This window comes from Massilia sp. 01N417, from assembly GCF_056399645.1.
In genome coordinates, this window is the sequence record NZ_JBFTRS010000003.1 from 169419 (window position 1) to 225490 (window position 56072).

The following is a 56072-nucleotide window of genomic DNA, read 5'->3' on the forward strand; positions in this document are numbered from 1 at the left end:
GCACCGCAGCGTTTTGCCACCCAGGTCATGATCGGGCCCTCGCCCTGTTTCATCGACGACGGCGACTACGTGGGCGGCTTCAGCCGCTCCGACATCGACGAGCTGCTCGATGCCATGGACGCCAACTACCTCGGCTGGTCGCGCAGCGTGGCGCCGATGATCATGGGCGCACCCAACCAGCCGCTGCTGCGCGACGAACTCACCGAGCGCTTCTGCCACAACGATCCCGACATCGCCCGCCACTTCGGCCGCGTCACCTTCCTCGCGGACCATCGCGCCGACGTCCCGCGCTCGACGGTGCCGGCCCTGATCCTGCAATGCAGCGACGACCTGATCGCGCCGCGCGTGGTCGGCGACTGGCTGCATCGCCACCTGCCGGCCAGCACCCTGCGCGTGATCCATAACGTCGGCCATTGCCCGCACATGAGCGCGCCCACCGAGAGTTCGCGCGCGATCGACGCCTTCCTTGCGCAGGCCCTGCGCTGACGGCGTGGATGCGATCATCCCGCAGCCTGTAAACGTCATCCCGGCGCCGTAAAAACGTCATTCCCGCGCCGTAAAAACGTCGTCCCCGCGAAGGCGGGGATCCAAGTTTGTACGCGTTTCGGTAACGCAAGCAGTACTTGGATCCCCGCCTGCGCGGGGACGACGTTCACAAGCTATGGGGCAACATTCACAAGCTATGGAACGACGTTCACAAGCTATGGGACGACGTTTGTGAAGATTACTTCCCAGCAGTCGTACCCGTCTTGGCCGTATTCATCTGCTCAGCCGACTTCAAATGCTGCGCCACCACCGGCTCGGTCTTCTCGACCAGGGCTTTCACGTCCGCATCCTTGGCCTTCTTGGCGTCGGCCATCAGCTTGGCGTGGACGGTCTTGTGGTCCTGCACGCCGGCCTGCTTCATGTAGGCCTTGTCGAAGTCGGCGCCGCTCATCTTTTCCAGCTTGGCGGCCATGGCCTTGTGCTTGGCGTCCGGTTCGGTCGGCAGGGTCACGCCGCGGGCGTCGGCAAGGGTTTTCACTTCGTTCAGGTTGGCGGTGTGATCGTCGATCATCTGCTGGCCGAAGGCTTTCACTTCGCTGCTCTGGCCCTTGCTCTGGGCCAGCTTGCCGCCCGCGACCTCGGCCATGTCGGCCATCGCGATGTCCTTGAGGATCTTCTCGTCGCCTTTGCTCAACTTGGCGCCCGAGGCCGTCGCGCCGGCGGCGCCGCTGGCACCCGACGCGCTCATGCCGGTGCTGCTGGAACCCGAGGAATGCATGCCGGACGACTTCGAGGTCGCGCTGCTCGAGCTGCCCATGCTCTTGGTCGACTGCTTGGCGCGGTTTTCCATGCCGGTGCTGTTACTGTTGTCCATCGTCCCTTCCTTGGTCGTCTTGCCGGCCTGGTTGGGGTTGGTGGAGCTGGTGCCGGTCTGGGACGGGCTGGAGCCGACCGAGGTCTGGGCATGGACGCCGACTGCGCCGAACATGGCTGCCACTGCCGACACGGCCAGCAGTCCCTTCAAGGTTTTATTCTTCTGCATGTCGTTCTCCTGATCGCTTATGGTGAAGTTAGACCCGTGTTCAAATGACAACGGTGTCACCAAGTGTATCGCCGCGCTTCACCGCACAGCGCGCGTTAGCCCACAGGAAATTTGCGCTCAGCGGAAGCTCAGCGCCGCCGTCAGGTCGCCCGGCGGACGCGCGCCGCGCGACTCGAAGGCGGCATTGCGCGCGGCCAGGCCTTCCAGCAGCGGCAGGCCGTGCAGGCGGGAGATGAAGCGCAGGACCGAGGTCGTGTCGTAGAAGTTGTGGTCGACCGCGCCCTTCTTCGCGAACGGCGAGACGACGATGGCCGGAATGCGCGAACCGGGGCCCCAGCGGTCGCCGGTCGGCGGCGCCACGTGGTCCCACCATCCGCCGTTCTCGTCGAAAGTGATGACCACCACCATATTGTTCCACTGCGGCGATTTCTTCAGGTGCTCGATCACGTTGGCGACGTGGGCGTCGCCGGATTCGATGTCCGAGTAGCCGGCATGCAGGTTCAGGTTGCCCTGCGGCTTGTAGAAGGCCACGGCGGGCAGGCGGCCGGCCACCGCGTCGGCGATGAACTTGTTCGAGATCGGGCTGTCGCCCAGGCCGCCGTCACGCAGGTGTTGTTCGCGCGCGGCCGTACCCGGCGCAAACTGCTTGAAGTAATTGAAGGGCTGGTGATGGTGCTGGAAGTTCGGGCGCGAACCTTCGCCGCGGCCGTCCAGCGCCGCCTGCCAGGCACCGCCATACCAGGCCCAGCTGATGGAGCGCCGGGACAGCAGGTCGCCGATCGTGTCGTAGCTTTGCGGCGGCAGCACCGAGGGATCCATCGGGTCGGCCGCGTTCGCATCGCCGCCCGGCGCCGGACGCACCCAGCTCGGCTGGTAAGGCGGCGCCATGGTGTTGACCGCGTAGCCGTCCGGCGTGATGGCGCCATGGTTGACGAACTTCGGTTTGCCGTCCAGCGCCGACTTCGGCGAATCCGGCGCCAGCGCCAGGCGCATGCCCTGCGGGCCGTCTTCGAGCACCGCGATCTTCTTCTTCGCCGGGGTGTCGGCGGCGTTGAAGAATTCCGGCGTGCGGCCGCTGATCAGGAACTGGTGGTTCAGGTAGGAACCGCCGAAAGCCGCCATGAAGAAGTTGTCGCACAAGGTGAACTCGCGCGCGATCTGGTACAGGCCCAGGTTCTTCGAGGTTTCGCCGTAATGGCCCATCACCATCGCGCCACTGTCGCCCCAGGCGACGAAGCCGTCGTTCTTGCCGCCGTTGATCTGCATCTGGTTGTGATAGAACTGGTGGGTCAGGTCGCGCGTAACCAGCCCTTCAGGCAGCGGCTTGCCCTGCCCGTCGCTCAAGGCGAACGGCGCGTTCGGCAGGTGCTGGATATCGTCTTCCTTGATGATGTAGTCCTTGCCGCCCAGGTTCTGGCGCGCCGGCACCATGCCACCCCAGATCTTCGGCAGTTCCGGCAGCACCGAGCCGTCGCGGTCCTTCTGCGCGGTGGCGGACGCGGGCAGGCTGGCGAGGGGCTGGGCCAGGCCGGGGAAATCGGCGAACAGGTTGTTGAAGCTGCGGTTCTCGAGATAGATCACGACCACGTTCTTGACGTGTTCCTTCAGCTTGGCGTCGAGCGAGCCCTTGACCGGCTTGTGGGCCTTCGTCGCCTTCGTGGCCGCTTCGCTGGCGGCCGGCAGGGTGGTCGACAGGCCGACCGCGGCGGCGGCCTGGAAGATCTTGCGGCGCGAAGGATTGGCGGGCTGGCCGGCTTCCGGCTGCTCGTGGTCGTGATGCTTTTCTTGCACTGTTATCTCCTGGACGGGCATCGGGTCGGCCCGCGAAAACACCGATTATGGGCGTTTTTTGCCAGGTGGAAAAGATCTCAGCGGTAATACCAACTATTGAACCTTGTCGAAGGCAAGGCCCGCTTTGCATGGCGTCAATTCGTCGCACAGGAAGACCGGGAGGCCGATTGCGTCAAATGCCTGTCACATTCCAGCGCCAGAATACGCATCGCTCCCTGGGAAAAGAGCATGGCGGCCCAGCCGCCCTACCGGCGCCGGCGGTCGGGAAATATACCGGCACCAATTCAGCGACTTGCCTCAGAAACCAGCCCGCGCGCGCAGCTTGCGGCGCACATGCTTGCCGGCGCGCGGCAGGTTTTCCGCGGCGCGCTCGGCCAGCACGCCTTCGATGAAGCCTAGCAGCGCGATCTCCTGCGGCACCCGTTCGCGCAACTGGGCGACCAGCGCACGCGCGACCACGCCATCGTTCAGCAGCCCCAGCTCATCCTGCATGTCGGACAGCAGATCGTGGCGGCGCACTTCCTTCCTGCTATGGCTGAGGGCTTCGAAGAACTCGCGCGCATAGCGCTCCTTCTTGGCGGCGATGCGCACCTTGTGCAGGGTTTCCGGGTGCTTCAGGTCGATCACGCGGGCACGCTTGCGCACGCGGGCGGCGGCATGCTGCACCAGGCGCGGCGCGGCCTTGCCCACCTTCTGCTCCAGCGCATCGGCCGGCGCCTCCCCGGGACGCGACTCCGCCTGGCGCCCGCCTTGCTTCCATCCCCGGCCGGCAATCCATGCGCCCAGTCCCAGCATCAGGCCCGTATAGCGCGGGCTGCCGACCGCCGCGCGCACGCGGGCGCGATGCCGCTCCGCCTCTTCGCGCGCCGCCACCGCGACCCGCGCCAGCGCCGGCTTGTGTTCTTCCGGCAGCGGCAGGCCGGGCAGCAGCGATTCGATGAAGACGTCCCAGTTGCGGGCGTCGCCCAGCTCGCCCGCCAGCCATTCGACATCGGCGGCCAGCGGCGCCGGCAGCTGCACCATGTCCTTCACCATCGCCATCGCCGCGCGCAGGCGGCGCAGGCCGACGCGCATCTGGTGCAGGCTCTCGACCTCGCCCGCCAGCACGCCCTGCTCGTTGGCCTGCATCTGCGCCAGGCAGTTCTGCAGGATGCCGCCCAGGGCCTCGCCCATGCTGGCCTTGCGCTTGAGCGCCACCGCACTCGCCTTCACGGCGTGGGGCGTGACGCCGCCGGCCAGCGCATAGCCGCGCTCGGCCTTGCTGACGTTCTCGATCCGCACCGCCACCGCCTCGTGCACCTGGCGCGCCAGGTCGTACAGGCGTGCGGGGTCGCCATCCTTCATTTCGAGTTCCAGTTCGCGCACCGGCACCGTGCGGTCGCCGCGCTGCAGCTCGCCGGTATCGAGGGCGCACTCGACCTGCGCGCCATCGTCCAGCTCCAGCATCCAGGCGGCGCGCTTGACCTTGTTGGTGAATACCGGCTCGAGCGCCGGCTCATGCCGGCCGAGCTGCCTGGCCAGGGCCGGCACGGCCTCGCGCAGCTGGCGCGCGAACAGCTCGCGGTCCGGTTCGGCCGACGGCACCTCGGCTTCCAGCTCGACGCGCCGGTGCAGGCCGGCGACCACCGTGCCGCCGCCCTTCAGGGTCTGCACGTGGCGCGCGCCGTCGCTGCGCACCCGCAGTGCGAAACCGTGCTGCCACAGGGTGAGGTCGGCGGTGTCGAAGTAGCGGTCGACGTGTTCGCGCTCTTCCGGCTTGTTGCCGCCCCGGGGGTGCAGCAGCGAGATCTTCCTGATCTGGCTGACGCTGGCGTTATCGAGGGCCAGCTTGATTTCGCATTCCATCGTTTGTCCTCCTGACATCGATACTGTAGCGCTTTCGGTGCGTGACGGGCACACCGGTCGCCCCGCCACGATAACGGGTCCGCATGGCAGGAGGATGTCAGGCCGAGATTCCGACAGGCACTGGATGCAGGTCCAGGCGCCGGCCGGCCTTGACGATCTGGCTCGGCACGGCGTGGCCGAGCAGGTCTTCCAGCGCATGGGCGGCCACCAGGAGCCGGCCCAGGTCGACGCCGGTGTCGTAGCCCATCAGTTCCAGCGCATGCACGATCTCCTCGGTGCAGACGTTGCCGGTGGCGCCGGGCGCATAGGGGCAACCGCCGATGCCGCCCAGCGACGCGTCGAAGCGCTCGGCGCCGGCGTCGATCCCGGCCAGCACGTTCGCCAGGCCCATGCCGCGCGTGTTATGGAAGTGCAGGGTCAGCTCGAGAGCGGGCCAGCGTTCCCGCACTTTTGCGGCCAGTTCGCGCACCTGGGTCGGATAGGCCATGCCGGTGGTATCGCACAGGGTGATGCCCTGCACCTGCAACTCGTCGACGAAGCGCGCGCACCAGTCCAGCACCGCCTCCTGCGCCACCTCCCCTTCCATCGGGCAGCCGAAGCTGCAGGACAGCGAGATGTTGACGCGTACGCCGTGCGCCAGCGCCAGCGCCGCCACGTCCCGCAAGCCGGCGAAGGACTGGGCGCGCGTCATGCGCAGGTTGCTCAGGTTGTGGCTTTCGCTGGCCGACATCACCAGGTTCATCTCGTCGACGCGGGCGGCGATGGCGCGCTCGGCGCCGCGCAGGTTGGGGACCAGCGCGCTGTAGACGACGCCGGACTGGCGTGCGATGCCCTCGAACACCTCGACGGCATCGGCCAGTACGGGCACCGCTTTCGGCGACACGAAGGAACTGGCTTCCAGTTTGGCCAAGCCGGCCTTCGAGAGCATATCGGCCAGCGCGATCTTCTCCAGCGTCGGCACGAAGCGGGTTTCGGCCTGCAGGCCGTCGCGCAGGCCGACTTCCTGGATGTGGATGCGGCGGCCCTTGCCGCTCCACGCATTCGTCTTCACGTTCATGCCACCACCTTGCGTTCGCGCAGCGCCACGATCTGCTCTTCGCTGAGGCCGATCTCGCGCAATACCGCATCGGTGTCCTCGCCCAGGCGCGGCGCGGCCGAACGCACCGTGCCCGGCGTGCCCAACAGCTTGGGCACGATGCCCGGCACCTCGACCTGGTAGCCCTCGCGCGTCTGCTGGGTCAGGATCATGTCGCGCGCACGGTAATGCGGGTCTTCGGCGATGTCCTGCGCGGTATAGACCTTGCCGGCCGGGACCCTGGCCCCGTTCAGGACCTCGAGCACCTCGGCCACGCCGCGGGTCGCGGTCCAGACACCGATGGCGGCGTCGATCTCGGCCACCCGGGCGACGCGGCCGGCATTGTTCGCCAGGTCCGGCGCTTCCGCCAGGTCGGGGCGGCCGATCGCCGCCATCAGGCGCTTGAAGATACTGTCGCCGTTGCCGGCCACGAGGACGTAACCGTCGTTGCAGCGGTAGGCGTTGGACGGGGCGATGCCCGGCAAGGCGCTGCCCGCCGCCTCGCGCACCGCGCCGAAGGCGCTGTATTCGGGGATCAGGCTTTCCATCATGTTGAACACGGCTTCGTGCAGGGCCACGTCGATCACCTGGCCGCGTCCGCCGTTGACCTTGCGGTGATACAGCGCGGTCAGCACGCCGATGGTGCCGTGCAGGGCGGCCAGGGTGTCGCCGATCGAGATCCCGCAGCGCACCGGCACGCGGCCCGGTTCGCCGGTCAGGTGGCGCAGGCCGCCCATCGCCTCGCCGATCGCGCCGAAGCCCGGCAGGTCGCGGTAGGGACCGGTCTGACCATAGCCGGAAATGCGCAGCATGACCAGGCCCGGATTCAGTTCGGACAGCACATCCCAGCCCATGCCCCAGCTTTCCAGGGTGCCGGGCCGGAAGTTCTCGACCAGCACGTCGGCTTCCGCGATCAGCTTGCGCGCGATCTGCTGCCCCTCTTCGCTGCGCAGGTCGAGCGCGAGCGAGCGCTTGTTGCGCGACTGGACCTGCCACCACACCGAGGTCCCGTCCTTCATCATGCGCCAGTTGCGCAGCGGGTCGCCGGCGCCCGGCGCCTCGATCTTGATCACGTCGGCGCCGAATTCGCCCAGCGTCTTGCCGGCGAAGGGCCCGGCGATCAGTTGTCCCATCTCGATCACGCGCACGCCCTTCAGCGCCTGGTCGGAAAAATTCGCGTGGATCATGTTCGATGCCGTCATGGTCGTCCCTCTTCAATGTTCGGATTGTTCGCGCCGGCGCAGCCGCTCGGGCATGCCGAAGGCCAGGATGGCCGCGCACACCAGGCTCAGGCCGGCGATCGCATACAGCGCCGGCGTGGTGCTGCCGGTGACGTCCTTGATGCGCCCGACCATCACCGGGCTGACGATGCCGCCCAGCTGGCCCAGCGTGTTGATCAGTGCGATGCCGCCGGCCGCGCCGGCACCGCTCACCAGCTTGGGCGGCAGCGCCCAGAACGCCGGGATCGACGCTACCACGCCGGCGCCCATCACGGCCAGCGCCGCCAGCAGCAGGGCCGGCTGGTGGTCGAACAGGCCGGCGCAGCAGAAGCCGGCGGCGCCCAGCAGCACCAGGCCGATCACGAATTTGCGGCGCTCGCCGCTGGCGTCCGAGATCCGGCCGACCAGCACCATCGCGATCGCGCCGCACAGGTAGGGCACGGCGGTGAGCAGGCCGATCATGGTCGGGTTGGTGGTGCCGGCGCTGCGGATCATGTGCGGCGCCCAGAAATTCAGGCCGTAGGAACTCACCTGGATCAGGAAGTAGACCAGGCCCAGGGTCAGGAAACCGGGCGTCTTGAGCGCGCCCAGCAGCGAATGGCTGCCGATCTGGCGGTTCTGCTCGGCGATGCGCGCGGCCAGCAGGCTGCGCTCCTGGGGCGTGAGCCATTGGGCATCCTCGATCCTGTCCTTCAGCGACAGGAATACCACGGCGCCCAGCGCCACGCACGGCAGGCCGCCCACCAGGAACAGCCAGTGCCAGCCGGCCATGCCCAGCGCGCCGTCCATGTGGCCCAGCACCAGGCCGGCGGCGGGCGCGCCGACCAGGCCGGAAAAGGCCGAGGCCAGGAACAGCATCGAAGTGATGCGGCCGCGGTAGGCGGTCGGGAACCACAGCGTCAGGAAATACAGCACGCCGGGCGCGAACCCGGCTTCCATGGCGCCGATGAGGAAGCGCAGCACATAGAACTGCCACTCGGTCTGTACCAGCGCCATCAGGGCGGTGGCGATGCCCCAGGACACCATGATGCGGGCGATCCAGCGGCGCGCCCCGACCTTGTACAGCATCATATTGCTGGGCACCTCGAACAGCACGTAGCCGACCGAGAACAGGCCGGCGCCCAGGCCATAGGCGGTGTCGGACAGCGACAGGCTGTTCTGCAGCGCGAACTTGGCGAAACTGATGTTGATGCGGTCGAAGAAGGCGAAGAGATAGCAGACCATGATCAGCGGCATGATGCGCCATGCCACTTTTGCCACGATCTGCGCTTCGCTTGGAACGGCCACGGAGGCCGCGCCGGCGGGGGCGGACATAATTTTGCTCATGTTGTCTCCGGATAGGGTGTCGTCGAATGACCCGGCGCGCTCATGCTGCATGGCGCGCTTTTGGTGTTGTGGATCGATTCTGGCACTCCCGGCCCGGATGGCGGAATGACCAAGACGCGAACCCGGCTTTCGCGTTTCGCGAAAGCCGGCGCGCTCAGCGTCCGGGCGGGGGCGAAGCGGCGAGGTGCTCGACCAGCATCCGTGCATGGCGCGGCAGGGTCGCCAGGTCGCGCACGCCGATCAGGAGCTGGCGCCGCGCCCATGCGTCCTGGAGCGGGATCTGGCGCAGGTTCAGCGAGCGCACCAGCGCCCGCACGGCATCCGCCGGCAGTACCGCCACGCCCAGTCCTGCCGCCACCATCTGGCACATGGCGTCGAAGCTGCGCACCTGGATCCGCAACTTGAGGCGCTGGCCCATGGCCTCGGTCTCGGCCTGCAGGCGCTGTGCCAGCGAGGTTCCCTGCGACAGGCTGACGAAGTCGAATTCGGCGGCTTCCGCGAAATGCAGGGATCGACGCCGCGCCAGCGCATGCCCGCTTGGTGCCACCAGCACCAGCCGGTCTTCGCGGTAGGGCATCAGTTGCAGGCCGAGGGCCGGGGTACGGTCGGCAAAGATGCCGATATCGGCCCGGCCCTCCAGCACGCCGAGCACGATCTCGCCACTGTTGAGTTCCGCCAGTTCGATGCGGATCGCCGGCGTGGCGCGCGCAAAGGCGGCGATGTCGGCCGGCAGGAACTGGGTGATGGCCGAGGTATTCGCCCACAGGCGCGCCACGCCGACGATGCCGTTCGCGTGGTCGCGCAGCTCGGCCGCCAGCAGGTTGACGTCGCCGAGGATGCGCTGGGCATGGCGGGCCAGCGCCTCGCCGGCGGCGGTGATGGTGATGCCGCGCGAATGCCGCTCCAGCAGCCCCGCGCCGACCGCCGCCTCGAGGTCGGAGATGCGCTTGCTGGCCGCCCCGACCGCCAGGTTGGCCAGCTGCGCGCCCTTGCTGATGCTGCCGGAGCGCACCACGTGCATGAACAGGGAAAGCGAGACGAGATCGAGGCGGTGCAGGTTCATGCCGACATGCTACACTGAACGGATGTTCAATCGATCCTTCCACCACGGAGTGTGTTACCGCAGGCCATAGAAGCCTGCCGATTGCATTGTCACATCCACAGATTCCATGGCCACAGCGAGAACCGTCTCCTGTGGCCTTTTTCATTTCCGGAGACCCGATGACACTCAAGCTGTACGACACCTGGGAGCGGCGCCTGCGTCCATTCGCCCCCCTCGAACCCGGCCGCGCCGGCCTGTACGCCTGCGGCCCCACGGTCTACGACCATGCCCACATCGGCAACCTGCGCACCTACCTGTTCGGCGACACCTTGCGCCGCGTGCTGCGGCTGAACGGCATCGAGGTGAGGCACGTCGTCAACATCACCGACGTCGGCCACCTGACCTCGGACGCCGACCTGGGCGAGGACAAGATGGAAAAGGGAAGCCGGCGCACCGGCCGCAGCGCCTGGGACATCGCCGCCTTCTACACGGATGCCTTCCAGCGCGACCTGGAGCGCCTGCGCATCCTGCCGCCGACCGTCTGGGCGCGCGCCACCGACCACATTCCCGAGCAGATCGCCTTCATCCTGGACATCGAGCGGGCCGGATTTACTTACCGGACCGCGGACGGTATCTACTTCGACACCACGCGCCTGGAACGCTATGGCCACCTGGCCCGGCTCGACATCGCCGGACTGCAGGCGGGCCACCGCGTCGATCCGGGCGAGAAGCGCTCGCCCACCGACTTCGCGCTGTGGAAGTTCAGCGGCGCCGAGCAAAGGCAGATGGAATGGGACAGCCCCTGGGGCCGCGGCTTCCCCGGCTGGCACATCGAGTGCTCGGCGATGTCGACGCGCTACCTGGGCACCCTGTTCGACATCCACATCGGCGGCGAAGACCACGTGCCGGTCCACCACTCGAACGAGATCGCCCAGCACGAGGCCTGCCACGGCCATCCGCCGGCGCGCTACTGGCTGCACGGCGCCTTTTTGCGGCTGCAGGATAGTGAAAAAATGAGCGACAAGATGTCGAAGTCGGACGGCAGCTTCATCCGCCTGGAGTCCCTGGTCGAGCGCGGCTTCGATCCCCTGGCCTATCGCTACCTTGCCCTGACCGCGCATTACCGCTCGAAGCTGGTGTTTTCGTGGACGGCGCTGGAGGCGGCGCAGACGGCGCTCGGACGCTTGCGCCTTGCTTACCATGGGCTGCCTTCGGGAGGTGTAGTGGATCCGGCTTATCGCGAGCGCATGCTGGCCGAGCTGAACGACGACCTGAATACGCCGAGGGCGCTGGCACTGGCATGGGAGGTATTGAAATCCGGGCTGCCGGGTGCGGTGCAGAAAGCGACGCTGGACTGGCTGGACGAGGTGCTCGGGTTGGGACTGGATATCTGGCGGCCCGAGACGCATGCCGTGCCGGACGCGGTGCTGGCGCTGGTCGAAGCACGCCGGCAAGCACGCCTCGACAAGCGCTGGGCCGATGCCGACGCCTTGCGGACCGCGATCGAAGACCAGGGTTTCATCGTGCGCGACACGGCCGGGGGTTCCTTCGCGGCGCCGAAAGCGGCCACTCTCCCGGTTACCGATTGATACGCCTCTTACAGACGCGTCGGCAGATCCGCGGATGTCGGATGACATACTGTATGTACGAGTGCGCACAGAACTGTCCAGCTCAGCGCGCTAGCATTCGTCATCGATAGAACGGGAGGAAAATATGAACATCGCACACCGACACATCGTCCGCATTGCCGCCGTGCTGGCCTTGGCCGCCGCGTCCACCGGCGCATTCGCCCAGAGCGCCGAATACCGCCGCGGCTACGACGACGGTTACGCAGCAGGGCAGCGCGACGCCCGCAACGGTCCGGGCGTCGCGGACGGTTCGATGCCCTGGGGACGCCTGCACATCGAGGAGGCCGAGTATGGCGTGCGCGACGCAAGCTGCAACGCGCGCCGCAGCGTACGCGACCAGGTCGAGCGCAACCGCGGCTTCGTCACCGCCAACGACCAGTTGTGCGGCGACCCGGCGCCGAACCAGCAGAAGCGCCTGCGCGTGGTCTACCGTTGCGGCGACAGCGCACCGGCACGCGCCTACGCACGCCAGGGCGAAAGGCTGCGCCTGAGCTGCCGCGGCTGAAGCCCGGCCGCTGAAGCCCCTATGCAGGCCTGCGGCGAAGCGGGCCTGCCTCGGCTTCAGGTTGATCCCAGGCGCGTAAAACCGTCGGCGCTCCAGTCTTCGCTGCCGACGCCATGATGGACAAAAAACAGGCCGTCCGGATCGACCTTCGACTTGATCGCCCGTAGTCTTGCGTAGTTTGCGCCCCAGTATTCGCGCTGCCAGTCACGGTTGAAGTAGTTGCTTTCCGAAACGTAGGACCCCGAATTCGGCGCGATCCTGCGCAGTTCGGCGGCCGCCAGGTCAATGGTGCGGGCGTTCCTGCGCGCGGCGGCCAGGTCGACGGCCGGCCGCGCGTGGCCCGGATAGGCGGGCGGCTGCTCCCCGTCGGCGATGATGACGAGCGTGAAGGCGTCAAGCACCGCCGGATTGGTCGCGGTCTGCCGGGCCGCGGCGCGTACCTCGTCCGGTGCGCCCGCCAGACCCTTGCCGATGTGCAGCCGCACCATCTGGTGGCGGCTCGCCGCGAACAGCGCCTCCGCCAGCGACTGCCGGCGTTCCGCCTGCAACAGGGCTGCGGGCAGCCATAGCGAGTCGTAGCCGTACAGGAACACGCCGACCTCGCCCTGGTCGCCCTTCCCCCAGGCGTGGTGCCGGGGGGCGCCTGCGCGCGGGTCGCGGATATAGGTCGACGCGCGCTTGTCCAGGTCCCACCAGCTGCGCGCATCCCAGGCCCAGGCGCCGGGCGAGGCCAGTTCGAAATCCTGCGGCGACGCCTTTACCCAGTCGAAGAAGGGCTGCCATGCCGCTTGCGTCTGCTCGGGGCTGAGGCCCTGGCTGACCATGTCGATGTCGAGAACGTTGTCCGGCCTGAAGTGCACGTGCTCGCCCCAGTGCGGATTGAACAAGGTCTCGCGGTAGAAGGCGACGAAGCGGGTGATCAGGCGCGCGAACGCCTCGCTCGAGCGCGCCCTCACTTCGCCCCATGCGGCGCCGAAGTGGCGCGGCAGTTCGTGGGTGCGCAAGGTGACCCGGGTGACCACGCCGAAGGTGCCGCCGCCCCCGCCCTTGAGCGCCCAGAACAGCTCGGGATCCTGGCAGGCATTGACCACCCGAACGCGTCCATCGGCGGTGACGATTTCGGCTTCGAGCAGGCCGGCCGCCGCCGTGCCGAAACCTTTCGAGAAGGCGTTGAAGCCACCGCTCTGCACCAGGCCGGCCACGCCGACGGTGGTGCAGCTGCCGCCCTGGACGTAACGGCCGCCTTCGGTCGTGACGGCGTGATACAGGTCCATCCACATTGCGCCGGCGCCCGCGCTGACGGCCGGCACGGGCTCGGCGCGGCCAGCGCAACCCTGACCGACGAAGGCTTCGTGCAGCGTGACCTGGTTCATCGCGCGGGTCCAGATCAGCAAGGAGTCGGGTGCGTTCGAGGTGCCCAGGTAGCTATGCCCGCCGCCCTTGACCACCAGGCGCAAGCGGTTCTCGCGGGCGAAATCGATGGCGGCGGCAACGTCGCCGGCATGGCGCGCCTTGACGGCGTAGGCGCTCGGCGCGGGCGACCAGGCGTCCAGCCATCCCGAGTTCTCGGTGCCGCCCGGCTGGTCGCCGAGCCAGTAGGGATTGCCGATGTTTTTATGCGCCTCGCCGCAGGCGGCGCCGTCCGGATCGGCCGCGCAACCTTGAAACAGCGCGCGAACCTTGAGCAGCTTACCGCCGACGGTCTCGTCGAGCCTGGCCCAGCTGGCGGCGCTCGGCCATGCGGCGTCCTGGGGTCGTACGCGCCGATAGAGGAATGTCGCCGGCGCGCTATCGGCCGATGCCGTCTTCGAGAACGGCAGCGTGCCGGCCGCGGCCACGGCCAGCGACGACAGAAAGTCTCTTCTTTTCAAGGATGCCTCACATTCGGACACGAATGCCGGCAAGCTTAGCGAAGCGCGTCCCCGGCGGCCAAGCAAATGTGGCGAACCGGGCGCCGCCTGGGGCGAACCGGATCCGGTTCGCCGCGAGGATACGTTCAGTCGAACTTGCTGAAATCCGGCTTGCGCTTCTCGAAGAAGGCCGTGAACGCCTCCTTCGCCTCCGCCCCCACCAGCATCGCACTGAAGCGCTCGTTCTCGGCCGCGATGGTTTCCTTGACCAGCGCCGCGCGCGAACGCTTCATCAGCGCCTTGGTGGTGCGGATCGAGGCGGCCGGCAGCTTGACCAGCTTGGCCGCCTGGCCCTGGGCGAAGGCCAGCAGCTCGCCGGCCGGCAGCACTTTCGCGACGATGCCCATCTCGAAGGCTTCCTGGGCCAGGAAGGCTTCGCCCAGCATCAGCTTTTCGGCGGCGCGGGTGTAGCCGGCCGCTTGCTGGACCAGCAGCGACGATGCGAATTCCGGGCACAGGCCCAGCTGGCTGAAGGGCATCGAGAACTTGGCGGTGTCGGCGGCATAGACCAGGTCGCAGTGCATCAACATGGTGGTGCCGATGCCGACGGCCGCGCCGCTGACGGCCGCGATCACCGGCTTGCTGCAGCCTTCCAGCGCCTGCATGAACTGGAAGACCGGGCGGGTCTCGGTCATCGCGCCTTCGCCGACGTTGTTGAGGAAGTCGTCGAGGTCGTTACCGGCGGTGAAGATCTCGGGCTTGCCGGTGATGAGGATGGCACGCACGGCGCTGTCCTGGTCGGCGTTGCGCAGGGCTTCGGCCATGGTGGTGTACATGGCGCCGGTGATGGCGTTCTTGCGCTCCGGGCGGTTGAATTCGATGGTCAGGATGCCGTTGGCGGTGATGGTCTGGATGTCCATTCAGGAGGTCTCCTTTATTGTGAAAAGGGCGCTGCAGATGTACCGACAGCGCCCTTCTTTGCATTGTAGGGTGGGCACTCCGTGCCCACCCTACCGACGATTACACGCGCTCGATGATACCCGCAGCGCCCATGCCGGCGCCGACGCACATGGTGACCATGCCGTACTTCAGGTTGTTGCGGCGCAGCGCGTGGACCACGGTGGCGGCGCGGATGGCGCCGGTCGCACCCAGCGGGTGGCCGAGGGCGATCGCGCCGCCCATCGGGTTGACCTTGCTGGTGTCCAGGTTCAGGTCGCGGATCACGGCCAGCGCCTGGGCGGCGAAGGCTTCGTTCAGTTCGATCCAGTCCAACTGGTCCTGGGTGATGCCTGCGGCAGCCAGGGCTGCGGGAATCGCGACCTTCGGGCCGATGCCCATGATCTCCGGCGGCACGCCGCGCACGGCGAAGGACGAGAACTTGGCCAGCGGGGTCAGGTTGTGCTCCTTCAGGATCTTCTCGCTGACGACGATCAGCGCGCCGGCGCCGTCCGACATCTGCGAGGAGGTCGCGGCGGTGACCGAGCCCTTGGCGGCGAACACCGGCTTCAGCTTGGCCATGCCTTCCATGCTGGCGYCGGCGCGCGGGCCTTCGTCCAGGTCGACGGTGCGGCGCTTGACGTCGATCTCGCCGGTCGCCAGGTTCGGCGTGCGGGTCACGATCTCGACCGGGGTGATCTCGTCCTTGAAGAAGCCGGCCTGCTGGGCGGCGATGGCCTTGCGGTGCGATTCCAGGCCGAAGGCGTCCTGGTCTTCGCGGCTCACCTTCCACTGGGCGGCGACCTTCTCGGCGGTCAGGCCCATGCCGTAGGCCAGGCCGACGTTCTCGTCGTCGAACACGCGCATGTTGATCGACGGGTGGTGGCCCATCATCGGCACCATCGACATCGATTCGACGCCGCCGGCGATCATGACGTCGGCTTCACCGACGCGGATGCGGTCGGCGGCCATCGCCAGGGCGGTGATGCCCGAGGCGCAGTAGCGGTTGACGGTGACGCCGCCGACGGTGTTCGGCAGGCCGGCCATGACGACGGCCTGGCGCGCCACGTTGAAGCCCTGCTCGGCTTCCGGGAAGGAGCAGCCGACGATGGCGTCGACGATCAGGGCCGGGTCCAGGTTCGGCACGGCGGCCATGGCGCCCTTGATCGCGGCGATCAGCAGGTCGTCCGGACGGGTCTTGTTGAAGAAGCCGCGCGGCGCCTTGCCGATCGGGGTGCGGGTCGCTGCGACGATGTATGCGTCTTGAAGTTGTTTGCTCATGTCAGTAGTCCTTATGGTCGGCGACCGCTTAGTTGCGTACCGGCTTACCGGTCTGCATCATGCCCATGATGCGTTCCTGGGTCTTCGGATTGTTCAGCAGCGAGATGAAGGCCTTGCGCTCCATGTCCAGCAGCCACTGCTCGGAGACGTAGCTGCCCTGGTCGATGTCGCCGCCGGTGACGATCTCGGCGATGGTGTCGCCCAGGTGGTAGTCATAGGCCGAGATGAAGCCGCCGTCGCGCATGTTGACCAGCTGGCCGCGGATGGTCGCCCAGCCGTAGCGGCCGGTGACCGGGACCGGGCGGCGCAGCGGTGCGCGGTAGCCGGCGTCGAACATCGAACGCGCGGTGACCTTCGCCACGTGCAGCAACTCGTACGGGTTGAAGACGATGACGTCGTCTTCCTTCAGGTAGCCCATGGCCTTCGCTTCCAGCGCCGATTTCGATACCTGCGCGGTGGCCGCGTTGGTGAAGCCGGTCTTCAGGAATTGCAGGATGTCGTTGCCCTTGGCTTCGTTGGCGGCGCGTACGGCCGCTTCCTTCAGGCCGCCGCCGGCCGGGACCAGGCCGACGCCGACTTCGACCAGGCCGATATAGGACTCGATCGAGGCCACGCGCTTCGACGCGTGCAGCGCCATCTCGCAGCCGCCGCCCAGGGCCAGGCCGGCCACGGCCGCCACCACCGGGATGTTCGAGTACTTCATGGCCATGAAGGTGTCCTGCAGCTCGCGCACGATCGGCTCCATCGCCTTCGCGCCGCCGGTCATGAAGGCCGGCAGGGCCGATTGCAGGTCGGCGCCGGCCGAGAAGGCACCGCCTTCGGCTGCGTCGGTATTCCAGATCACCAGGCCCTTGTAGCCCTTTTCCGCCTCTTCCAGGCCACGCTTGATGCCCTTGATGACGCCGTCGCCGATCACGTGCATCTTGGTCTTCAGCGAGATGACCAGCACTTCATCGTCCGAGTGCCACAGGCGTACCGAGTCGTCCTCGAACACGGTGGTGCCGGCGGTCTTCGGATCGACCGTGGTGCTGCCGACGACCGGCGCGCGGAACTGCTGGCGCTCGTAGACCGGCAGGTCGGACACCGGCACATAGGCGTTCTTCGAGACCGAGTAGGAACCCTCGGCGGTGTGCACGCCCTTATCAAGCACCGGTGCGCTGAACACCCAGGCCGGGAGCGGTGCGTTCGACAGGGCCTTGCCGGCCTCGATGTCTTCCTTCACCCACTGGGCAATGGTGTTCCAGCCGGCGGCCTGCCAGGTCTCGAACGGGCCGACGCTCCAGCCGAAGCCCCAGCGCATCGCGAAGTCGATGTCGCGTGCGTTGTCGGCAATCGACTCCAGGTGGAAGGCGATGTAATGGAAGGCGTCGCGGAAGATCGCCCACAGGAACTGCGCCTGCGGGTTGGTCGATTCGCGCATCGCCTTGAATTTCTTGACCGGATCCTTCTCTTTCAGGATGCGCGCGACGATGTCGGCCGCCTTGGCGCCGCCCGGCACGTATTCGCCGGTGGCGAAGTCCAGGCGCATGATGTCCTTGCCGACCTTCTTGTAGAAGCCGGCGCCGGCCTTCTGGCCCAGCGCGCCCTTCTCGATCAGCTTGGACAGTACGGCCGGGGTCTGGTAGACGCTGAAGAAAGGATCGTCCTTCAGGTTGTCCTGCATGGTCTTGATCACGTGGCCCATGGTGTCCAGGCCGACCACGTCCGCGGTGCGGAAGGTGCCCGACTTGGCGCGTCCCAGCTTGGCGCCGGTCAGGTCGTCGACCACGTCCACCGACAGGCCGAACTTCTCGGCTTCATGGATGGTGGCCAGCATGCCGAAGATGCCGACGCGGTTGGCGATGAAGTTCGGGGTGTCCTTGGCGCGCACCACGCCCTTGCCCAGGGTCGAGGTCAGGAAGGTCTCGAGCTGGTCGAGGATTGCCAGGCGGGTAGCCGCGGTCGGAATCAGCTCGACCAGGTGCATGTAGCGCGGCGGGTTGAAGAAGTGGACGCCGCAAAAGCGCGCCTTCAGGTTGTCGTCGAAGCCGTCGGCCAGCTTCTCGATCGACAGGCCCGAGGTGTTCGAGGCGAAGATGGCGTTGGCGCCGATGTGCGGCGCGACCTTCTTATACAGGTCGTGCTTCCAGTCCATGCGCTCGGCGATGGCTTCGATGATCAGGTCGCAGCCGGCCAGCACGTCGAGGTTGTCCTCGTAGTTGGCGACTTCGATCAGGCTTGCATCTTCCTTGTTGCCCAGCGGGGCCGGCGACAGCTTCTTGAGGTTCTCGATGGCCTTCAGGACGATGCCGTTCTTGTTGCCCTCTTTGGCAGGCAGGTCGAACAGCACGACCGGGACCTTGGCGTTGACGCAGTGCGCGGCAATCTGCGCGCCCATCACGCCGGCGCCCAGCACGGCGACTTTCTTGACGATGAAGTTGGACATGTAATGTATTCCTTGTTTGATCGTCGTTCCCGCGAAGGCGGGAACCCAAGTTCGTCGATCTGCCGAAAACTTGGGTCCCCGCCTGCGCGGGGACGACGGTTAGTCAACGTGATGGTGCTTGTTTAGAACAGGTCTGCATCCAGCGCCAGCAGGTTCGCCGAACCCGAACGCGCCTGACGGATCAGCATCGCGGTCTCCGGGTACAGGCGGCCGAAGTAGAAGCGTGCCGTTGCCAGCTTGGCTTCGTAGAACTTGTCGCCGGAATCCTTCTTCTCCAGTGCGATCTTCGCCATCTGCGCGAAGAAGTAGCTGAACACCAGGTGGCCGACCACGCGCAGGTAAGGCACGGCGGCGGCGCCGACTTCGTCCTGGTTCTGGAAGGCCTTCATGCCGATTTCCATGGTCAGCTTGGTGACCTTCTCGCCCAGTTCGCCCAGCGGGGTGACGAATTCGCTCAGCGACTCGTCCAGGCCGTTGTCTTCCACGAAGGCCTTGATCTTCTCGCCGAAGGCGCGCAGCTTGGCGCCGTTGTCCATCAGGATCTTACGGCCCAGCAGGTCCAGCGACTGGATGGTGTTGGTGCCTTCGTAGATCATGTTGATGCGGGCGTCGCGCACGTACTGCTCCATGCCCCACTCGCTGATGTAGCCGTGGCCGCCGTACACCTGCATCGCTTCCGAGGTGGCGATCCAGCCGTTGTCGGTGATGAAGGCCTTGACGATCGGGGTCAGCAGCGCGACTTCGCCGGCGGCTTCCTTGCGCACTTCTTCGTCCGGGTGGTTCAGTTCGCGGTCGATCTGCAGCGCCACGTAGGAGGTCAGCGCGCGCGCGCCTTCGGCATAGGCCTTGGCGGTCAGCAGCATGCGGCGCACGTCCGGGTGCACGATGATCGGGTCGGCCGGCTTGTCCGGTGCCTTCGGGCCCGACAGCGAACGCATCTGGATGCGGTCTTTCGCATACACCAGCGCGTTCTGGTAGGCGACTTCGGTCAGGCCCAGCGACTGCATGCCGACGCCCAGGCGGGCGGCGTTCATGAACACGAACATCGCGTTCAGGCCCTTGTGCGGCTGGCCGATCAGGGTGCCGACCGCGCCGTCCAGGTTCATCTGGCAGGTGGCGTTGCCGTGGATGCCCATCTTTTCTTCGATGGCGCCGCAGAAGATCGGGTTGCGTTCGCCCGGCTGGCCGTCGGCGTTCGGCAGGAACTTCGGCACCAGGAACAGCGAGATGCCCTTGCTGCCTTCCGGTGCGTCCGGCAGGCGCGCCAGCACCAGGTGGACGATGTTTTCCGACATGTCGTGCTCGCCGGCCGAGATGAAGATCTTCGAGCCGGTGATCTTGTAGGTGCCGTCGGCTTGCGGCTCGGCCTTCGAGCGCAGCAGGCCCAGGTCGGTGCCGCAGTGGGCTTCGGTCAGGCACATGGTGCCGGTCCACTCGCCCGAGGCCAGCTTCGGCAGGTAGAACTTCTTCTGGTCTTCGGTGCCGTGCTCCTTCAGGCACTCGTAAGCGCCGTGCGACAGGCCGGGGTACATCGACCAGGCCTGGTTCGACGAGTTCAGCATCTCGTAGAAGGAGTTGTTCAGCGCCACCGGCAGGCCCTGGCCGCCGTATTCCGGATCGCAGGCCAGCGCGGCCCAGCCGCCTTCCACGTACTGCTTGTAGGCTTCCTTGAAGCCCTTCGGCGTGGTGACGGTCTTGGTCGCGGCGTCGTAGTGGCAGCCTTCGCGGTCGCCGGAGTGGTTCAGGGGGAACAGCACTTCCTGCGTGAACTTCGCGCCTTCTTCGAGCACCTGGTTGATGATGTCGGCGTCGATCTCCTGGTACGCCGGCAGGCTCTTGAACTCTTCGGTGACGTTCAGGAATTCATGCAGAACGAACTGCATATCCCGGATTGGCGCGACGTACTGACCCATGTTGTTCTCCTGACGAAGGTAATGATTGTGTGTGGTGATTACTTTGCGGGATTGCGGTAATTCTCGATCAGGCGCGCAAAACCGCGGTGTGCGCGGTCGGGGGCGCCGGGAATGCGCAGGAAGCGGGCATCGTGGTGCACCGCCAGCACCAGGCCGTACATCTCGTACACCAGCTGCTGGGGATCGGTGTCGGCTTTCAGGTCGCCGCAGTCGACGGCCTGCTGGGCGCAGCGCACCAGGGCGTTCTGCCAGATCTGCACCATGCCGACCAGCTCGTCGCGGATCGGTCCCGGACGGTCGTCGTACTCGACGGCGCCGCTGATGTAGATGCAGCCCGACGCGATCTCGACGGAGACGCGCTTGAGCCAGTGCTTGAACATCGCCTCCAGGCGCGGCAAGCCACGCGGCTCCTTCACGCTGGGGAAGAAGATTTCCTGTTCGAAGCGGCGGTGGTAAAGTTTCAGCACTTCGATCTGCAGGTCTTCCCGCGAACCGAAGTGGGCGAACACGCCCGATTTGCTCATGTTCATGCGATCGGCCAGCAGGCCGATCGTGAGGCCCTCGAGGCCGTCGCGGCTGGCGAGTTCGAGCGCAACGTCGAGAATCGCTGCACGCGTCATCTCGCCCTTGCGCATGACCATGGATTTGGCTGAAGTATTGATACGATGCTCCCAGTGGATCGAGAAAAATCCGAACGCTCGTACTATTATCTACCAGCCTGGAAATGTCAAACGGGAAGTTTAGAGGCGCGGTTCTAGTAGGGTGGGCACACCGTGCCCACGCGTAACGCTAGAACAGCCAACTACCCCGCCGGCCTCGCGTGGGCACGGTATGCCCACGCCGGCCGCGCCCACCCTACGAATCCCCAGCCCGTTCGATGGCGCGGCGGTCGCGCTTGGTCGGCCTGCCCTTGATCGTGCTGCCGGGTTCCGGGAACAGGCGGCGAGCTTCCTGGTCGTTCGCGCGCTTCTGGATGCTGACTTCCGTTTCGCGGTAGAGCGCCTGCGCCACCGGGGCCGGGCCGCGGGTGCCGGACAGGCCCTGCACGATGACTTCCCAGCGGGTCGACCCGTTGTCGATGAGGAGCTTGTCGCCCACCTTCACGGCGCGCGCCGGCTTGACGTTCTCGGCGTTGATCTTGATCCGTCCCCGGTCGACCGCTTCCGCCGCCAGCGAGCGCGTCTTGAAGAAGCGCGCCGCCCACAGCCATTTGTCGATCCGTACGTTCTCGTTTTCGCTCATAAATCTCGGTGTGTCTGTTCAGGCATAGCCGATCGTAAAGATCCGCATCGTCAGTTTATACAAAAGATAGGCCATTTCGTGGCCGGTGCGGCGCACCCAACCAAGTTGCCTCAAATCATCGAGCCCGACCGGCACACCTTCGGCGATGCCACGCTCGATCTGCTTCGCCATGCTGGAGGCGAAGGCGGCGTCGCGCACCACCACATTGGCTTCCTGGTTCACGAACAGCGACAGGGCATCGCAATTGCTGGACCCTACCGTGGCCCAGTCGTGATCGACCACCGCCACCTTGGCATGCAGCTGGGTCCGGCGGTACTCGACGATGCGCACGCCGGCCGCCAGCAGCTGCGGATAGAAGGAACCCGCCACCGCGTCCTGCATGCGGAATTCGCCGACGCCGATCAGGAGGCAGACGTCGACGCCGCGCCGCGCCGCCTGCGCCAGCGCCTGGCGGAACTTGAGCCCCGGCGCAAAGTACGGCGTGGCCATCAGCACGCGCTTGCGGGCGCGGCCGATCGCCTGCAGGTAGGCGCGCTGGATGGTGCGGCGGTTGCGCAGGTTGTCGCGCACCACGAAGCCGGCGCGCATCGGATGCTCGCCCAGCCCCGGCGCCTGCTTGCGGGTTTCCTTGAACAGGTGGTAGCGGTGCTTGATGTTCAGGTGGCCGGCGCGGGTCCACTGGGCCTGGGATTCGCGGTGGATGCGCTCCACCAGCGGGCCGCGCACGCGCACCGCGAAATCCCAGCGCGGCGCCGGCAGCGGCTCGTAGGGCGCGTAGTCGCACAGCGAATCGTCATTGGTGTTGATGCCGCCCACGAACGCCGTCTGGCCGTCGATCACCGCGATCTTGCGGTGGCTGCGCGCCACGCCGCGCCGGAACCAGGGGTTGAACATGCGGTAGTGCACGCAATGTTTGGCGAACTCCTCGCCGAGCCGGCAGGCGACCCGGCGCCCGGTCCCGAACCAGTCGACCAGCACCCTCACCTTGACGTCGCGCTTCGCGGCGCGGATCAGGGCATCGGTGACGGCGCGCGCGGTCTCGTCCTCGGCGTAGATATAGGTCTCGTAGAGGACCTCGTGCTTCGCGGAATCAATCGCGGCCAGTAATTCCCTAAAATAGTTGCCGCCGCTTTCCAACAGTTTGACGTCGTTGTTGCCGACGTAGGACACCGTTCGCATGGGCGGACTAAGCCAGGCTCAGGTTGGCAACGATGGGCGCGTGGTCCGACAGGCGCGCCCATTGCGGCCCGTGCAGGACTTCCGCCTGCTCGACCTTGAAGCCGCGGACATAGATGCGGTCGAGACGGAACCAGGGCAAGGCCGCCGGGAAGGTCCGCGCCGGCACCAGGCTGCGCTCGCGTTCACGGACCTTGCGCACCAGTTCGCCGAGCCGCGAGGAGCGCCGCTCCAGTTCGTCGAACACCTCGACCACGCCCAGCTTCAGGCGCAGGCAATCGCTCAGGGTATTGCGCCAGTCGTTGAAGTCACCGGCGATGATGACCGGTTCACCGTTCGGCGCCGACTCGTTGACGGCATTGATCAGGGCATCGGTCTGGCGCCGGCGGCTGCCTTCGAACAGGCCCAGGTGGACGACATAGCAGTGCACCTTGCCGTCCGGCGTGTCCAGCACGCAATGCAGGATGCCGCGCTGCTCGTAGGCGTGATCGGAAACGTCGTGGTTATGCTGGTTGGCGATCGGGAAGCAGGACAGCAGCGCATTGCCGTGGTGGCCGTGATCGTAGACCGCGTTCATGCCATAGGCGGCATGCAGGGATTCGCCGGCGAAGAACTCGTGCTGGGCGGTATCCGGCCAGTGGTGGTGAGGGCTGCGTACCTTTTCGCCATAGCGCGCCTGGTAGCGGTCGTGCCGGCCCTGCACTTCCTGCAGGAACACGACATCCGCACCAAAGGTAGCGATGGCTTTTTTCAGCGCCAGTACGCGCGGCGTACTGCGGAAGGACGAAACGCCTTTGTGGATGTTGTAGGTCGCAACACGAATTTTCATGGGAACATTTTAACCCCATCATTCCGTGTTCTTCTGGACAGAGCGCCAATCGTGCGGCGCATCAGATTCGGCAGTGGATGCCTGGGTGGGACGCCATTCCCGGAGCGCGCCGGGAATGGCAAAATGGATCAGATGCTCATTGCCGGCAAGAAGTGCTCAGCCGGTGCATTATTGTTTGATTCGCCGTTTTCACGGCGGATCGGATTGGTGCGCAGCGGGCCGGTCAAGAGCAGACCATTCAGTAATTCGATGCACAGATAATCTTCGTCGACGCTGACATCTTTTACTTTCTGCTCGTGCTTGCGTTCGCTCATAATTCCTCCCAGTATCCTTGTTGGACTTGCAAAACGAAAACTCGCCAATGGCGGTTTATTGACCTTAGTCAAATCATTTCACCCTGTCAAACAAACTAATCTATTGTGTTATCTCATCTGTTCCAAATTAAATTTCGTAAACCCTATGGAACTGTAGGTTACAGCTGACAGACTCGTAGGAGTTTTCCTCATCCATTTTTTTATGTATGTATGTGGCTGTGACATACATCCAACAGCCAAGCATCTGTTTCTAAAGAGAATTATTTCAGAAAAGGAATGAAAGATGCGGGCGCAAATCAGGGCTCCAACGCCGTGACGACGCGGTTGCGCCCCTCCCGCTTGGCCTGGTACAGCGCCCGGTCGGCGGCCCGGAACAGGGCCTCGGCGTCGGGTCCGTGGATCGGGTATTCGGCCACGCCGAAAGATGCGGTGATGGCTTCCGGCCCGCCGCCATCGGCCATCGGCGGGGCGCCGGCGATATCGGCGCGCAACGCTTCGGCGCGCCGGGCCGCATCCGGCTGCGCGCAGTCCGGCATCAGGATCACCAGCTCCTCGCCGCCGTAGCGACAGGCGACGTCGCAGTCGCGGATCGACTGCCGCACCAGCTGGGCGATCGCGCGCAGGACGGCGTCGCCGGTGGCGTGGCCGAAGCCGTCGTTGACGCTTTTAAAATGGTCGACGTCGAGGACCACCAGCGACAGCGGCGCCGCCATGCGCCGCGAGCGCGCCAGTTCGCGCTTGAGGGTCTCGTCGAAGTAGCGGCGGTTGAACAGGCCGGTCAGCGAATCCAGCACCGACTGGCGGCGCAGCGATTCGCGCAGCCTGGTGTTGCCGAGCGCCAGCGCGAGTTGCTCGGCGACCGTGAGCGCCAGCCGCGCCTGCTCTTCGCGTGCACGCGGTTCCGGCGCGATGCCCTCCAGGTGGATCATGCCGACCAGCTCGTCGTGCGTGACCAGCGGGACGCACAGGCGCATCCCGCCGGCGCCGTCGCGGTGGCGGTAGTGCGCGCAGGGCGGCCCGTCGTAGCCGGAGGTCTTGTAGCGCGCGCCGTGATGCAGGGCCCAGCAATCCTCCGTCATCAGTTCCGCGGGCTGCACCGAGGCCTCGCCCCAGCGTGCCAGCTGGCGCAGGGGACCGTCGCCCACACCCAGCGCAAAGAAGGTGCCGCCGGCTTCGGGCAGCAGGCTGGCGAAGCCGCGCGCCACCACCGGCCCGGCGTCCAGGGTGGACGGCAGCGTCTCGATCGCGCGCAGCATCTCGGCGACGATCCGGAGCTCGCGGTTCTCGCGGGTGCGCAGCTCGACCCCGGAAGCCAGCTGGGCCGCCTTCCATTCCAGCTGGCGGGCGGTCTCCTGGCGCTCGCGCAGCATGCGCGCCAGCACCAGCAGCAGCGCGCCGAACACGCAGATGTTGATGAGGGTCGCGCCCAGGCTGACGACGAAGGAGCGGCGGGAAGTGGCCAGCATCTCGCTGCGCATTTCCTCGCGCCGCGCCTCGGCGCGCACCCGGCGCTCCCCGACCAGGCGGCTCAGCTCGTCCATATAAGCCTTGCCGTGCATCGCCTCGACCGCCCGCCGGGTCTTCTGTCCATCGTCGGTGCGCCGCAGGGCGATGATGTCGTCGAGGTCGGCCAGCTCGAGTCCCGCAAGGCGGGCGATGCGTCCGATCTCGGCACGCTCGGCATCGCTGCGCGCCTGCTCCACGGCTTCGCGCAGCGCGGCGGGCAGGATCTGGCCGGCCTGGCGGTAGGGTTCGAGGAAGGCCTCGTTGCCGGTGATGACGAAGCCGCGCTGGGCGCTCTCGGCATCGCGCAAGCCGTCCAGCACGCGCTCCAGGCGCTGTTGCTGGTCCAGTTCCGCGCGCAGCTCGCGCACCAGCGCCGTGGCCGAGCGGTCCAGCCGGAACGGCAGCACCGCCACCAGCACCATCACGAGGAACACGGCCAGCGTGGCAAACTTGATGTTCTTGTCACTGGGCATGCGGCAGGGTCGGGAAAACGCCTCGTTGAAGTGCCCGCCAACATAGCATAGATTTTGAACAGCACGATTGCGCTCGCCATCTTTATGCGGTGCGCATAAACATGGGCTCCGCCGCAAGCGGCGGGATCAGGCGGAGAAATGCCGCGGCAGCTGCAGGATCGCCTCCGCGTTCGAACTCGAGAAGCAGCGGTCGGCCGCCTCCAGCAGCGGCAGCCAGGCAAATTGCAGATGCTCGCGCGGTGCCAGGACGATCGGGATGTCGCGCGGTACGCAGACGGAGAAGACGTGCTCGGTGTTGTGCGTTATGCCGGGCGCATAACGGTGGCGCCAGGTCTGGTAGATCTCGTAGACGTTGGACAGGTGCCAGTCCTGCAGTTTGATCCGTTCGCCATCGGCGACGATGCCGGTTTCCTCGAACAGCTCGCGGGTGGCGGTTTCCAGGAGGGGTTCGTCGACGCGGTCGAGGGAACCGGTGACGGATTGCCAGAAGCCGGGCCGGTCGGCGCGTTCGATCAGCAGGACCTCGAGGTCGGCGGTGTGGATGACGACGAGGACGGATTCGGGGATTTTGTGGGGCATGAGCGCTATTGTAGCGTTACCCTTGATCGTCGTTCCCGTGAAAACGGGAACCCATGCCGAGCTGGCATTTCATACTCGGCATGGATTCCCGTTTTCGCGGGAAGTCATGCCGGGCAAGGCCCGGCATGACGTGCCAGTGGTGCTTACGCGACCTTCGGCTGCTCGTTACGCAGACGGATATGCAGCTCCTTCAGCTGCTTCTCGTCCACTTCCGACGGCGCGTTGGTCAGCAGGTCTTGCGCACGCTGGGTCTTCGGGAAGGCGATCACGTCGCGGATCGACTCGGAGCCGGTCATCAGCGTGATCAGGCGATCCAGGCCGAAGGCCAGGCCGCCGTGCGGCGGGGCGCCGTACTGCAGGGCGTCCAGCAGGAAGCCGAACTTCAGCTGGGCTTCTTCGGCGTCGATCTTCAGGGCGCGGAACACCTTGCTCTGGACTTCTTCGCGGTGGATACGGATCGAGCCGCCGCCCAGTTCCCAGCCGTTCAGGACCATGTCGTAGGCCTTGGCGACGCAGGCGCCCGGGTTGGTCTCGAGCATGTCTTCGTGACCATCCTTCGGTGCGGTGAACGGGTGGTGGGTCGCGTTCCAGCGGTCGCCTTCCTCGTCGTACTCGAACATCGGGAAGTCGATCACCCACAGCGGTGCCCAGACGTCGTCGAACAGGCCGGCCTTCTTGCCGAATTCCGAGTGGCCGATCTTCACGCGCAGCGCGCCGATGGCGTCGTTGACGACCTTGGCCTTGTCCGCACCGAAGAAGATCAGGTCGCCGTCTTCGGCGCCGGTCAGTTCCAGGATCTTGGCCAGGACGTCGTCGGAGATGTTCTTCACGATCGGCGACTGCAGGCCGTCACGGCCCTTGGCCTTCTCGTTGACCTTGATGTAGGCCAGGCCCTTGGCGCCGTAGATGGCGACGAACTGGGTGTACGCGTCGATTTCCGAACGCGGCATCGAACCGCCCTGCGGCACGCGCAGGCCGACCACGCGGCCGTTCGGCATGTTGGCGGCGCTGTTGAAGACCTTGAACTCGACCGACTTCATCAGTTCGGTCAGTTCGGTGAACTGCAGCTTGACGCGCATGTCCGGCTTGTCCGAGCCGTAGGAGCCCATGGCGGTGGCGAAGTCCATCACCGGGAACGGGTTCGGCAGGTCGATGCCGGCGGCGTTCTTGAAGACGACGCGCATCATGTCTTCGAACAGGTCACGGATTTCCTGCTCGGTCAGGAAGGAGGTTTCGCAGTCGATCTGGGTGAATTCCGGCTGGCGGTCGGCGCGCAGGTCTTCGTCGCGGAAGCACTTGGTGATCTGGTAGTAACGGTCGAAGTTGGCGACCATCAGCAGCTGCTTGAACAGCTGCGGCGACTGCGGCAGCGCGAAGAAGTTGCCCGGGTTGACGCGCGACGGCACCAGGTAGTCGCGGGCGCCTTCCGGGGTCGACTTGGTCAGCATCGGGGTTTCGATGTCGATGAAGCCCAGGTTGTCCAGGTACTTGCGCACTTCCATCGAGACCTTGTAGCGCAGGCGCAGGTTGTGCTGCATCTGCTGGCGGCGCAGGTCGAGCACGCGGTGCGTCAGGCGGGTGGTTTCCGACAGGTTGTCGTCGTCCAGCTGGAACGGCACCGGCACCGAGGCGTTCAGCACTTCCAGGCCGGTGGTGTTGATCTCGATCTTGCCCGACTTCAGGTTGGCGTTGGCGGTGCCCTCCAGGCGGTTCACGACGGTGCCGGTGACGCGCAGGCAGTACTCGTTGCGCACGTGCTCGGCGGCCTTGAAGACGTCGGCATTGTCGGGGTGGCAGACGACCTGCACCAGGCCTTCACGGTCGCGCAGGTCGATGAAGATGACCCCGCCGTGGTCGCGGCGGCGGTGCACCCAGCCGCACAGGCTGACGGTTTGGCCCAGCAGCTCTTCGGTCACGAGGCCGCAGTAGTTGGTACGCATGGAGGACATAGTTTTTCGATCCAGGTTGGTTATTCGGTGCCTGCTGCCAGGCGTTTGATTTCTTGAGAATCCTTGACGGCGGTGTCGGCATCGCCGGCAGCGGCCGGCGCCACGACGCCCATCGACACGATGTACTTCAGGGCGGCATCGACCGTCATGTCCAGTTCGACCACCCGGCTGCGTTCCATCATCAGGAAGAAGCCCGAGGTCGGGTTCGGGGTGGTCGGGACGTACACGCTCACATAGTCGCCCACCAGGTAATTCTTGACGTCGCCGCCCGGCACGCCGGTCAGGAAGGCGATGGTGTACGAATTCTCGTGCGGGTACGGGATCAGCACGGCCTTGCGGAAGGCGTTGCCCGAGGACGAGAACAGGGTGTCGGACACCTGCTTGACGCTGCCGTAGATCGAGTTCACGACCGGGATGCGGTTCAGCAGGCGTTCCCACAGGCGCACGAACCACTTGCCGACCAGGTTATTGGTCAGCACGCCGGTCAGGAATACGATCGCCAGCGTGATGATCGCGCCCAGGCCCGGGATATAGGTGCGCGGCTGCCACTCGCTCGGCACCAGCACCAGCGACTGGTCCAGCGTGCTGATCACGAAATTGAGCACCCAGGCGGTAATCGCCAGGGGAACCAGGACCAGCGCGCCGGTGATGAAATATTTACGCATCGGAACTCGTCGACGCGGGCGCGGCGCTGGCGGTGCTGCTGCTCTCGCTGCTGGTGGTGGAACCGGAACCGGCGCTGGCGCCGCCGTCGGCACTGCCGGTCGAGGGCGCCGCACCGGTCGCCGGCGCGCTGCCACCGCGGAAGTCGGTCACATACCAACCGGTTCCCTTGAGCTGGAAACCGGCAGCGGTGACTTGCTTCTTGAACGATGACTTGCCACACGACGGGCAGACGGTCAGCACCGGATCCGAAATCTTTTGCAGTACATCCTTGGCAAAACCGCATTCATCGCAGCGGTAGGCGTAAATCGGCATCTGAATACTCCGCAAAAATCATCAAAACCCTGAATTATAAAGCTTTTGCGGAAGGTTTTGCCCGTTGGCGCCACCCCCGGGCCGAATGAATGCCCTTGCAACTTGCTGCTATCTGGCAACAGTGTTGTTTTTATTCCGCACAACAGATGCGTTACGTTTGCCGAACATCAACTTACCTGTTTAAATAGCACTCCTTAGTTGCTAAGAAACAGAAGTTTGCGCGACTGGCTCTGCCGTCGCCACCAAGCCATAAAAGAACGACTTCAAATCAGGGCCCCAAGCGGGCCCTTTTCTTTTCCTGAGCTAATGACGCGCTTCTCACCTCCCCGCCCCGGCCGCCGTCCCAAGATCGAGGGTGGCAAGGAAACCGCTCCCGTCATCCTCGATGCCGCCGAAAAGCTGTTCTCGGTGCATGGCTTCCATGGCGTCACGGTGCGCGCCGTCGCCGTCGAATGCGGGGTCGACTCGGCCCTGGTCCATTACTACTTCGGCACCAAGCAGGAATTGTTCGACGCCGTGTTCGCGCGCCGCGCCGGCCCGATCAACCAGGACCGCATGGAGGCGATGGCCCGCTATGAGGAAGCGCACGGCGACAGCATGACGGTCGAAGGCGTCGCCTCGGCCTTCCTGATGCCCCTGCTCGACCGGGCGCGCCACGACGATCCGGGCTGGAAGAATTATTTCGCCCTGCTCGCCCTGGTCAACAGTTCGCGCGGCTGGGGCGCGGACACCATGACCAGCCACTTCGACCCGGTGGTGCGGCGCTTCATCGTCCTGCTGCAGCGGGTGCTGCCGCAAGCCGGCATCGACGACCTGTTCTACAGCTACCAGTTCCTCACCGGCGCCCTGACCCTGACCCTGAGCGCCACCGGCCGCCTGGACCAGCTATCCGAAGGCCACGCCTCCTCGTCCGACATGGATGCGATCGCGCCGCGCATGATCGCGTATTGCGCGGCCGGCTTCCGCGCCGTGTGCAAGGGCTAAGTAGTCAGACGCCAGACGCTCAGCGCCTGCGCCACACCAGCCAGCGCTCCTTGCCGGCGAACACGGGAATCGAATCCGGCACGGCCTGGTCCACCACGCAGTCGAAATGCGGCGTCAACAGCGCGTCCAGCTGCGCGCGGGCGATGCCGAAGGGCGGGCCCTTGGGCGCATCGCCGAAGAAGAAGTAACCGGCCAGCAGGCCGCCGGGCGGCAGCAGCGCCGCCCAGCGCTTGGCGACGTCCGGCCAGCGCGCCCGCGGCAGCGCACACAGGAAGGCCTGTTCATAGACCAGGTCGAGCGGACGCGGCGGAACATAGTCGAAAAAATCGGCCTGCACGATGTGGCCGGCCCACTGCCCCGCCAGGCTTTTGGCGCGGGCGACGGCGGCGGCCGAGAAGTCGATCGCGGTGGCGTCCCAGCCCGCTTCCAGCATCAGCGCCAGTTCGTAGCCGGAACCGCAGCCCGGCGCCAGTGCGGACATGGGCTTGTTCGCCTGCGCCACGAAGGCGCGCAGTTCGGCCGGCGCGCCGCCGCGGTCCCAGGGCGTGAACTGCTTGTCGAAGCGCTCGTCCCAGAATGCGGGCGCGAGCGGGTCGCGGCTGGAAAAGTCCGGCATGGCCTCAGGGATGAACGAAATGCACGGCGGCCAGGCCGATCACCGCGATGCTGGTGACGCAGGCCAGCGCGGCCAGCAGGCGGTTGGTGCGGCGCTGGTTCTCCACCAGCTTGTACATCAGGTCGCCCATGTCGAGGTCGCTGTGCGCGCGCTTGTGCAGCACCTGGTGCATCAGGCGCGGGAACTGCGGCAGCAGCTTGGCGTACTGCGGCGCCTCGACGCGCAGGCGCTCGAGCATGCCGCGCCAGCCGACCTGCTCGGCCATCCAGCGCTCCAGGTAGGGTTTCGCCGTCTTCCACAGGTCGAGCTCCGGATCCAGCTGGCGCCCCAGGCCTTCGATGTTCAGCATGGTCTTCTGCAGCAGCACCAGCTGCGGCTGCACCTCGACGTTGAAGCGGCGCGAGGTCTGGAACAGGCGCAGCAGCACCTGGCCGAAGGAGATGTCCTTCAGCGGGCGGTCGAAGATCGGCTCGCAGGTGGCGCGCACCGCGGCTTCCAGTTCGTCGACGCGGGTGTCGCGCGGCGCCCAGCCGGATTCGATGTGGGCCTCGGCCACGCGCTTGTAGTCGCGGCGGAAGAAGGCCAGGAAGTTCTGCGACAGGTAATCCTTGTCGAAGTCGTTCAGGGTGCCGACGATGCCGAAGTCGAGCGCGATGTAGCGCCCGAAGGTCGCCTCTTCCACCGACACCAGGATGTTCCCGGGGTGCATATCGGCGTGGAAGAAACCGTCGCGGAAGACCTGGGTGAAGAAGATCTCGACGCCGTCGCGCGACAGCTTTTTCAGGTCGACGCCGGCGGCGATCAGGCGGTCGGTCTGCGAGATCGGGATGCCGTTCATGCGCTCCATCACGATCACGCTGCTGGAGCAGTAATCCCAGTACATCTCCGGGACCATCAGCAGGGTCGAGTTGGCGAAGTTGCGGCGCAGCTGGCTGGCCTGGGCGGCTTCGCGCATCAGGTCGAGCTCGTCGTGCAGGTACTTGTCGAATTCGGCGACCACTTCGCGCGGCTTCAGGCGCCGGCTGTCCGGCCACACCTTCTCGATCAGGCCGGCCGCCATCTGCATCAGGGCCAGGTCTTCGTCGATGGTCGACTTCATTCCCGGCCGCAGCACCTTCACCGCCACTTCCTTGCCGTCCTTGAGGGTGGCGAAGTGGACCTGGGCGATCGAGGCCGAGGCCACCGGGGTGCGCTCGAAGGTGGCGAACAGCTCGCTCGGGGGGGCGCCGAGCGAGCGCGTGATCTGGGCGATGGCGAGGTCGGAATCGAAAGGCGGCACGCGGTCCTGCAGCAGCGACAGCTCGGCCACGATATCCGGCGGCATCAGGTCGGGGCGGGTCGACAGCACCTGGCCGAACTTCACGAAGATCGGGCCCAGCTCTTCCAGCGCCAGGCGCAGGCGGATCGCGCGGGGCGAGGTGATCCGGCGCCAGAAGAACACCGAGTTGATGAAGCGGGCGGTACGCGGCACGTCCAGGCCGGACATCGCAATTTCGTCGAGACCGTATCTTGTGAAAACCGTCAGGATCTTGAGGAGGCGCAGGAATTTCAGAATCATCAGCTATCCGTTGTCGGGCGCTGCGCCCGCTGTTGTTCCAGTTTCTGTTCGAGTTTCTGTTCCAGCTTCGCGATCCGCTTGGCCGAGCGCTCGACGTCGTCGCGCAGGCGGTTCACCTCATCGGCGAAGGCGTCGACGCTGCTCGGACGGATCAGGACGCGGCGCTCTTCCAGCAGGAATTCGGCGACGTTCTCGGCCAGCCGGCGTGCGCTGCCGGTGGCATGCGAGACGGCCGCGCGCGCACCGCCCGCCAGCCGGTTTGCCGCGATCGGCCCGAACAGGCGGTCGAGATCGTGCTCGGCATCCCAGCGCAGCCCTTTCGAGAGCTGGGAGATGGTGTTGGCGAATTCGGCGTCACCCTCGATGCGTACATAGGAAAACGCGCGATCGCGGTTCTGCAGGATCAACGGCAGGTCGCCCGGCTTGACGTGGATGGTCACGTCGGGCACATCGTCGTCGCCGGCCACCTCCAGCATGCCGTCCCTGGCCACGCGCATGCGCAGGCGCAGGTGGCCCATGTCGATGCAGGCAACCTTGCCGGCACGGCGCATCAGGGTATCGCGCGCCCAGGCTTCCTGGGCCAGCAGGTGGTTGATGGTCGCTACGCTAAAGAAAGTAGGAGTCGGTGACATTGAAGCTTGCGTTTAAAAAAAAACCGCCCGGTGTTGGGCGGTTTCGATCTTACCAGTTCGCCGGGGCACAAACCCGGCAGCACGGATCGTTAGAGCAAAAAATCTTGCAAAAATGACCTTACGTGATTTGCTGGATGCCCGCCAGGACCCAGCCGCCATTGCCGTTCAGCGGCTTGGCCAGGTTCCACACCTCGACGTAAGGCTCGGCCTGGGCGCCCGGGGCGTTGCGGATCATGCCGTTGAACTGCACGCTGGCCAGGTAATCGCGCTCGGTGGTCTCGATGCCCAGCAGCTGGGCGTCGATCGAGACGACCTCGGTGTAGTCCTGGTTGCCGCCGCGTTCCTGGATCTGCAGCTGCAGCTCGGCGAACACCTCGGGCGAGGTGAACTCGCGCAAGTCGGCCAGGTCGCTGCGGTCCCAGGCGGCCTGCATGCGGATGAAGGAGGCTTTCGCATGGCGCAGGAAGGCCTCGGTATCGAAGCCGGCCGGCACGCCCCACTGCTCGTGCGAGGCCTGCTTGTTCAGCGACACGTTCGAGGTCGGCTGGCTGTAGCCGCCCGAATAGCCTTGGTTCGCGTTGGGCTGCCAGCCCTGGTTCAGGCCGGAACCGATTTCCGGCGTGGCCGAGGCCGAAGCCGGCACCGGGTTCTGGTTAAAGCCGGAGAACTGCGGATTGGCCGGGGTATCCTTGCGGCGGAACATGCGCACGATGAACATCACGGCGAACACCAGCAGCAGGATCATCAGGATCGAGGACAGCGCGCTGGCCATGGCGCCGCCGATGCCGAAGTGCGAGAACAGCGCGCCCAGGCCCAGGCCCAGCAGTGCGCCGCCCAGCACGCCCTTCCACATGCTAGGACGTTTTTGCGGAATCGGCTGCGGCGCCATCGGGGCCGGCGCAGGACGCTGGTAGCCCGGCTGCTGCGCGGGAGACGGCGCCGGTGCAGGCGCGGGCGCGCGCATCCGGCTGACCGACGACGACTGCCGGCCGAAGGAACGGCCGCCGCCTACCGGACGTGCGAACGCATCGGCGACGAAGGACAGTGCGGTCACCGCGATCATCGTGCTGGCCAAGAATTTCTTCATCGTGGACACCTCAAAGTTTGATGCCGGTATGCAGTGCCGCCACACCAGCCGTCAGGTTGTAGTACTGCACGCGTTCCAGGCCCACGCTTTCCATCATCGACTTCAGCGTTTCCTGGTCCGGATGCATGCGGATCGACTCGGCCAGGTAGCGGTAGCTCTCGGCATCGTTGGCGATGCGCTGGCCCAGCCACGGCAGTACCGAGAACGAATAGACGTCGTATGGCTTCTGCAGCGGCGCGGCCACCTTCGAGAACTCCAGCACCAGCAGCTTGCCGCCCGGCTTCAGCACGCGGCGCATTTCCGCCAGCGCCTGGTCCTTGTGCGTCATGTTGCGCAGGCCGAAGGCCACGCTGACCCGGTCGAAGTAGTTGTCCGGGAACGGCAGTTTCTCCGCGTCACACAGCAAGGTGGGGGTGACTAGACCTTTATTCAATAGACGATCGCGGCCGACGCGCAGCATCGACTCGTTGATGTCGGTAAGCCAGACCTCGCCGCTCGGACCCGCCTGCTTGGCAAAGGCCTTGGACAGGTCGCCGGTACCGCCGGCAATGTCGAGCACCTTGAAGCCGGGACGGATGGCGGCCTGGGCGATGGTGAAGGTCTTCCAGATACGGTGCAGGCCGCCGGACATCAGGTCGTTCATCACGTCGTACTTGGACGCGACCGAGTGGAATACCTTGGCGACTTCGTGGACCTTCTCTTCTTCGGAGACGGTCTTGTAGCCGAAATGGGTGGTGTTGGTCATATCGTTTGCCTTTTGATCTTGCTGCATTATACAAGCGGCATGCGGACCGACGCCTATGGATGTGCGAAGGCCCTATTCCCGCGCATGGATACGCCTGTTTCGGCGTCGAAAACATCCCCCCGCACAAGCATTTTTCCCCGCTTGAAATGTTTTTGAACATGAAGTCGCAGGATTCCCGACATCCTTTCAATCGTGCAGCACTTTCTTAAAATTTTGCTTATAGTGATTCAGCTTTGTTAACTCCACATGGCGGAGACCAGCGGAGACGGGCAAAGTTTTAGACAAAATCCTTTTGAGAGAGAAATAACATGGCGACTGGCACTGTGAAATGGTTCAACGATTCCAAAGGCTTCGGCTTCATCAAACCGGATGATGGCGGCGACGACCTGTTCGCGCATTTTTCGGCGATCAATGTGGCCGGCTTCAAATCTCTGGCGGAGAACCAGCGCGTCAGCTTCGAAATCACCACCGGTCCGAAGGGCAAGCAAGCTGCGAACATCCAGCCCCAGGCATGATTGCCGACCAGCCGGCTCGACCGGCTCGATAAAAAGCGCCGTGCGGTTTCGCCGGCGCTTTTTTCGTTTACCTTGGGCCCGGTCTCACCTACATTGGTGGTCTGGAGTGACTTCCCTGGAGTCCGATATGGCCATCACCAATGCATCCGCCGGCACCAATGTCCACGAGATCGCTGACGGCGTTTATCGCATCAATACCCCGGTCAACCTTGTGCCGGGCGGCTTCTCCTTCAACCAGTACCTGGTCGTCGACGATCAGCCGCTTCTTTTTCACACCGGCCCAAGAAAGATGTTTCCGCTGGTCTGGGAAGCCGTGGAAAGCGTCATGCCGGTGAGCCATCTGYGCTTCATCGCCCTATCGCATTTCGAAGCGGACGAATGCGGTTCCCTGAATGAATGGCTGGGCGTTGCGCCCCAGGGCGTCCCCTTGTGCGGCCGGGTTGCGGCAATGGTGTCGGTGAACGATTTTGCGGACCGGCCCGCCCTTGCCATGGCCGACGGCGCCGAACTCAGCCTGGGAAAACGCTCGGTCAAGTGGCTCGATGCGCCGCATCTGCCGCACGGCTGGGAAACCGGCTTCCTGATGGATACCCGGACCAGGACGCTGTTTTGCGGCGACCTGTTCACCCAGGGCGGCCTGGGCGAGACCGCCCTGACCAGCGACGACATCCTGGAGAACAGCGAAGCGTTCCGGAAGCCGATGGATTATTTCTCGCACTCGACCAATACGAGGGAATTGATCGAGCACCTGGCAGCCGAGTCGCCCGGCACCCTGGCGTGCATGCACGGCAGCGCCTGGAGCGGCGATGGCGCAACGCTGCTGCGCGCCCTCGGCGAACGGCTCGTCGGCGCCGGGTGACTTGGTGACTTAGTGATGGTGGCCGCAGGCATGCGGCTTGGATTGCGCGCCCGGCAGCACGGTGCCCGGCGCACGGCCGCTGTCGCCCTCGAAGCCGGCGGCGTGCAGGCGCTGCAGGTAATCCTGCCACAGCGCCGCCTCTTCCTTGCCCAGCTTGTACAGGTAGTCCCAGGTATAGATGCCGGACTGGTGGCCGTCGGTGAACAGCGGCTTGACGGCATAGTTACCGACCGGCTCGACGCCTTCGATACCGACATCGCGCTTGCCGACCTGCAGCACTTCCTGGCCGGGCCCGTGCCCCTTCACTTCGGCCGAGGGCGAGTAGACGCGCATCAGCTCGAAAGGGATGGAGAAGGCGGCGCCGTCGTCGAAGGCGATTTCCAGGATTCTGGATTGCTGGCGGATGGTGAGGTTGGTGGGGATGGGCATGATCGAAAGCTAGCGATGAATGTTGGCCGATGAGCCGTCATTCCCGCCTTCGCGGGAACGACGGTGCGTAGGGTACGGATTGGCGCTATTTTATCGGTTTGCGAACTTCCGCTCGATCGCCTTCACCAATTCGGGCAGCAGCGCCCGCCTCTGCCCCAGCACGTCCGCGGAAGTCTCACGCACCGCCTGCGCCCAAACCGGCGCGGGAAAATGCGCATCGTCCGCATAGCGCGGAATCACATGCCAGTGCAAATGCGGCACCACATTGCCCAGGCTGGCGACGTTCACCTTCAGCGGCTGCATCACCTCGCGCACGGCCTGCTCCAGCTTCCACACGGCCTCGTTCAGCAGCAGGCGGTCGGCATCGGGCAGGTCGCTCACTTCGCGCACGTGCTCGTTCCAGATCACGCGGGCGAAGCCCGGGTAGTTGGGCTCGTTCGCCAGGATCACCGAGAACCTGTCGTTGGCGACCACCTTGGAGGCATCCGCCAGTTCGCACAGCTCGCAGCCGGCTTGCTTCGTCATACCAGCACCCTTTCGATACCGCCGTTGTTCGCATTCGCCACGTAGTTCGGCATCCAGTTCTCGCCCAGCAGATGCCGCGCCATCTCGACCACGATGTAGTCGGCGGTCGTGCCCGAGTCGTCGTTGTAGCGCGACAGGCCCTGCAGGCAGGACGGGCAGCTGGTCAGGATCTTGACGTCGCCGCTGAAGCCGTCGGCGCGCAGCTTGTCGGCGCCCTTCTCCATTTCTTCTTCCTTCCGGAAGCGGACCTGGGTCGCGATGTCCGGACGCGAAACGGCAAAGGTGCCCGACTCGCCGCAGCAGCGTTCGTTCTTCTCGATCTTGACGTTGTCGGCGGTCTGCACCAGCGCGTTCACGGTCTTCATCGAATCCTGCAGCTTCATCGGCGTGTGGCAGGGGTCGTGGTACATGTAGCGGGTACCGGTCACGCCTTCCAGCTTGACGCCTTTCTCCAGCAGGTACTCGTGGATGTCCATGATGCGGCAGCCCGGGAAGATCTTCTCGAACTCGTAGGTTGCGAGCTGGTCGTAGCAGGTGCCGCAGGAGACCAGCACGGTCTTGATGTCGAGGTAGTTCAGGGTATTCGCCATGCGGTGGAACAGCACGCGGTTATCCGTCATCATCTTGTCGGCCTTGTCGTACTGGCCGGCGCCGCGCTGCGGATAGCCGCAGCACAGGTAACCCGGCGGCAGCACGGTCTGCACGCCGACTTCCCACAGCATCGCCTGGGTCGCCAGGCCCACCTGCGAGAACAGGCGCTCGGAGCCGCAGCCCGGGAAGTAGAACACGGCCTCGGTGTCGGCATTGGTCACCTTCGGATTGCGGATGATGGGGATGACCTTGTCGTCCTCGATATCCAGCAGGGCCCGCGCCGTCTTCTTCGGCAGGTTGCCCGGCATCTTCTTGTTCACGAAGTGGATCACCTGCTCGCGCACCGGCGCCTTGCCGGTGGTCGGCGGCGGCGCCTTGGTCTGCTCTTTCGCCACCGCCTTCAGCACGCTGGCGCCCAGCCGCTGGGCCTTGTAGCCCAGGTCGACCATGGCCTTGCGGGTCATGTTGATGGTGGTCGGGTCGGTCGCGTTCAGGAAGAACATGGCGGCGCGGTTGGCCGGCTTGAAGCTGCGCTTGTCCATCTTGCGCAGCAGGTTACGCATGTTCATCGAGACGTCGCCGAAGTCGATGTTGACCGGGCACGGCGTCACGCACTTGTGGCACACGGTGCAGTGGTCGGAGACGTCCTCGAACTCTTCCCAATGGCGGATCGACACGCCGCGGCGGGTCTGCTCTTCGTACAGGAAGGCTTCGATCAGGGCCGAGGTGGCGAGGATCTTGTCGCGCGGCGAGTACAGCAGGTTCGATTGCGGCACGTGGGTGGTGCAGACCGGCTTGCACTTCCCGCAGCGCAGGCAGTCCTTGATGCTGTTGGCGATTTCTCCGATGTCGCTCTGCTGCATGATCAGCGACTCGTGGCCCATCAGGCCGAAGGACGGCGTATAGGCGTTGCGCAGGTCGGCGTAGGCGGTGTCGGTATTGAGCAGCTTGCCCTTGTTGAAGCGGCCTTCCGGATCGACGCGTTTCTTATACTCGCGGAAGTCGTGGATCTCTTCGTCGGTCAGGAATTCGAGCTTGGTGATGCCGATGCCGTGCTCGCCCGAGATCACGCCGTCCAGCGAGCGGGCCAGCTTCATGATGCGCTCGACGGCCTTGTGCGCATCCTGCAGCATGGCGTAATCGTCCGAGTTCACCGGCAGGTTGGTGTGGACGTTGCCGTCGCCGGCGTGCATGTGCAGGGCCACGAACACGCGCGAGCGCAGCACGCGTTGATGGATCTCGCCAGCCTCGTCCAGGATCGGCTTGTACGCCGCGCCATTGAAGATCTGGCGCAGCGGCGCGCGGATGTCCTGCTTCCACGACACGCGCACCGTGTGGTCCTGCACCACGTCAAACAGGGTCGCCTGCGGCTGGTTCGATACGCGGCGCTCGAAGGTGTCGTAGAAGCCGTCGAGGCCGAATTCGGCCAGCTTCGGCAGCACGTCCCGCAAAGGCTGGTCCAGGTTGGCCAGCAGCCAGCCCCAGCGTGCGGCGGTCTTCGTCAGCAGCTCGTCGGCCTGCTGCGGACGGTCGCCCAGGATCTCCTCTTTCGAGACGCCCTCGCCGGTGACGTCGTCGGCCTTGGTCACTTCCAGCTGGCCGGAGGTGAACAGGGCGTGCAGTTCCTCGACCAGCTGCAGCTTGTTCTTGATGGACAGCTCGATGTTGATGCGCTCGATGCCGTCGGTGTACTCGCCCATGCGGTTCAGCGGGATCACCACGTCTTCGTTGATCTTGAAGGCGTTGGTGTGGCGCGCGATGGCCGCGGTGCGGGCGCGGTCCAGCCAGAATTTTTTCCTGGCTTCCGCGCTCACGGCAATGAAGCCCTCGCCCACGCGGGTATTCGCGATGCGCACCACTTCGGAGGCCGCCTGCGCGACCGCGTTCTCGTCGTCGCCGACGATGTCGCCGAACAGCGCCATCTTCGGCAAGGTGCCGCGCTTGGACTTGGTGGCATAGCCGACCGCGCGCAGGTAGCGCTCGTCCAGGTGCTCCAGGCCCGCCAGGCGCAGGGTTTCGAATTCCGGCTTGCCGTTCTTCGGCAGGCTGTCCAGGTAATCCTTGATCTCGACGATCGAAGGGATCGCGTCGCGCGCCTGGCCGAAGAATTCCAGCGCCACGGTGCGCGTAAACTTCGGCATCTTGTGCAGAATCCAGCGGCCCGAGGTAATCAGGCCATCGGTGCCCTCTTTCTGGATGCCCGGCAGGCCGGCCAGGAATTTGTCGGTCACGTCCTTGCCCAGGCCTTCCTTGCGGAAGCGGCGGCCTTCGATGGCTAATAGCTCGGTGCGGAACGGCGCGCCCTTGGGTGCGCCCTTCTCCGACGGATGCGTCCACTCCAGCTTGAACGTCGCGACCGGGGCGTCGTGGATCTTGCCGAGGTTGTGGTCGAGGCGGGTCACGTCCAGCCAGTCGCCGTTCGGGTCGACCATGCGCCAGGAAGCGAGATTGTCGAGCGCCGTCCCCCACAGCACGGCCTTCTTGCCGCCCGCGTTCATGGCGATGTTCCCGCCGATGCAGGACGCGTGGGCCGAGGTCGGATCGACCGCGAACACGAAGCCGGCCTTCTCGGCCGCCTGCGAGACGCGCTGGGTCACCACGCCGGCGCCGGTATGGATGGTCGCGTATTCGCGGTCCACGCCCGGCAGGCGGCTCATCTCGACTTCGCCCATGCCGATCAGCTTTTCGGTGTTGATCACCGCCGACATCGGGCTCAGGGGAATCGCACCGCCGGTATAGCCGGTGCCGCCGCCGCGCGGGATGATGGTCAGCCCGAGCTCGATGCAGCCCTTCACCAGGCCGGCCATCTCGTCTTCGGAATCAGGCAGCAGGACCAGGAAGGGATACTCGACGCGCCAGTCGGTGGCGTCGGTCACGTGCGAGGTGCGGTGCATGCCGTCGAAGCGGATGTTGCGCTTGTCCGTGTAGCGGCCCAGCACGGCTCTAGCGCGCTTGCGCAGGTCGTACATGTCGCTGAATTCGCGGCCGAAATCGTCGACCGCCTTGCGGGCCGCGGCCAGCAGCTGCTCGACGGCGCTGCTGCGGGCGGCGGCGGTGGCCGCATCGGCGTTGTCGCCGGCGTCCACGCTCAGGCGGCGCTTGTCGACTTCGGCCAGGCGGTGATGCAGGGCCTCGATCAGCTTGGCGCGCCGCTTCGGGTTGTCCAGCATGTCGTCCTGCAGATAGGGATTGCGGCGCACCACCCAGATGTCGCCCAATACTTCGTACAGCATGCGCGCGGAACGGCCGGTCTGGCGCGCGCCGCGCAGTTCGTCCAGCAGCCGCCACGAGGATTCGCCCAGCAGCCGGATCACGATCTCGCGATCGGAAAACGAGGTGTAGTTGTAGGGAATTTCACGCAGGCGGGCCGGTGCGTTTTCTTCGAGCAGGGCGTGGATATTGGCTGGTGCGTTCATGGTGGATCGGCTGACGACTGACGCGTAGTGGACAGTCATTCTAGCTTATTGCGATGCACCATGCTGGGTGACGAATGATTTTTACAATCCGGATTTAGCACAAACGTCGGAAAAATCGTTACCAGTGCAAATTTTCGATGCACAAAAACGTGTTTTTGCACCGAAAACTCGGCCATGTGAACATGGCGGCATCTTATCCACGAAGCGTAGCTGCATCCTTGTTCCACGCCCGGTAGCGCCGGGTCAGGCGCATGCTGCGCAACTGGTCGAGCACCACGGTGAAGAGCGGGCTGTAGGCGGCGGACGCCGCGCTGCCCTTGCCCAGCGCATGCAGGCGGCGCCGCACCAGCGCCATCCGCGCCAGGCTGGCCAGCACCTTGTCCTTCCAGTCGACCGCCGGCATGCTTGCCGCCGGCTCGCGTCCTTCCCGCCACTGGCGCGGCAGGTCGGGCACGGCGGCCAGTGCCGTGGCCATGCCGACGATGGCGACACCGCCTTCCAGCACCTGTTCGGCGACTTCACGGCGCGCGATGCCGCCGGTCGTCATCAGCGGCATCGCCGCGACCGCCGCCAGGTCCCTGGCGAATTCCAGGAAATAGGCTTCGCGGGCGAGCGTGCGGCCATCCGCGGTGCGGCCCTGCATTGCCGGGCTCTCGTAGCTCCCGCCCGACAGTTCGACCAGGTCGACCCGTTCGAGGTTCAGCATGGCCAGCACCTGGCGCGCATCGTCCTCGGAAAAGCCGCCGCGCTGGAAGTCGGCCGAGTTCAGCTTGACCGCGACGCAGAAGCCCGGCGCCACGCGCGCCCGCACCGCCCGCACGACCTCCAGCAGCAGGCGTGCGCGATTGGCCAGGCCGCCGCCCCAGGCGTCCTCCCGCCGGTTGCTCAGCGGCGACAGGAATTGCGAGATCAGGTAGCCATGCGCCGCGTGGATCTGCACGCCGCCGAAGCCCGCCTGCTCGGCCGCATGGGCGGTTGCGGCAAAGCGTTCGATGACTTCCTCGATATCGCCTTCCCGCATCGCCACCGGCTGCGCAAACAGCTTGCTGTGCTTGCCCAGGTCCAGCGCCACCGCCGACGGCGCCCAGGCCTGCCCTCCCATATTCGCCATGACCTGGCGGCCAGGGTGGCTGATCTGCATCCAGACCTGGGCCCCATGCGCGCGCGCCGCCCGCGCCCAGTCGGAGAAGGGCGCCAGCGGCGTGCCCGCTTCGAGCGCGATGGTGCCCGGACCGGTGAGCGCGCGCCGGTCGACCATCACGTTGCCGGTGATGATCAAGCCGGTTCCGCCCTCGGCCCAGCGCTGGTACAGGCGGTGGATGGCGGGCCCCGGCAACTGGCCGGCATCGGCAAGGGTCTCTTCCATGGCGGCCTTGGCCAGGCGGTTGGGGACGATGGCGCCGTTCGGCAGGGTCAGCGGGGTAAACAGCATGGGATGGCCTCGATTCGATGTGGATGAGGTATCCTAAGCTTGAAGTCAACTTCAAGGTCAAGCGCAAAATGAAAATCGGCGAACTGGCGGAACGCAGCGGGGTTCCGGCCTCCACCATCCGCTACTATGAGAAGGAAGGATTGTTGCCGAAGGCGCAGCGTGGGGCGAATGGCTACCGGGACTACCAGGACGGTGCGCTGGAGCGCCTGGACCTGATCCAGCTTGGCCAGAATCTCGGCTTTTCGCTGGACACGATTCGCACCATCGTTGCCTTGCAGGGCGATGCGCTGAAGGACGCCCTGCTCGGCCAGCTGGAAGCGCGCCTGGAAGAAATCGACCGCCTGCGCGCCATCCTGGATGCCCAGCGCAGCTCCGTCCTCAGTGCGAAAGAAAGGGTGCTGGCGGCCATTGCGCGCGGCGAATGCCGGGTACACGCGGCCTGGACCGGCGACGAATGTTTCAAGAGAACATAAGAGGGGCTCTACAGCCAGCGGCCCGTCGTCTCCCCAATCCACTTCCACCATCCATCCGGCACGTACAGCAAGGTCACGGTCATGAAAATATAGCGCCCGAACTTGCCGATCGCCATGTACATCACGCTGGGCCAGAACGGCAGGTGCAGCCAGCCGGCCAGGGTGCAGAGCGGGTCGCCGATGCCGGGCACCCAGGACAGCAGCATGGTCTTGGAGCCGTAGCGCGCCAGCCAGTGGAACCAGCGCGACTTGCGCTCCTTGGCGAAAGCCACCTTGGCGCGGTAGCCGATCCAGTAGTCGACCACGCCGCCCAGCGTGTTGCCGAGGGTGGCGACCAGGATCACCGGCCAGAACATGGCGGGGTTGGCCTTCACCACCGCGAACACGGCCGGTTCCGAGCCCAGCGGCAACAAGGTGGCCGAGACGAAGGCGATCAGGAAGACGGAAGTCAGTCCGACGGTTGGCACAGCGAGGACTTTCAGCAGCCAGAGGACGGCGGACTCGATCATGGGTGGGGTTGAATGTAGAGCAGGATAGGTCCATTATAATGAGGAAAAACCCACCGCCACGACACGGTAGGCCCCGCTCCATCCCGCGCCGCCCGCCGTACTGCACGCCTCGGTTATCCGCCTTGCCAGACAGTCCTGATGTCGTCCCCGGAATCCACTATCGCATCCGCCATGACTACCGACTACCTCAAGAAAATCCTGACCGCGCGCGTCTATGACGTGGCCCAAGAAACCCCGCTCGAACTGGCACCGACGCTGTCCCAGCGCATCGGCAACCGCATCTACTTCAAGCGCGAAGACATGCAGAGCGTGTTCAGCTTCAAGCTGCGCGGGGCTTACAACAAGATGGCGCACCTGCCGACCGAGCAGCTCAAGCGCGGCGTGATCTGCGCCTCGGCCGGCAACCATGCCCAGGGCGTGGCCCTGTCCGCGAGCCGCCTCGGCTGCCGCGCGCTGGTCGTCATGCCGACCACCACGCCGCCGGTGAAGATCGACGCCGTCAAGGAACGCGGCGGCGCCAACGTCGAGATCGTGCTGCACGGCGACTCCTATACCGACGCCTACAACCACGCCCTGCTGCTCGAGCGCGAACAGCAGCTGACCTTCGTGCATCCCTTCGACGATCCGGACGTGATCGCCGGCCAGGGCACGATCGCCATGGAAATCCTGCGCCAGCACTCCGGCCCGATCCACGCGATCTTCGTGGCGATCGGCGGCGGCGGGCTGATCTCCGGCGTCGGCGCCTATGTCAAGGCGGTGCGCCCGGACATCAAGGTGATCGGCGTGCAGACCGTCGATTCCGATGCGATGGCGAAGAGCCTGAAGGCCGGCGAACGCGTCACCCTGCCCGACGTCGGCCTGTTCTCGGACGGCACCGCGGTGCGCCTGGTGGGCGAGGAAACCTTCCGCATCGCCAAGGAAGTGGTCGACGAGATCGTGATCGTCGATACCGACGCGATCTGCGCCGCGATCCAGGACGTGTTCCAGGACACCCGCAGCATCCTCGAACCGGCCGGCGCGCTGGCCGTGGCCGGCGCCAAGGCCTATGTCGAGCGTTCGCAGCTGACCCGCAATCCGGTCAGGAACGAAACCCTGGTGGCGGTGGCCTGCGGCGCCAACATGAATTTCGACCGCCTGCGCTTCGTGGCCGAGCGCGCCGAAGTCGGCGAGGACCGCGAAGCCGTGTTCGCCGTCACCATCCCCGAGCAGCGCGGCAGCTTCAAACGCTTCTGCGCCCTGGTCGGCCCGCGCAACGTCACCGAATTCAATTACCGGATCAGTGGCGAAGCCGAAGCCCACATCTTCGTGGGCGTGCAGATCGGCAGCCGCAGCGAATCCGGCATGCTGGCGCGCACCTTCGAAGAGCACGGTTTCCGCACCCTCGACCTCACCCACGACGAGCTGGCCAAGCTGCACATCCGCCACCTGGTCGGCGGCAAGAGCGCGCTGGCGCACGACGAGCTGCTGTACCGCTTCGAATTCCCGGAGCGTCCGGGTGCGCTGATGCGCTTCCTGGACAGCATGGCGCCGAACTGGAATATTTCGCTGTTCCACTATCGCAACCAGGGCGGCGACGTTGGACGCATCCTGGTCGGGCTGCAGGTGCCTTCGGGGGAGATGGATGAGTTCCGGCAATTCCTGGCTAGCCTGGGATACCGGAATTGGGACGAGACCAACAATCCGGTCTACAAGCTGTTCTTGTGATTGCGGCGCGTGGGCACCGAGTGCCCACCCTACATGGCATGTTCGACCGTAGGGTGGGCACCCGTGCCCACGCGAAACCCGGCGCAGTAATTGGCATAAAGGTGTACGATACGCGGCTTTGCCGACGCGGCGATCCCGCGTCAAGTCCCGCACCTCGAGACTGACTATGACCAATACCCCTGATCAATCGCCGCTCGGTAAGACCTCGGCCTACCAGACCCAGTACGCGCCCGAGCTGCTGTTTCCCATCCCGCGCCAGCAGAAACGTGACGAGCTCGGCCTGAAAGGTACGCTGCCCTTCTTCGGCGTCGACATCTGGAATGCCTACGAGCTGTCGTGGCTGAACATGCGCGGCAAGCCGCAGGTGGCGATCGCGACCCTCACGGCGCCCGCCGATTCGCCCAACATCGTCGAATCGAAGTCCTTCAAGTTATATCTGAACTCCTTCAACCAGACCCGCCTGGCCAATACGGACGCCCTGCTGGCCCTGCTGCGCGAAGACCTGTCGACTGCCTTCGGCGCGCCGGTGCACGTGACGCTCACCCAGCCGGAAGACTTCGGCAAGCTCAAGATGGGCGAGCTGGAAGGCGTGCTGCTGGACCGCCTCGACATCGAGGTCGACAATTACAGCCCGGCACCGGAACTCCTCAAGGCCAAGCACGACGAAGCCGCGGTCGAAGAGACCCTGGTATCCCACCTGCTGAAGTCGAACTGCCTGGTCACGGGCCAGCCGGACTGGGGCACCGTGCAGATCCATTACGCCGGTCCGCAGATCGACCAGGAAAGCCTGCTGCGCTACCTGATCGGCTTCCGCGAGCACAACGAATTTCACGAGCAATGTGTCGAGCGCATCTTCACCGACATCCTGCGCCAGTGTAAGCCGCACAAGCTGGCGGTCTACGCCCGCTACACGCGGCGCGGCGGGCTCGACATCAATCCCTGGCGCGCGAATTTCAGCGCCGGCAAGGCCCCCAATCTGCGCACCGCCCGGCAGTAGAAAAATCCGGCCTTGTCCCCATCTAGTGTTCGTTTCCAGCGACAGAATCGTGGCATCGAAGCGACGTCAATCGATTCGCAGCGCCGAGGCGCAGACTGGGCATGCTGGCAAGATTCGGCTAGAAAATACGGAAGATGGGTCTGAAATGTGCCTTTCCGTTCGCGAAATTTGAAATTTCATGGCGGAAATTGCGTGTGGATGCAAAACGGTTGCGCGCGGTCAAATCGACGTTTGACGGCAGGGATAAAACAGCCTGCCGTACAGACGCGAAATCGAATGTCATGGCCTTGAAACAGGCCTATAATTCCCGCTCGCAAGAACCTGGGTGTACCGCAACAGAAGCGTGTTATGACTAATCTAAGCAAAATCCTCTCGCTCGAGAACGTTCAGCTCGATCTGGAAGTGTCGAGCAAGAAGCGCGCCTTTGAACAGGCCGGCCTGATCTTCGAGAACAACTGCGGCATCGCCCGCTCGACGGTCTCTGACAACCTGTTCGCGCGCGAACGCCTCGGTTCGACCGGTCTCGGTCATGGCGTGGCCGTGCCGCATGGCCGCATCAAGGGCAGCAAGAGCCTGAAGGCGCCGCTGGCCGCCTTCGTCCGCCTGGCCGAGCCGATTCCCTTCGAATCGCCGGACGGCCAGCCGGTGAGCCTGCTGTTCTTCCTGCTGATCCCGGACCACGTGACCCAGCAGCACCTGGAAATCCTGTCCGAAATCGCCGAACTGTTCTCGGACGAAGCCGTGCGCACCGCGCTGGCCACCGATCCGGACCCGCGCTCGGTGCATGAACGCATTATCAACTGGCAACCGAGTCTGCAGGCACTGGGTTAGAATAAGGCCATGCTCCAGACTCCGCTAACCATCCAAAGGCTGTATGACGATAATCGCGATAGCCTGCAACTTGGCTGGTTCGCGGGCTTTCCCGGCGGCGAGCGCCTGATCTCGGGCGACGCCGTCTCGGCCGCCGACCAGGTCGGCCACCTGAACCTGATCCACCCGGGCCGCATCCAGGTGTTCGGGCACCAGGAACTGAATTACTACCAGCGCCTCAAGACCGGTTCGCGCAGCCACATGATCGGCGAAATGATCGCGGGCGGCCCGCCGGCCCTGATCATCGCCCAGGGCCTGGACACCCCGCCGGACATCCTCGCCATCTGCGACGAGCAGAACATTCCGCTGTTCTCGACCCCGCTGCCGGCGGCCCAGGTCATCGACTTCCTGCGGGTCTATTTATCGAAGAAACTGGCGCAGCGCGTCATCATGCATGGCGTGTTCATGGACGTGCTGGGCGTGGGCGTGCTGATCACCGGCGATTCCGGCCTCGGCAAGAGCGAGCTGGGCCTGGAACTGATCTCGCGTTCGCACGGCCTGGTGGCCGACGACGCGGTCGAATTCTCGCGCATCGCCCCGAACATGATCGAGGGCCGCTGCCCGCCGCTGCTGCAGAACCTGCTCGAAGTGCGCGGCCTCGGCTTGCTGGACATCAAGGCGATCTTCGGCGAGACCGCGGTGCGCCGCAAGATGCGGCTGAAGCTGATCGTCCACCTGGTCAAGCGCGGCGCGCTGGACGAGGAAGTCGAGCGACTGCCCTTCCATTTCCCGACCGAGGACGTGCTCGGCCTGCCGATCCGCAAGGTCGTGATTCCCGTCGCGGCCGGCCGCAACATCGCGGTGCTGCTGGAAGCCGCGGTGCGCAATACCATCCTGCAGTTGCGCGGCATCGATACGCTGCAGGAGTTCATGGAACGCCAACGGCAAGCCATGAGCGGCGATTAAGCCGCCGCCGCCACCATCGCAATTGGTCTGGCCAATGGCGACAAGGTCTTACTGTTACGGTATGATGGACACATGCGAATCGTGCTCATCACCGGTATCTCGGGTTCCGGCAAGTCGGTAGCCCTCAATGTACTCGAAGACGCAGGCTACTACTGCGTCGACAACCTGCCGCCCGCCCTGCTGCCTTCGCTGGTAGAAACGGTCAATGGCGCCGACAGCAAGTGCGTCGCCGTCGCGGTCGACGCCCGCAGCGCCGAGTCGCTGACCGAACTGCCGGCGATGGTGCGCGCGCTGCGCGAGCAAGGGCATGAAGTCAAGGTGATGTACCTGACCGCCAGCACCCATTCGCTGGTGGCCCGCTTTTCCGAAACCCGCCGCAGCCATCCGCTGTCGCACGAGCTGCGCCCGGGCGAGAACCCGGCTTCGCGCCGCACGCTGATCGAGTGCATCTCGGAAGAGCGCGACCGCCTGGGCGCGATCGAGAAGCTGGGCCATGTGATCGACACCTCGGAAATGTCGGCAAACAAGCTGCGCGCCTGGGTCAAGGAACTGGCCGAGATCGAATTCGCGAAGCTGACCCTGTATTTCGAATCCTTCGCCTTCAAGCGCGGCGTGCCGCTGGACGCCGACTTCGTGTTCGACGTGCGCGCCGTGCCGAATCCCTACTACGACCTGACCTTGCGCCCGCTTACCGGCAAGGACGCGCCCGTCATCGCCTTCCTCGACGCCCAGCCCCAGGCCGTCGAGATGCTGGCCGACATCCGCGCCTTCGTGGCCAAATGGCTGCCCTCGTTCAAGACCGACAACCGCAGCTACCTGACGGTGGCGGTCGGCTGCACGGGCGGGCAGCACCGTTCCGTCTACATGGCGGAACGGCTGGCGGCTTACTTCGGCGAGTCCGAACGGGTGGTTGTGCGGCATCGCGAGCAGCACTGATCGTTAGCCTGTCAACGTCATTCCCGCGCACGGGAATGACGGTTCAGACCAATCCCGTCGCGTAGAACACCCCAATCACAAAGAACACCGCCAGCGTCTTGATGACGGTAATCGCGAAAATCTCGCGATACGACTCGCGGTGCGTCAGCCCGGTCACCGCCAGCAGGGTGATCACGGCGCCGTTGTGCGGCAGCGTATCCATGCCGCCGCTGGCCATCGCCACCACGCGGTGCAGGACTTCCATCGGAATGTGGGCCGCTTCGGCGCCCTTGATGAACAGGTCGGACATCGCGGCCAGCGCGATGCTCATGCCGCCCGAGGCCGAGCCGGTGATGCCGGCCAGCGAGCTGACCGACACTGCCGCATTCACCAGCGGGTTCGGAATCCCCTTCAGGGCATCGCTGACGACGATGAAGCCCGGCAGCGCGGCGATCACGCCGCCGAAACCGTATTCGGAGGCGGTGTTCATCGCCGCCAGCAGGGCGCCGGCGACGGCTTCCCTGGAACCGCTGGCAAAGCGCTGGCTGACACGGCGGAAAGCGGTCGCGAGCACCAGCAGGATGCCGAGCAGCAGCGCGGCTTCGACCGACCAGATCGCCAGCACGCTCTTGACCGTGGCCGTCACCGGCGTGTGCACGCCCGGCAGCACTTCGGGCGGCACGGTGTAGGCGCCGGCGCCGTACCAGACCGGGATCATCTTGGTGAACGCGAAGTTGGCCACGCCCACCAGCACCAGCGGCAGCACCGCGATCAGCGGGTTCGGCAAGGCTTCCCGCGCCGCCTCCGCCTGGGCGGCCTCGGGCGCATCGGCGTGCACACCATAGCCCTCGCCTTTCGCCATCGCAGCGCGGCGGCGCCATTCCAGGTAGGCCAGGCCGACCACGATGATGAACACCGAGCCGATGGTGCCGAGCACGGGCGCGGCCCAGCCGGTGGTCTTGAAGAAGGTGGTCGGGATGATGTTCTGGATCTGCGGCGTGCCCGGCAGCGAATCCATGGTGAACGAGAAGGCGCCCAGCGCGATCGCGCCCGGCATCAGGCGCTTCGGAATATTGCTCTGGCGGTAGAGCTCAGCCGCAAACGGGTACACGGCGAACACCACCACGAACAGCGACACGCCGCCATAGGTCAGCAGCGCGCACACGGCGACGATCACGGCGTTCGCACGCGAGCGGCCGATGTAGCGGATCGCCGCCTGGACGATGGATTTCGAGAAGCCGGACATCTCGATGACCTTGCCGAACACGGCGCCCAGCATGAAGACCGGGAAGTAGAGCTTGACGAAGCCGACCATCTTTTCCATGAAGATGCCGGAAAAGACCGGCGCCACGGCGGACGGGTCGGTGAACAGGACCGCGCCGAGGGCGGCGATCGGTGCGAACAGGATGACGCTGTAGCCACGGTAGGCGGCCACCATCAGGAAGGCCAGTGCGGCCAGGACGATCAGAAACGACAAATTGGACTCCTCTATTGTTGTGCTTGGCTATGTCATTATTTCATTGCCTGATGAAATCATCGCATAAATTCGTGCTTATGTTGCAACGCATTATCGGCAGCGAAAAAAACCCGGCGGCTGCCGGGGCGGTGGAGCAGGCGCAGCTTACGCCAGGTGGCGCAGCGGATGCGCATGGGCCGGCCACACCGGCTCGAAGAAGCGCGCCACCATCGCCGGCGTGACGGCCTCCAGCGCGGGCGGGTTCCACTTCGGCGCATTGTCCTTGTCGATCACCAGCGCGCGCACGCCTTCGAGCACTTCGCCGTGTTCGAAGTTGCGGCGCACCAGCGAGCGCTCCATGCGCAGGCAGCCGGCCACGTCCATCGCGGCGCCGCGCACCAGCATCTCGCGCGTCACGCACATCATCAGCGGCGAGCGCTGGCGCATCGCGGCCAGGGCCTTCTGCGCGAACGGATCGGCGTCGCCCTCCAGCGAGGCCATCACGGCCGGCACCGAGTCCGCGCCGAAGTGCCGGTCGACCAATGCGCGGTTCGCTTCGAGTTCGCTGGCGCCGGCCTGCTGCGCGAACGGCGCGGCGAAGGCGCGGATCGCATCGGCCAGCTGCGCGCCCGGCGTCCGGTCGATCAGCGCGTGCAGGGCCGCCAGTTCGGCGCCCGGCACGAACACGTCGGCCAGGCCGACATACAGCGCATCGGCGGCGCCGATGGTCAGCCCCGTCAGCCCCAGATACATGCCGAGCGCGCCCGGCGCATGCGACAGGAAGTGGCTGCCGCCGACGTCCGGGAACAGGCCGATGTTCACCTCGGGCATGGCCATCTTCGTGCGTTCGGTCACGATGCGCAGGCCGGTCTCCGGCCCGCCCTGGGCGATGCCCATGCCGCCGCCCATGACCACGCCGTCCATCAGCGAGATGTAGGGCTTCGGATAGAAGTGGATCAGGTGGTTGAGTGCGTATTCTTCGGTAAAGAAGTCTTCCAGCAGTGCACTGCCTCCCGTGGGCGTGGCGTGCCCGGCCTGGTGGAAGAAGCGGATGTCGCCGCCTGCGCACAAGGCTTTCTCGCTGCTGCTCTTGATGACGACGGCGTCGACGGCCGCATCGTCGCGCCAGGCCAGCAGGGTCTCCGTCAGTGCACGCACCATTTCCAGCGACAGCGAATTCAGGGCCTTGGGACGGTCGAGGGTAATGATGCCGGTGCCGTTGGCAACGCGGGTCTGCACGTGTTCGCTCATCATGTTGTTTTATTTATTGAAATGGAAAACGGCATTGTAGCGCGGCCCGGAAAACGAAAAGGGCGCCAGATGCGCCCTTCGTTACTTGTGCTGCGCCAGCGGAATGGTCACGCTGTAGCGGCAGCTTCTCCTCCATCGTTGGGTATGCGCTTGAGCGGTGTACTACTGTGATCCTGCAGCATCTGCTTGTACTTCTGCACCTGCCGGTCGAGTCGGTCCATCAGCATGTCGATCGCGGCGTACAAGTCGTGCGCGGCACTGGCGACGTGAACGATCTTGCCGGCGACGCGCAAGTTGATCTCGGCCTTCTGGCGTTTTTCTTTCTCGGTGAGATTGTCAATGCAGAGGATGACGTGGGAGTCGATCACTTGATCGAAATGGCGGGTGATGCGTTCGAGCTTGTTCTGTACGTATTCACGGATTGCCGGGGTTACATCGAGATGATGTCCGCTGATAGTGAGATTCATACACACTCCTTTGATGATGCGCTGCCTGTCGTACGCGCATACCACGCACCAGGGCAGCGTTGTTGCAAGAAGCTTGCTGCAAGAGCTTGCTGAAAGAGCTTGCTACAGAGATTTACGGAGGCTGACGGGAGGGATCTTCAGCGCCTCGCGGTATTTCGCTACCGTGCGGCGTGCGATAACCATTCCCTGTTCCCCTAGCATCTCCGCGATCTTGCTGTCGGATAAAGGGTTCTTGGGGTCTTCTGCTCCTGTGAGTTGTACGATAAGAGCCCGGATCGCGGTCGAGGAGGCTTCTCCTCCTGCCTCGGTCGCGACGTGACTCCCGAAAAAGTACTTCAACTCGAACATGCCGTGCGGCGTCAGCATGTATTTCTGAGTTGTGACACGAGAAATTGTGCTCTCGTGTAGACCTAGTGTATCAGCTATCTCACGTAAAACAAGGGGCCGCATGGCAACGGCGCCATGGGAGAAAAAGTTCCGCTGGCGCTCCACGATTGCTTGAGCTACCCGAAGGATAGTATCGAAGCGCTGGCGCATGTTTTTGATGAGCCACTTTGCTTCCTGCAACTGCGCCGCCAGCTGGGATTCCGATTTCCCCTGCTTCATCAAGGTGGCGTACAGGCTGTTCACGCGCAGGCGCGGCATCACCTCGGGATTCAGCTGCACGCTCCAGCCATCCTTCGCGCGGCGCACGATCACGTCCGGCACCACGAAGTCGGAGACGTCGGAAGCAAAGGCCGCGCCCGGATGCGGATTGCAGTGGCGAATCACGGCCTGGGCTTCGCGCAGGTCTTCGTCGTCGCAGTCGAGGGCCTTCTTGAGCTTGTTGAATTCGCGCTGCGCGAACCAGGTCAGGTAGCGTTCGACGATGGTCAGTGCCATGCGCCGCGTGACCAGCGGCACGCCAGGCATGCGGCGGATCTGCAGCGCCAGGCATTCGGCGGCGCTGCGCGCGCCCACGCCGGGCGGGTCCATGCTCTGCACCAGCGCCAGCGCGGTGCGCAGTTCCTCGAATTCCACTTCGAGTTCGGCCGGCAGGCGCGCATGCAGCTCGTCCAGGGTTTCCTCGAGATAGCCGTTGTCGTCGAGGGTGTCGACGACGATCTCGACCAGCGCGCAATCGCGCGGCGACATGCAGGTCAGGCGCACCTGTTCCATCAGGTATTCGCGCAGCGAGACCGGGCTGGCTTCCAGCTGCGGGCGGCCGTCTTCTTCCTCGCCGCCGCTGCCGGAGCGGCCCGGCTCGCCCCAATCCATGTCGTGCTCGGCGCCGCCGGCATCGCCGTTGTCGCTGTCGCTGCCGCCGCCTTCGGCTTCGGCGCCGCCGTTGCCCTCCTCGCCCTGGCTGGACGAGGGCGGCGAGTCGGGCGTGGTGGACGTCGACGAACCGTTGTTGATCGCGCCGTCGGCCAGCAGGCGTACCGAACGGTCGAGCGGATCGTCGAGGCGTTCGAGCAGCGGGTTGTCGCTGAGGACCTGTTCAATCTCCTGGTGCAGCTCGAGAGTGGACAGCTGCAGCAGCCGGATCGACTGCTGGAGTTGCGGTGTCAGCGCAAGGTGCTGTGATGTCTTGAGTTGCAGCGTCTGTTTCATGACTACATCCGGAAATGTTCACCCAGGTAGACGCGGCGGACGGATTCGTTGGCGATGATATCGTCGGGACGGCCGGAAGCCAGTACCGCACCCTGGTTGATGATGTAGGCGCGGTCGCAGATGCCGAGCGTCTCGCGCACGTTGTGGTCGGTGATCAGGACGCCGATGCCGCGCTCCTTCAGGAAGCGCACGATGCGCTGGATCTCGATCACCGCGATCGGATCGACGCCGGCAAACGGTTCGTCCAGCAGCACGAAGCGCGGGTCGGTGGCGAGGGCGCGCGCGATTTCCACGCGGCGCCGTTCACCGCCCGACAGCGACAGCGCCGGGTTCTCGCGCAGCTTCTCGATCTGCAGCTCGGCCAGCAGCTCGTTGAGGCGTTCCTCGATGCGGTTCTTGCTCAGCGGCTTGCCGTTCTCGCGCTGCAGTTCGAGCACGGCGCGGATGTTCTCCTCCACCGTCAGCTTGCGGAACACCGAGGCTTCCTGCGGCAGGTAGGACAGGCCCAGCATGGCGCGCCGGTGGATCGGCAGGCTCGTGATGTCGGTGCCGTTGATGACGATGGCGCCGGCGTCGGCCGGCACCAGGCCCACGATCATGTAGAACGAGGTCGTCTTGCCGGCGCCGTTCGGGCCGAGCAGGCCGACCACCTCGCCGCAGGCGACCTGCAGCGAAACGTCGCGCACCACCAGGCGCTTGCCGTAGCTTTTCTGCAGCCCCTTGGCCACCAGGGTGCTGCCGCCGCTCGTGTTGGCGGCGGCGTCTGCGTGTACATCCATCATTGCTTTCCTGCTTCCGGTTGCGCGGCCGACGCAGTGCGGCGCGGATAAAAAGTAAAACTGGCGCGGGCCTTGCCGGGCCTGTCGACGCCGCTCGGGTCGTTCAGGTTCAGCAGGACTTCCTTGCGCGCATCGTAGGCGATGAATTCGCCGCCCATTTCACGCGTCACCTCGCGGCCTTCCAGCTGCCGGATGACGGCGTTCGAACTGAGCTTGACGACCTCGGTGCGCTCGTCGTATTCGATGCGCTCGGCCTGGCCTTCGTCCCACTGCTCGGGGCCGCCGTCGCGCTTCTGGCGGAACGACGCCGGCTTGCCGGGCGCCGCGACCAGGACGATGGTCCTGAAACCGTCCGGCGCCTCCTTGATCTCGGCACGTTCGGCCTTCAGCAGCATGCTGCCGCGGGTGGCGGTCACGCCGCCGGTCAGGACCACGGTCTGCGTGACCTGGTCCAGGGTCGCGTTGCCGCCGACGACCTTCAGCGGCTTGAGCGCATCCGCCCGCTCCGCCTGCGCCAGCGGTGCCAGCAACAGCGCAGCAGCGGCAAGGACGGCCTTCATTTACTGCTTCCCTGCCGGCGCCGCCGGCGTGCTTGCGGGCGCCGCCGCCGGCGCGGTGCGGCGCGGCGCGATGATGATGGTACCGCGTCCGCCGCCCGGCTTGCTTTCGCCGCTGGTGTCGTTGAACACGTTGGCCTGCTCGGTGCGGTTGTCGTAGGAGATGAACGGGCCGTTCACCTCGCTCGTCATGCGCTTGCCTTCGAGCTGCTTGACGACCGCGTTCGAGAACAGCTTGACCAGCTCGGTGCGCTCGTCGTATTCGATGCGCTGGGCCTGGCCTTCGACCCACAGGTCGGGGCCGCCGTCACGCTTCTGGCGGAAGGTCGCGGGCTGGCCCGGCGCGGCCGTCAGGGTCACCGCCATATAGCCTTCCGGCGATTCCGTGAGCACGGCCTTGTCGGCCTTGATGATCATGGTGCCACGCGTCAGCACGACGTTGCCGGTGAAGGTGCGGGTCTGGGTGACCTCGTCGATGTGCGCGTTGTTGAAATCGATCTTGGCCTGCTTGAGAGAATCCGCGCGCTCGGCCGAGGCAGTCAGGCTTGCCAGCGACAGCGCGGCGACAGCGAGTATTTTTTTCATTGTTTTCCTTTCGGCGGAAAGATGAGTTCTCCGCGGCCGCCCAGCGTGACCTGCTGTGTGGCGTTGTTGGCGACCATGCCGACGCCGGTGACCGAGGCCGCGCCGAGCGTCATCTGGATCGGCTTGTCGGTCTTCGAGATTTCCTCGTCCGGCAGCACGGTCAGCGCCTCGGTACGGATGCGCATCGGCTTCGACGTGGCGCCGCCGGGA

The 56072-nt window shown here is 65.3% G+C and carries 52 protein-coding genes (2 of these 52 cut by a window edge); 12 read left to right on the forward strand and 40 right to left on the reverse strand.

Annotated elements, in window-relative coordinates; translation table 11 throughout:
- Positions 1-486: the 3' portion of an alpha/beta fold hydrolase gene (locus AC1DOQ_RS04550; protein WP_477360709.1), read on the forward strand. The gene continues 318 nt to the left of window position 1, outside the view; only the last 486 of its 804 coding nucleotides appear in the window; its start codon lies beyond the left edge, outside the window; it ends in the stop codon at positions 484-486.
- Between the two features lie 238 nt (positions 487-724).
- Here the strand turns inward: AC1DOQ_RS04550 and AC1DOQ_RS04555 are convergent, their stop codons facing one another.
- From AC1DOQ_RS04555 to AC1DOQ_RS04585, 7 genes are all read right to left on the reverse strand, one after another.
- Positions 725-1528 (reverse strand): DUF4142 domain-containing protein, encoded by an 804-nt coding sequence (locus AC1DOQ_RS04555; RefSeq protein ID WP_477360711.1) that lies wholly within the window; start codon positions 1526-1528, stop codon positions 725-727.
- 117 nt (positions 1529-1645) lie between these two features.
- On the reverse strand, positions 1646-3319 hold the full coding sequence (locus AC1DOQ_RS04560) for an acid phosphatase (RefSeq protein ID WP_477360713.1): 1674 nt from the start codon (positions 3317-3319) through the stop codon (positions 1646-1648).
- A gap of 297 nt (positions 3320-3616) precedes the next feature.
- Positions 3617-5164: a CYTH and CHAD domain-containing protein gene (locus AC1DOQ_RS04565; RefSeq protein WP_477360715.1), complete on the reverse strand. Its 1548-nt coding sequence runs from the start codon at positions 5162-5164 to the stop codon at positions 3617-3619.
- Positions 5165-5261: 97 nt separating this feature from the next.
- Positions 5262-6221 carry a hydroxymethylglutaryl-CoA lyase gene (locus AC1DOQ_RS04570; protein ID WP_477360716.1) on the reverse strand — a complete coding sequence of 320 codons (960 nt, stop codon included), beginning with the start codon at positions 6219-6221 and terminating at the stop codon, positions 5262-5264.
- Positions 6218-7441, reverse strand: a complete 1224-nt coding sequence (locus AC1DOQ_RS04575; protein ID WP_477360718.1) for a CaiB/BaiF CoA transferase family protein — start codon at positions 7439-7441, stop codon at positions 6218-6220. Before AC1DOQ_RS04575 ends, AC1DOQ_RS04570 begins: the two co-directional genes overlap by 4 nt.
- A 12-nt stretch (positions 7442-7453) precedes the next feature.
- Complete coding sequence (locus AC1DOQ_RS04580) at positions 7454-8773, reverse strand: MFS transporter (protein WP_477360972.1); 1320 nt, start codon at positions 8771-8773, stop codon at positions 7454-7456.
- 166 nt (positions 8774-8939) lie between these two features.
- A complete protein-coding gene (locus AC1DOQ_RS04585) occupies positions 8940-9848 on the reverse strand; it encodes a LysR family transcriptional regulator (protein ID WP_477360720.1) in 909 nt (302 codons plus the stop codon).
- A 158-nt stretch (positions 9849-10006) separates the two neighbouring features.
- Between AC1DOQ_RS04585 and cysS the strand changes: the two genes are divergently transcribed.
- Complete coding sequence (cysS, locus tag AC1DOQ_RS04590; protein ID WP_477360722.1) at positions 10007-11416, forward strand: cysteine--tRNA ligase; 1410 nt, start codon at positions 10007-10009, stop codon at positions 11414-11416.
- A 124-nt stretch (positions 11417-11540) separates the two neighbouring features.
- Positions 11541-11960: a hypothetical protein gene (locus tag AC1DOQ_RS04595; protein ID WP_477360724.1), complete on the forward strand. Its 420-nt coding sequence runs from the start codon at positions 11541-11543 to the stop codon at positions 11958-11960.
- Positions 11961-12016: 56 nt separating this feature from the next.
- On the opposite strand, the gene AC1DOQ_RS04600 is transcribed toward AC1DOQ_RS04595, so the two are convergent.
- The 15 genes from AC1DOQ_RS04600 to AC1DOQ_RS04670 form a co-directional block, all read right to left on the reverse strand.
- A complete protein-coding gene (locus AC1DOQ_RS04600) occupies positions 12017-13831 on the reverse strand; it encodes an FAD-binding oxidoreductase (protein WP_477360726.1) in 1815 nt (604 codons plus the stop codon).
- 125 nt (positions 13832-13956) lie between these two features.
- Positions 13957-14730 (reverse strand): enoyl-CoA hydratase, encoded by a 774-nt coding sequence (locus AC1DOQ_RS04605; protein ID WP_477360728.1) that lies wholly within the window; start codon positions 14728-14730, stop codon positions 13957-13959.
- 100 nt (positions 14731-14830) lie between these two features.
- Positions 14831-16027: an acetyl-CoA C-acyltransferase gene (locus AC1DOQ_RS04610; protein WP_477360730.1), complete on the reverse strand. Its 1197-nt coding sequence runs from the start codon at positions 16025-16027 to the stop codon at positions 14831-14833.
- 28 nt (positions 16028-16055) lie between these two features.
- Entirely contained in the window at positions 16056-18452 is a 2397-nt protein-coding gene (locus AC1DOQ_RS04615; RefSeq protein WP_477360732.1) for a 3-hydroxyacyl-CoA dehydrogenase/enoyl-CoA hydratase family protein, read from the reverse strand.
- A gap of 122 nt (positions 18453-18574) precedes the next feature.
- Positions 18575-20365 carry an acyl-CoA dehydrogenase C-terminal domain-containing protein gene (locus tag AC1DOQ_RS04620; protein ID WP_477360734.1) on the reverse strand — a complete coding sequence of 597 codons (1791 nt, stop codon included), beginning with the start codon at positions 20363-20365 and terminating at the stop codon, positions 18575-18577.
- 38 nt (positions 20366-20403) lie between these two features.
- Positions 20404-21000 carry a TetR/AcrR family transcriptional regulator gene (locus AC1DOQ_RS04625; RefSeq protein WP_477360974.1) on the reverse strand — a complete coding sequence of 199 codons (597 nt, stop codon included), beginning with the start codon at positions 20998-21000 and terminating at the stop codon, positions 20404-20406.
- A gap of 220 nt (positions 21001-21220) precedes the next feature.
- Positions 21221-21607, reverse strand: coding sequence for an RNA-binding S4 domain-containing protein (locus AC1DOQ_RS04630; protein ID WP_477360736.1), 387 nt, complete (start codon positions 21605-21607; stop codon positions 21221-21223).
- An 18-nt stretch (positions 21608-21625) separates the two neighbouring features.
- Complete coding sequence (gene clsB / locus AC1DOQ_RS04635; protein ID WP_477360738.1) at positions 21626-22786, reverse strand: cardiolipin synthase ClsB; 1161 nt, start codon at positions 22784-22786, stop codon at positions 21626-21628.
- A 7-nt stretch (positions 22787-22793) separates the two neighbouring features.
- A complete protein-coding gene (locus AC1DOQ_RS04640) occupies positions 22794-23612 on the reverse strand; it encodes an endonuclease/exonuclease/phosphatase family protein (RefSeq protein WP_477360740.1) in 819 nt (272 codons plus the stop codon).
- A gap of 128 nt (positions 23613-23740) precedes the next feature.
- Positions 23741-23926, reverse strand: a complete 186-nt coding sequence (locus tag AC1DOQ_RS04645) for a hypothetical protein (RefSeq protein ID WP_477360742.1) — start codon at positions 23924-23926, stop codon at positions 23741-23743.
- Between the two features lie 296 nt (positions 23927-24222).
- Positions 24223-25905: a sensor domain-containing diguanylate cyclase gene (locus tag AC1DOQ_RS04650; protein WP_477360744.1), complete on the reverse strand. Its 1683-nt coding sequence runs from the start codon at positions 25903-25905 to the stop codon at positions 24223-24225.
- Between the two features lie 126 nt (positions 25906-26031).
- On the reverse strand, positions 26032-26484 hold the full coding sequence (nudB, locus tag AC1DOQ_RS04655) for a dihydroneopterin triphosphate diphosphatase (RefSeq protein WP_477360746.1): 453 nt from the start codon (positions 26482-26484) through the stop codon (positions 26032-26034).
- 143 nt (positions 26485-26627) lie between these two features.
- The gene (gene aspS, locus AC1DOQ_RS04660; protein WP_477360748.1) at positions 26628-28433 is read right to left on the reverse strand and encodes an aspartate--tRNA ligase; all 1806 of its coding nucleotides are present in this window, start codon (positions 28431-28433) and stop codon (positions 26628-26630) included.
- A 20-nt stretch (positions 28434-28453) separates the two neighbouring features.
- Complete coding sequence (locus AC1DOQ_RS04665; protein WP_477360750.1) at positions 28454-29098, reverse strand: DUF502 domain-containing protein; 645 nt, start codon at positions 29096-29098, stop codon at positions 28454-28456.
- Complete coding sequence (locus AC1DOQ_RS04670; RefSeq protein WP_477360752.1) at positions 29091-29411, reverse strand: FmdB family zinc ribbon protein; 321 nt, start codon at positions 29409-29411, stop codon at positions 29091-29093. The genes AC1DOQ_RS04665 and AC1DOQ_RS04670 overlap by 8 nt, the downstream gene beginning before the upstream one ends.
- Positions 29412-29717: 306 nt before the next feature.
- Between AC1DOQ_RS04670 and AC1DOQ_RS04675 the strand changes: the two genes are divergently transcribed.
- Positions 29718-30395, forward strand: coding sequence for a TetR/AcrR family transcriptional regulator (locus tag AC1DOQ_RS04675; protein WP_477360754.1), 678 nt, complete (start codon positions 29718-29720; stop codon positions 30393-30395).
- 19 nt (positions 30396-30414) lie between these two features.
- Here AC1DOQ_RS04675 and AC1DOQ_RS04680 read toward each other — a convergent pair whose 3' ends face one another.
- The 5 genes from AC1DOQ_RS04680 to ubiE form a co-directional block, all read right to left on the reverse strand.
- The gene (locus tag AC1DOQ_RS04680) at positions 30415-31011 is read right to left on the reverse strand and encodes a methyltransferase domain-containing protein (protein ID WP_477360755.1); all 597 of its coding nucleotides are present in this window, start codon (positions 31009-31011) and stop codon (positions 30415-30417) included.
- Between the two features lie 4 nt (positions 31012-31015).
- Positions 31016-32569 (reverse strand): ubiquinone biosynthesis regulatory protein kinase UbiB, encoded by a 1554-nt coding sequence (ubiB, locus tag AC1DOQ_RS04685; RefSeq protein WP_441934955.1) that lies wholly within the window; start codon positions 32567-32569, stop codon positions 31016-31018.
- Complete coding sequence (locus tag AC1DOQ_RS04690; RefSeq protein WP_477360757.1) at positions 32569-33201, reverse strand: ubiquinone biosynthesis accessory factor UbiJ; 633 nt, start codon at positions 33199-33201, stop codon at positions 32569-32571. The genes ubiB and AC1DOQ_RS04690 overlap by 1 nt, the downstream gene beginning before the upstream one ends.
- 118 nt (positions 33202-33319) lie before the next feature.
- On the reverse strand, positions 33320-34288 hold the full coding sequence (locus tag AC1DOQ_RS04695) for a Tim44 domain-containing protein (protein ID WP_477360759.1): 969 nt from the start codon (positions 34286-34288) through the stop codon (positions 33320-33322).
- Between the two features lie 10 nt (positions 34289-34298).
- Complete coding sequence (gene ubiE / locus AC1DOQ_RS04700) at positions 34299-35033, reverse strand: bifunctional demethylmenaquinone methyltransferase/2-methoxy-6-polyprenyl-1,4-benzoquinol methylase UbiE (protein WP_477360761.1); 735 nt, start codon at positions 35031-35033, stop codon at positions 34299-34301.
- A 308-nt stretch (positions 35034-35341) separates the two neighbouring features.
- On the opposite strand from ubiE, the gene AC1DOQ_RS04705 reads away from it, so the two are divergent.
- Together AC1DOQ_RS04705 and AC1DOQ_RS04710 are read left to right on the forward strand one after the other, a co-directional pair.
- Positions 35342-35548, forward strand: a complete 207-nt coding sequence (locus AC1DOQ_RS04705) for a cold-shock protein (protein WP_441934951.1) — start codon at positions 35342-35344, stop codon at positions 35546-35548.
- A gap of 127 nt (positions 35549-35675) precedes the next feature.
- Entirely contained in the window at positions 35676-36407 is a 732-nt protein-coding gene (locus AC1DOQ_RS04710) for an oxygen-binding di-iron domain-containing protein (RefSeq protein ID WP_477360763.1), read from the forward strand.
- Positions 36408-36416: 9 nt separating this feature from the next.
- Here the strand turns inward: AC1DOQ_RS04710 and AC1DOQ_RS04715 are convergent, their stop codons facing one another.
- From AC1DOQ_RS04715 to AC1DOQ_RS04730, 4 genes are all read right to left on the reverse strand, one after another.
- On the reverse strand, positions 36417-36836 hold the full coding sequence (locus tag AC1DOQ_RS04715) for a gamma-butyrobetaine hydroxylase family protein (RefSeq protein WP_477360765.1): 420 nt from the start codon (positions 36834-36836) through the stop codon (positions 36417-36419).
- Positions 36837-36926: 90 nt separating this feature from the next.
- Complete coding sequence (locus AC1DOQ_RS04720) at positions 36927-37361, reverse strand: HIT family protein (RefSeq protein ID WP_477360767.1); 435 nt, start codon at positions 37359-37361, stop codon at positions 36927-36929.
- Positions 37358-41368: a DUF3683 domain-containing protein gene (locus tag AC1DOQ_RS04725; RefSeq protein ID WP_477360769.1), complete on the reverse strand. Its 4011-nt coding sequence runs from the start codon at positions 41366-41368 to the stop codon at positions 37358-37360. The genes AC1DOQ_RS04720 and AC1DOQ_RS04725 overlap by 4 nt, the downstream gene beginning before the upstream one ends.
- Before the next feature lie 193 nt (positions 41369-41561).
- A complete protein-coding gene (locus AC1DOQ_RS04730) occupies positions 41562-42800 on the reverse strand; it encodes an NADH:flavin oxidoreductase/NADH oxidase family protein (protein ID WP_477360771.1) in 1239 nt (412 codons plus the stop codon).
- Positions 42801-42868: 68 nt separating this feature from the next.
- Here AC1DOQ_RS04730 and AC1DOQ_RS04735 point away from each other — a divergent pair, with 68 nt between their 5' ends.
- On the forward strand, positions 42869-43273 hold the full coding sequence (locus AC1DOQ_RS04735) for a MerR family transcriptional regulator (protein WP_477360773.1): 405 nt from the start codon (positions 42869-42871) through the stop codon (positions 43271-43273).
- 8 nt (positions 43274-43281) lie between these two features.
- Here AC1DOQ_RS04735 and AC1DOQ_RS04740 read toward each other — a convergent pair whose 3' ends face one another.
- A complete protein-coding gene (locus AC1DOQ_RS04740) occupies positions 43282-43782 on the reverse strand; it encodes a YqaA family protein (protein WP_477360775.1) in 501 nt (166 codons plus the stop codon).
- 138 nt (positions 43783-43920) lie between these two features.
- Here AC1DOQ_RS04740 and ilvA point away from each other — a divergent pair, with 138 nt between their 5' ends.
- From ilvA to rapZ, 5 genes are all read left to right on the forward strand, one after another.
- Positions 43921-45486, forward strand: a complete 1566-nt coding sequence (gene ilvA, locus AC1DOQ_RS04745; RefSeq protein WP_477360777.1) for a threonine ammonia-lyase, biosynthetic — start codon at positions 43921-43923, stop codon at positions 45484-45486.
- A gap of 166 nt (positions 45487-45652) precedes the next feature.
- Positions 45653-46483, forward strand: a complete 831-nt coding sequence (gene queF, locus AC1DOQ_RS04750) for an NADPH-dependent 7-cyano-7-deazaguanine reductase QueF (protein ID WP_477360779.1) — start codon at positions 45653-45655, stop codon at positions 46481-46483.
- Between the two features lie 348 nt (positions 46484-46831).
- Complete coding sequence (locus AC1DOQ_RS04755; RefSeq protein WP_477360781.1) at positions 46832-47314, forward strand: PTS sugar transporter subunit IIA; 483 nt, start codon at positions 46832-46834, stop codon at positions 47312-47314.
- 9 nt (positions 47315-47323) lie between these two features.
- A complete protein-coding gene (hprK, locus tag AC1DOQ_RS04760) occupies positions 47324-48259 on the forward strand; it encodes an HPr(Ser) kinase/phosphatase (RefSeq protein ID WP_230024320.1) in 936 nt (311 codons plus the stop codon).
- A gap of 72 nt (positions 48260-48331) precedes the next feature.
- Positions 48332-49195 carry an RNase adapter RapZ gene (rapZ, locus tag AC1DOQ_RS04765; RefSeq protein WP_477360783.1) on the forward strand — a complete coding sequence of 288 codons (864 nt, stop codon included), beginning with the start codon at positions 48332-48334 and terminating at the stop codon, positions 49193-49195.
- A 43-nt stretch (positions 49196-49238) separates the two neighbouring features.
- Here rapZ and AC1DOQ_RS04770 read toward each other — a convergent pair whose 3' ends face one another.
- The 8 genes from AC1DOQ_RS04770 to lptC all read right to left on the reverse strand — a co-directional run.
- Positions 49239-50651 carry a GntP family permease gene (locus AC1DOQ_RS04770; RefSeq protein ID WP_477360785.1) on the reverse strand — a complete coding sequence of 471 codons (1413 nt, stop codon included), beginning with the start codon at positions 50649-50651 and terminating at the stop codon, positions 49239-49241.
- 144 nt (positions 50652-50795) lie between these two features.
- Positions 50796-51881: an enoyl-CoA hydratase/isomerase family protein gene (locus AC1DOQ_RS04775; protein WP_477360976.1), complete on the reverse strand. Its 1086-nt coding sequence runs from the start codon at positions 51879-51881 to the stop codon at positions 50796-50798.
- A gap of 107 nt (positions 51882-51988) precedes the next feature.
- Positions 51989-52348 carry a ribosome hibernation-promoting factor, HPF/YfiA family gene (gene hpf, locus AC1DOQ_RS04780; protein ID WP_477360787.1) on the reverse strand — a complete coding sequence of 120 codons (360 nt, stop codon included), beginning with the start codon at positions 52346-52348 and terminating at the stop codon, positions 51989-51991.
- A 102-nt stretch (positions 52349-52450) separates the two neighbouring features.
- Entirely contained in the window at positions 52451-53941 is a 1491-nt protein-coding gene (locus tag AC1DOQ_RS04785) for an RNA polymerase factor sigma-54 (protein ID WP_477360789.1), read from the reverse strand.
- A 2-nt stretch (positions 53942-53943) separates the two neighbouring features.
- Positions 53944-54720 (reverse strand): LPS export ABC transporter ATP-binding protein, encoded by a 777-nt coding sequence (gene lptB / locus AC1DOQ_RS04790; protein ID WP_477360791.1) that lies wholly within the window; start codon positions 54718-54720, stop codon positions 53944-53946.
- Positions 54720-55280: a lipopolysaccharide transport periplasmic protein LptA gene (gene lptA, locus AC1DOQ_RS04795; protein WP_477360793.1), complete on the reverse strand. Its 561-nt coding sequence runs from the start codon at positions 55278-55280 to the stop codon at positions 54720-54722. The genes lptB and lptA (AC1DOQ_RS04795) overlap by 1 nt, the downstream gene beginning before the upstream one ends.
- Positions 55281-55862 (reverse strand): lipopolysaccharide transport periplasmic protein LptA, encoded by a 582-nt coding sequence (lptA, locus tag AC1DOQ_RS04800; RefSeq protein WP_477360795.1) that lies wholly within the window; start codon positions 55860-55862, stop codon positions 55281-55283.
- A protein-coding gene (gene lptC, locus AC1DOQ_RS04805; protein WP_477360797.1) for an LPS export ABC transporter periplasmic protein LptC crosses the window boundary here: on the reverse strand, positions 55859-56072 show its 3' end. The gene runs 395 nt beyond the window's last position; the window shows 214 of its 609 coding nt (coding positions 396-609); its start codon lies beyond the right edge, outside the window; it ends in the stop codon at positions 55859-55861. The genes lptA (AC1DOQ_RS04800) and lptC overlap by 4 nt, the downstream gene beginning before the upstream one ends.

Bases quoted from the DNA above. Each gene is read 5' to 3' on its own strand.
- AC1DOQ_RS04690 (WP_477360757.1), bottom strand. From the start codon at position 33,201: ATGTCACCGACTCCTACTTTCTTTAGCGTAGCGACCATCAACCACCTG.
- lptA (WP_477360793.1), bottom strand. From the start codon at position 55,280: ATGAAGGCCGTCCTTGCCGCTGCTGCGCTGTTGCTGGCACCGCTGGCG.
- hpf (WP_477360787.1), bottom strand. From the start codon at position 52,348: ATGAATCTCACTATCAGCGGACATCATCTCGATGTAACCCCGGCAATC.
- hprK (WP_230024320.1), top strand. From the start codon at position 47,324: ATGCTCCAGACTCCGCTAACCATCCAAAGGCTGTATGACGATAATCGC.
- AC1DOQ_RS04670 (WP_477360752.1), bottom strand. From the start codon at position 29,411: ATGCCGATTTACGCCTACCGCTGCGATGAATGCGGTTTTGCCAAGGAT.
- AC1DOQ_RS04570 (WP_477360716.1), bottom strand. From the start codon at position 6,221: ATGAACGTGAAGACGAATGCGTGGAGCGGCAAGGGCCGCCGCATCCAC.
- clsB (WP_477360738.1), bottom strand. From the start codon at position 22,786: ATGCGAACGGTGTCCTACGTCGGCAACAACGACGTCAAACTGTTGGAA.
- AC1DOQ_RS04665 (WP_477360750.1), bottom strand. From the start codon at position 29,098: ATGCGTAAATATTTCATCACCGGCGCGCTGGTCCTGGTTCCCCTGGCG.
- AC1DOQ_RS04565 (WP_477360715.1), bottom strand. From the start codon at position 5,164: ATGGAATGCGAAATCAAGCTGGCCCTCGATAACGCCAGCGTCAGCCAG.
- AC1DOQ_RS04555 (WP_477360711.1), bottom strand. From the start codon at position 1,528: ATGCAGAAGAATAAAACCTTGAAGGGACTGCTGGCCGTGTCGGCAGTG.
- AC1DOQ_RS04785 (WP_477360789.1), bottom strand. From the start codon at position 53,941: ATGAAACAGACGCTGCAACTCAAGACATCACAGCACCTTGCGCTGACA.
- AC1DOQ_RS04615 (WP_477360732.1), bottom strand. From the start codon at position 18,452: ATGTCCAACTTCATCGTCAAGAAAGTCGCCGTGCTGGGCGCCGGCGTG.
- ilvA (WP_477360777.1), top strand. From the start codon at position 43,921: ATGTCGTCCCCGGAATCCACTATCGCATCCGCCATGACTACCGACTAC.
- AC1DOQ_RS04715 (WP_477360765.1), bottom strand. From the start codon at position 36,836: ATGCCCATCCCCACCAACCTCACCATCCGCCAGCAATCCAGAATCCTG.
- queF (WP_477360779.1), top strand. From the start codon at position 45,653: ATGACCAATACCCCTGATCAATCGCCGCTCGGTAAGACCTCGGCCTAC.
- AC1DOQ_RS04730 (WP_477360771.1), bottom strand. From the start codon at position 42,800: ATGCTGTTTACCCCGCTGACCCTGCCGAACGGCGCCATCGTCCCCAAC.
- AC1DOQ_RS04575 (WP_477360718.1), bottom strand. From the start codon at position 7,441: ATGACGGCATCGAACATGATCCACGCGAATTTTTCCGACCAGGCGCTG.
- AC1DOQ_RS04740 (WP_477360775.1), bottom strand. From the start codon at position 43,782: ATGATCGAGTCCGCCGTCCTCTGGCTGCTGAAAGTCCTCGCTGTGCCA.
- lptA (WP_477360795.1), bottom strand. From the start codon at position 55,862: ATGAAAAAAATACTCGCTGTCGCCGCGCTGTCGCTGGCAAGCCTGACT.
- lptB (WP_477360791.1), bottom strand. From the start codon at position 54,720: ATGGATGTACACGCAGACGCCGCCGCCAACACGAGCGGCGGCAGCACC.
- AC1DOQ_RS04675 (WP_477360754.1), top strand. From the start codon at position 29,718: ATGACGCGCTTCTCACCTCCCCGCCCCGGCCGCCGTCCCAAGATCGAG.
- AC1DOQ_RS04695 (WP_477360759.1), bottom strand. From the start codon at position 34,288: ATGAAGAAATTCTTGGCCAGCACGATGATCGCGGTGACCGCACTGTCC.
- AC1DOQ_RS04725 (WP_477360769.1), bottom strand. From the start codon at position 41,368: ATGAACGCACCAGCCAATATCCACGCCCTGCTCGAAGAAAACGCACCG.
- AC1DOQ_RS04720 (WP_477360767.1), bottom strand. From the start codon at position 37,361: ATGACGAAGCAAGCCGGCTGCGAGCTGTGCGAACTGGCGGATGCCTCC.
- AC1DOQ_RS04775 (WP_477360976.1), bottom strand. From the start codon at position 51,881: ATGAGCGAACACGTGCAGACCCGCGTTGCCAACGGCACCGGCATCATT.
- AC1DOQ_RS04680 (WP_477360755.1), bottom strand. From the start codon at position 31,011: ATGCCGGACTTTTCCAGCCGCGACCCGCTCGCGCCCGCATTCTGGGAC.
- ubiE (WP_477360761.1), bottom strand. From the start codon at position 35,033: ATGACCAACACCACCCATTTCGGCTACAAGACCGTCTCCGAAGAAGAG.
- AC1DOQ_RS04630 (WP_477360736.1), bottom strand. From the start codon at position 21,607: ATGAGCGAAAACGAGAACGTACGGATCGACAAATGGCTGTGGGCGGCG.
- AC1DOQ_RS04580 (WP_477360972.1), bottom strand. From the start codon at position 8,773: ATGTCCGCCCCCGCCGGCGCGGCCTCCGTGGCCGTTCCAAGCGAAGCG.
- AC1DOQ_RS04595 (WP_477360724.1), top strand. From the start codon at position 11,541: ATGAACATCGCACACCGACACATCGTCCGCATTGCCGCCGTGCTGGCC.
- ubiB (WP_441934955.1), bottom strand. From the start codon at position 32,569: ATGATTCTGAAATTCCTGCGCCTCCTCAAGATCCTGACGGTTTTCACA.
- AC1DOQ_RS04755 (WP_477360781.1), top strand. From the start codon at position 46,832: ATGACTAATCTAAGCAAAATCCTCTCGCTCGAGAACGTTCAGCTCGAT.
- aspS (WP_477360748.1), bottom strand. From the start codon at position 28,433: ATGTCCTCCATGCGTACCAACTACTGCGGCCTCGTGACCGAAGAGCTG.
- nudB (WP_477360746.1), bottom strand. From the start codon at position 26,484: ATGCCCCACAAAATCCCCGAATCCGTCCTCGTCGTCATCCACACCGCC.
- AC1DOQ_RS04625 (WP_477360974.1), bottom strand. From the start codon at position 21,000: ATGCGCAAGGGCGAGATGACGCGTGCAGCGATTCTCGACGTTGCGCTC.
- rapZ (WP_477360783.1), top strand. From the start codon at position 48,332: ATGCGAATCGTGCTCATCACCGGTATCTCGGGTTCCGGCAAGTCGGTA.
- AC1DOQ_RS04645 (WP_477360742.1), bottom strand. From the start codon at position 23,926: ATGAGCGAACGCAAGCACGAGCAGAAAGTAAAAGATGTCAGCGTCGAC.
- AC1DOQ_RS04605 (WP_477360728.1), bottom strand. From the start codon at position 14,730: ATGGACATCCAGACCATCACCGCCAACGGCATCCTGACCATCGAATTC.
- AC1DOQ_RS04650 (WP_477360744.1), bottom strand. From the start codon at position 25,905: ATGCCCAGTGACAAGAACATCAAGTTTGCCACGCTGGCCGTGTTCCTC.
- AC1DOQ_RS04735 (WP_477360773.1), top strand. From the start codon at position 42,869: ATGAAAATCGGCGAACTGGCGGAACGCAGCGGGGTTCCGGCCTCCACC.
- cysS (WP_477360722.1), top strand. From the start codon at position 10,007: ATGACACTCAAGCTGTACGACACCTGGGAGCGGCGCCTGCGTCCATTC.
- AC1DOQ_RS04585 (WP_477360720.1), bottom strand. From the start codon at position 9,848: ATGAACCTGCACCGCCTCGATCTCGTCTCGCTTTCCCTGTTCATGCAC.
- AC1DOQ_RS04705 (WP_441934951.1), top strand. From the start codon at position 35,342: ATGGCGACTGGCACTGTGAAATGGTTCAACGATTCCAAAGGCTTCGGC.
- AC1DOQ_RS04640 (WP_477360740.1), bottom strand. From the start codon at position 23,612: ATGAAAATTCGTGTTGCGACCTACAACATCCACAAAGGCGTTTCGTCC.
- AC1DOQ_RS04620 (WP_477360734.1), bottom strand. From the start codon at position 20,365: ATGGGTCAGTACGTCGCGCCAATCCGGGATATGCAGTTCGTTCTGCAT.